This window comes from Bdellovibrio sp. NC01, assembly GCF_006874625.1.
Lineage (GTDB): Bacteria > Bdellovibrionota > Bdellovibrionia > Bdellovibrionales > Bdellovibrionaceae > Bdellovibrio.
In genome coordinates this window covers 3,108,891-3,166,561 of the sequence record NZ_CP030034.1, presented here as the reverse complement: position 1 = coordinate 3,166,561, position 57,671 = coordinate 3,108,891, and the positions used below count along the sequence as shown (strand labels likewise).

General features: G+C 44.5%; 63 protein-coding genes and 4 tRNA genes (2 of these 67 cut by a window edge). 64 read left to right on the top strand and 3 right to left on the bottom strand.

Annotated features, from left to right (window positions below; translation table 11 throughout):
* From DOE51_RS15150 to DOE51_RS15115, 8 genes are all read left to right on the top strand, one after another.
* Positions 1–1,011 carry the 3' portion of a hypothetical protein gene (locus DOE51_RS15150; protein ID WP_246845111.1) on the top strand. It extends 159 nt beyond the left edge of the window, so 1,011 of the gene's 1,170 nt are visible here — the last part of the coding sequence; its start codon lies beyond the left edge, outside the window; the stop codon is at positions 1,009–1,011.
* 85 nt (positions 1,012–1,096) lie between these two features.
* Positions 1,097–1,696, top strand: coding sequence for a riboflavin synthase (locus DOE51_RS15145; RefSeq protein ID WP_142697381.1), 600 nt, complete (start codon positions 1,097–1,099; stop codon positions 1,694–1,696).
* Between the two features lie 2 nt (positions 1,697–1,698).
* Complete coding sequence (gene ribB, locus DOE51_RS15140) at positions 1,699–2,829, top strand: 3,4-dihydroxy-2-butanone-4-phosphate synthase (protein WP_142697380.1); 1,131 nt, start codon at positions 1,699–1,701, stop codon at positions 2,827–2,829.
* A complete protein-coding gene (gene ribH, locus DOE51_RS15135) occupies positions 2,829–3,398 on the top strand; it encodes a 6,7-dimethyl-8-ribityllumazine synthase (protein ID WP_142697379.1) in 570 nt (189 codons plus the stop codon). Before ribB ends, ribH begins: the two co-directional genes overlap by 1 nt.
* A 104-nt stretch (positions 3,399–3,502) precedes the next feature.
* Entirely contained in the window at positions 3,503–5,617 is a 2,115-nt protein-coding gene (locus DOE51_RS15130; protein WP_246845110.1) for an ATP-binding protein, read from the top strand.
* 30 nt (positions 5,618–5,647) lie between these two features.
* Positions 5,648–7,030, top strand: a complete 1,383-nt coding sequence (locus DOE51_RS15125; RefSeq protein ID WP_142697377.1) for a sigma-54 dependent transcriptional regulator — start codon at positions 5,648–5,650, stop codon at positions 7,028–7,030.
* Between the two features lie 12 nt (positions 7,031–7,042).
* Positions 7,043–8,542, top strand: coding sequence for a proline--tRNA ligase (proS, locus tag DOE51_RS15120; protein ID WP_142697376.1), 1,500 nt, complete (start codon positions 7,043–7,045; stop codon positions 8,540–8,542).
* A 185-nt stretch (positions 8,543–8,727) separates the two neighbouring features.
* Positions 8,728–9,420, top strand: a complete 693-nt coding sequence (locus tag DOE51_RS15115; RefSeq protein WP_142697375.1) for a L,D-transpeptidase — start codon at positions 8,728–8,730, stop codon at positions 9,418–9,420.
* Between the two features lie 79 nt (positions 9,421–9,499).
* Here DOE51_RS15115 and DOE51_RS19215 read toward each other — a convergent pair whose 3' ends face one another.
* Positions 9,500–9,640: a hypothetical protein gene (locus DOE51_RS19215; RefSeq protein WP_168196469.1), complete on the bottom strand. Its 141-nt coding sequence runs from the start codon at positions 9,638–9,640 to the stop codon at positions 9,500–9,502.
* 124 nt (positions 9,641–9,764) lie between these two features.
* Positions 9,765–10,997, bottom strand: a complete 1,233-nt coding sequence (locus DOE51_RS15110) for a hypothetical protein (RefSeq protein ID WP_142697374.1) — start codon at positions 10,995–10,997, stop codon at positions 9,765–9,767.
* 389 nt (positions 10,998–11,386) lie between these two features.
* On the opposite strand from DOE51_RS15110, the gene purF reads away from it, so the two are divergent.
* From purF to DOE51_RS14830, 56 genes are all read left to right on the top strand, one after another.
* A complete protein-coding gene (purF, locus tag DOE51_RS15105) occupies positions 11,387–12,862 on the top strand; it encodes an amidophosphoribosyltransferase (RefSeq protein ID WP_142697373.1) in 1,476 nt (491 codons plus the stop codon).
* Positions 12,859–13,563, top strand: a complete 705-nt coding sequence (locus DOE51_RS15100; RefSeq protein WP_142697372.1) for an AIR carboxylase family protein — start codon at positions 12,859–12,861, stop codon at positions 13,561–13,563. Before purF ends, DOE51_RS15100 begins: the two co-directional genes overlap by 4 nt.
* On the top strand, positions 13,563–14,585 hold the full coding sequence (locus DOE51_RS15095; RefSeq protein ID WP_142697371.1) for a phosphoribosylaminoimidazolesuccinocarboxamide synthase: 1,023 nt from the start codon (positions 13,563–13,565) through the stop codon (positions 14,583–14,585). Before DOE51_RS15100 ends, DOE51_RS15095 begins: the two co-directional genes overlap by 1 nt.
* Positions 14,567–15,805: a phosphoribosylamine--glycine ligase gene (gene purD, locus DOE51_RS15090; protein ID WP_142697370.1), complete on the top strand. Its 1,239-nt coding sequence runs from the start codon at positions 14,567–14,569 to the stop codon at positions 15,803–15,805. The genes DOE51_RS15095 and purD overlap by 19 nt, the downstream gene beginning before the upstream one ends.
* Positions 15,802–16,419 carry a phosphoribosylglycinamide formyltransferase gene (gene purN, locus DOE51_RS15085; RefSeq protein ID WP_142697369.1) on the top strand — a complete coding sequence of 206 codons (618 nt, stop codon included), beginning with the start codon at positions 15,802–15,804 and terminating at the stop codon, positions 16,417–16,419. Before purD ends, purN begins: the two co-directional genes overlap by 4 nt.
* Positions 16,413–19,475, top strand: coding sequence for an AIR synthase-related protein (locus DOE51_RS15080; RefSeq protein WP_142697368.1), 3,063 nt, complete (start codon positions 16,413–16,415; stop codon positions 19,473–19,475). The genes purN and DOE51_RS15080 overlap by 7 nt, the downstream gene beginning before the upstream one ends.
* Positions 19,459–20,196 carry a phosphoribosylformylglycinamidine synthase subunit PurQ gene (locus DOE51_RS15075; protein WP_142697367.1) on the top strand — a complete coding sequence of 246 codons (738 nt, stop codon included), beginning with the start codon at positions 19,459–19,461 and terminating at the stop codon, positions 20,194–20,196. Before DOE51_RS15080 ends, DOE51_RS15075 begins: the two co-directional genes overlap by 17 nt.
* Positions 20,193–21,713, top strand: a complete 1,521-nt coding sequence (gene purH / locus DOE51_RS15070) for a bifunctional phosphoribosylaminoimidazolecarboxamide formyltransferase/IMP cyclohydrolase (RefSeq protein ID WP_142697366.1) — start codon at positions 20,193–20,195, stop codon at positions 21,711–21,713. The genes DOE51_RS15075 and purH overlap by 4 nt, the downstream gene beginning before the upstream one ends.
* Before the next feature lie 12 nt (positions 21,714–21,725).
* Positions 21,726–22,721, top strand: coding sequence for a phosphoribosylformylglycinamidine cyclo-ligase (gene purM, locus DOE51_RS15065; protein WP_142697365.1), 996 nt, complete (start codon positions 21,726–21,728; stop codon positions 22,719–22,721).
* Positions 22,722–22,757: 36 nt separating this feature from the next.
* Positions 22,758–23,477, top strand: a complete 720-nt coding sequence (gene pyrF / locus DOE51_RS15060; protein WP_168196468.1) for an orotidine-5'-phosphate decarboxylase — start codon at positions 22,758–22,760, stop codon at positions 23,475–23,477.
* Positions 23,464–24,339, top strand: a complete 876-nt coding sequence (locus DOE51_RS15055) for an RNA methyltransferase (RefSeq protein WP_142697364.1) — start codon at positions 23,464–23,466, stop codon at positions 24,337–24,339. The genes pyrF and DOE51_RS15055 overlap by 14 nt, the downstream gene beginning before the upstream one ends.
* Before the next feature lie 56 nt (positions 24,340–24,395).
* A tRNA-Thr gene (locus tag DOE51_RS15050) sits at positions 24,396–24,471 on the top strand.
* 32 nt (positions 24,472–24,503) lie between these two features.
* Positions 24,504–24,589 (top strand) — tRNA-Tyr (locus DOE51_RS15045).
* A gap of 51 nt (positions 24,590–24,640) precedes the next feature.
* Positions 24,641–24,717: transfer RNA gene (locus tag DOE51_RS15040), tRNA-Gly, on the top strand.
* Between the two features lie 89 nt (positions 24,718–24,806).
* A complete protein-coding gene (gene tuf / locus DOE51_RS15035; RefSeq protein WP_142697363.1) occupies positions 24,807–25,997 on the top strand; it encodes an elongation factor Tu in 1,191 nt (396 codons plus the stop codon).
* Between the two features lie 156 nt (positions 25,998–26,153).
* Positions 26,154–26,229 (top strand) — tRNA-Trp (locus DOE51_RS15030).
* Between the two features lie 53 nt (positions 26,230–26,282).
* Positions 26,283–26,660 (top strand): preprotein translocase subunit SecE, encoded by a 378-nt coding sequence (secE, locus tag DOE51_RS15025; protein WP_142697362.1) that lies wholly within the window; start codon positions 26,283–26,285, stop codon positions 26,658–26,660.
* Positions 26,661–26,670: 10 nt separating this feature from the next.
* Positions 26,671–27,204 (top strand): transcription termination/antitermination protein NusG, encoded by a 534-nt coding sequence (nusG, locus tag DOE51_RS15020; RefSeq protein WP_142697361.1) that lies wholly within the window; start codon positions 26,671–26,673, stop codon positions 27,202–27,204.
* Positions 27,205–27,268: 64 nt separating this feature from the next.
* Entirely contained in the window at positions 27,269–27,694 is a 426-nt protein-coding gene (gene rplK / locus DOE51_RS15015) for a 50S ribosomal protein L11 (protein ID WP_142697360.1), read from the top strand.
* Between the two features lie 12 nt (positions 27,695–27,706).
* On the top strand, positions 27,707–28,417 hold the full coding sequence (rplA, locus tag DOE51_RS15010; RefSeq protein ID WP_142697359.1) for a 50S ribosomal protein L1: 711 nt from the start codon (positions 27,707–27,709) through the stop codon (positions 28,415–28,417).
* A gap of 292 nt (positions 28,418–28,709) precedes the next feature.
* On the top strand, positions 28,710–29,237 hold the full coding sequence (rplJ, locus tag DOE51_RS15005; RefSeq protein ID WP_142697358.1) for a 50S ribosomal protein L10: 528 nt from the start codon (positions 28,710–28,712) through the stop codon (positions 29,235–29,237).
* Positions 29,238–29,318: 81 nt separating this feature from the next.
* On the top strand, positions 29,319–29,687 hold the full coding sequence (gene rplL / locus DOE51_RS15000) for a 50S ribosomal protein L7/L12 (RefSeq protein WP_142697357.1): 369 nt from the start codon (positions 29,319–29,321) through the stop codon (positions 29,685–29,687).
* Positions 29,688–30,602: 915 nt separating this feature from the next.
* Positions 30,603–34,808: a DNA-directed RNA polymerase subunit beta gene (rpoB, locus tag DOE51_RS14995; RefSeq protein ID WP_246845109.1), complete on the top strand. Its 4,206-nt coding sequence runs from the start codon at positions 30,603–30,605 to the stop codon at positions 34,806–34,808.
* A gap of 27 nt (positions 34,809–34,835) precedes the next feature.
* A complete protein-coding gene (gene rpoC / locus DOE51_RS14990) occupies positions 34,836–38,966 on the top strand; it encodes a DNA-directed RNA polymerase subunit beta' (RefSeq protein WP_142697356.1) in 4,131 nt (1,376 codons plus the stop codon).
* A gap of 267 nt (positions 38,967–39,233) precedes the next feature.
* Complete coding sequence (gene rpsL / locus DOE51_RS14985; protein ID WP_041876514.1) at positions 39,234–39,608, top strand: 30S ribosomal protein S12; 375 nt, start codon at positions 39,234–39,236, stop codon at positions 39,606–39,608.
* 10 nt (positions 39,609–39,618) lie between these two features.
* Complete coding sequence (gene rpsG, locus DOE51_RS14980) at positions 39,619–40,092, top strand: 30S ribosomal protein S7 (RefSeq protein WP_142697355.1); 474 nt, start codon at positions 39,619–39,621, stop codon at positions 40,090–40,092.
* A gap of 9 nt (positions 40,093–40,101) precedes the next feature.
* A complete protein-coding gene (gene fusA, locus DOE51_RS14975) occupies positions 40,102–42,207 on the top strand; it encodes an elongation factor G (protein WP_142697354.1) in 2,106 nt (701 codons plus the stop codon).
* Between the two features lie 209 nt (positions 42,208–42,416).
* On the top strand, positions 42,417–42,734 hold the full coding sequence (gene rpsJ / locus DOE51_RS14970; protein ID WP_025308875.1) for a 30S ribosomal protein S10: 318 nt from the start codon (positions 42,417–42,419) through the stop codon (positions 42,732–42,734).
* A 9-nt stretch (positions 42,735–42,743) separates the two neighbouring features.
* A complete protein-coding gene (gene rplC, locus DOE51_RS14965) occupies positions 42,744–43,406 on the top strand; it encodes a 50S ribosomal protein L3 (RefSeq protein ID WP_142697353.1) in 663 nt (220 codons plus the stop codon).
* Position 43,407: 1 nt separating this feature from the next.
* Complete coding sequence (rplD, locus tag DOE51_RS14960) at positions 43,408–44,037, top strand: 50S ribosomal protein L4 (protein WP_142697352.1); 630 nt, start codon at positions 43,408–43,410, stop codon at positions 44,035–44,037.
* Position 44,038: 1 nt separating this feature from the next.
* A complete protein-coding gene (rplW, locus tag DOE51_RS14955; protein WP_142697351.1) occupies positions 44,039–44,317 on the top strand; it encodes a 50S ribosomal protein L23 in 279 nt (92 codons plus the stop codon).
* Between the two features lie 2 nt (positions 44,318–44,319).
* Entirely contained in the window at positions 44,320–45,138 is an 819-nt protein-coding gene (rplB, locus tag DOE51_RS14950) for a 50S ribosomal protein L2 (RefSeq protein WP_142697350.1), read from the top strand.
* A gap of 9 nt (positions 45,139–45,147) precedes the next feature.
* The gene (rpsS, locus tag DOE51_RS14945; protein WP_142697349.1) at positions 45,148–45,438 is read left to right on the top strand and encodes a 30S ribosomal protein S19; all 291 of its coding nucleotides are present in this window, start codon (positions 45,148–45,150) and stop codon (positions 45,436–45,438) included.
* Between the two features lie 12 nt (positions 45,439–45,450).
* Complete coding sequence (gene rplV / locus DOE51_RS14940; RefSeq protein WP_142697348.1) at positions 45,451–45,783, top strand: 50S ribosomal protein L22; 333 nt, start codon at positions 45,451–45,453, stop codon at positions 45,781–45,783.
* Between the two features lie 2 nt (positions 45,784–45,785).
* Entirely contained in the window at positions 45,786–46,451 is a 666-nt protein-coding gene (rpsC, locus tag DOE51_RS14935; protein WP_142697347.1) for a 30S ribosomal protein S3, read from the top strand.
* On the top strand, positions 46,438–46,845 hold the full coding sequence (gene rplP, locus DOE51_RS14930) for a 50S ribosomal protein L16 (RefSeq protein ID WP_142697346.1): 408 nt from the start codon (positions 46,438–46,440) through the stop codon (positions 46,843–46,845). The genes rpsC and rplP overlap by 14 nt, the downstream gene beginning before the upstream one ends.
* Positions 46,846–46,847: 2 nt before the next feature.
* Positions 46,848–47,042, top strand: coding sequence for a 50S ribosomal protein L29 (gene rpmC, locus DOE51_RS14925; RefSeq protein ID WP_142697345.1), 195 nt, complete (start codon positions 46,848–46,850; stop codon positions 47,040–47,042).
* A 3-nt stretch (positions 47,043–47,045) separates the two neighbouring features.
* A complete protein-coding gene (gene rpsQ / locus DOE51_RS14920; protein ID WP_142697344.1) occupies positions 47,046–47,318 on the top strand; it encodes a 30S ribosomal protein S17 in 273 nt (90 codons plus the stop codon).
* A 9-nt stretch (positions 47,319–47,327) separates the two neighbouring features.
* A complete protein-coding gene (gene rplN / locus DOE51_RS14915) occupies positions 47,328–47,696 on the top strand; it encodes a 50S ribosomal protein L14 (protein ID WP_088615299.1) in 369 nt (122 codons plus the stop codon).
* Between the two features lie 10 nt (positions 47,697–47,706).
* Positions 47,707–48,246: a 50S ribosomal protein L5 gene (gene rplE, locus DOE51_RS14910; RefSeq protein WP_142697343.1), complete on the top strand. Its 540-nt coding sequence runs from the start codon at positions 47,707–47,709 to the stop codon at positions 48,244–48,246.
* A gap of 8 nt (positions 48,247–48,254) precedes the next feature.
* Positions 48,255–48,560 carry a 30S ribosomal protein S14 gene (gene rpsN, locus DOE51_RS14905; RefSeq protein WP_142697342.1) on the top strand — a complete coding sequence of 102 codons (306 nt, stop codon included), beginning with the start codon at positions 48,255–48,257 and terminating at the stop codon, positions 48,558–48,560.
* Positions 48,561–48,570: 10 nt separating this feature from the next.
* A complete protein-coding gene (rpsH, locus tag DOE51_RS14900; RefSeq protein ID WP_142697341.1) occupies positions 48,571–48,960 on the top strand; it encodes a 30S ribosomal protein S8 in 390 nt (129 codons plus the stop codon).
* A 7-nt stretch (positions 48,961–48,967) separates the two neighbouring features.
* Positions 48,968–49,510, top strand: a complete 543-nt coding sequence (gene rplF / locus DOE51_RS14895; protein WP_142697340.1) for a 50S ribosomal protein L6 — start codon at positions 48,968–48,970, stop codon at positions 49,508–49,510.
* A 9-nt stretch (positions 49,511–49,519) separates the two neighbouring features.
* Positions 49,520–49,885 (top strand): 50S ribosomal protein L18, encoded by a 366-nt coding sequence (gene rplR / locus DOE51_RS14890; RefSeq protein ID WP_142697339.1) that lies wholly within the window; start codon positions 49,520–49,522, stop codon positions 49,883–49,885.
* Positions 49,886–49,895: 10 nt separating this feature from the next.
* Entirely contained in the window at positions 49,896–50,357 is a 462-nt protein-coding gene (gene rpsE, locus DOE51_RS14885; RefSeq protein WP_142697338.1) for a 30S ribosomal protein S5, read from the top strand.
* Positions 50,358–50,369: 12 nt separating this feature from the next.
* Complete coding sequence (gene rpmD / locus DOE51_RS14880; protein WP_142697337.1) at positions 50,370–50,555, top strand: 50S ribosomal protein L30; 186 nt, start codon at positions 50,370–50,372, stop codon at positions 50,553–50,555.
* Between the two features lie 3 nt (positions 50,556–50,558).
* Positions 50,559–50,996: a 50S ribosomal protein L15 gene (gene rplO / locus DOE51_RS14875; protein ID WP_142697336.1), complete on the top strand. Its 438-nt coding sequence runs from the start codon at positions 50,559–50,561 to the stop codon at positions 50,994–50,996.
* A complete protein-coding gene (gene secY, locus DOE51_RS14870) occupies positions 50,996–52,324 on the top strand; it encodes a preprotein translocase subunit SecY (protein ID WP_142697335.1) in 1,329 nt (442 codons plus the stop codon). Before rplO ends, secY begins: the two co-directional genes overlap by 1 nt.
* Positions 52,324–52,959 (top strand): adenylate kinase, encoded by a 636-nt coding sequence (locus DOE51_RS14865; RefSeq protein WP_142697334.1) that lies wholly within the window; start codon positions 52,324–52,326, stop codon positions 52,957–52,959. The genes secY and DOE51_RS14865 overlap by 1 nt, the downstream gene beginning before the upstream one ends.
* Before the next feature lie 130 nt (positions 52,960–53,089).
* The gene (rpmJ, locus tag DOE51_RS14860) at positions 53,090–53,203 is read left to right on the top strand and encodes a 50S ribosomal protein L36 (RefSeq protein ID WP_011165332.1); all 114 of its coding nucleotides are present in this window, start codon (positions 53,090–53,092) and stop codon (positions 53,201–53,203) included.
* Positions 53,204–53,205: 2 nt separating this feature from the next.
* On the top strand, positions 53,206–53,580 hold the full coding sequence (gene rpsM / locus DOE51_RS14855) for a 30S ribosomal protein S13 (RefSeq protein ID WP_142697333.1): 375 nt from the start codon (positions 53,206–53,208) through the stop codon (positions 53,578–53,580).
* 16 nt (positions 53,581–53,596) lie between these two features.
* The gene (gene rpsK, locus DOE51_RS14850; protein ID WP_142697332.1) at positions 53,597–53,995 is read left to right on the top strand and encodes a 30S ribosomal protein S11; all 399 of its coding nucleotides are present in this window, start codon (positions 53,597–53,599) and stop codon (positions 53,993–53,995) included.
* Positions 53,996–54,005: 10 nt separating this feature from the next.
* Entirely contained in the window at positions 54,006–54,632 is a 627-nt protein-coding gene (gene rpsD / locus DOE51_RS14845) for a 30S ribosomal protein S4 (RefSeq protein WP_142697331.1), read from the top strand.
* Between the two features lie 20 nt (positions 54,633–54,652).
* Positions 54,653–55,684, top strand: coding sequence for a DNA-directed RNA polymerase subunit alpha (locus DOE51_RS14840; protein WP_142697330.1), 1,032 nt, complete (start codon positions 54,653–54,655; stop codon positions 55,682–55,684).
* A 182-nt stretch (positions 55,685–55,866) separates the two neighbouring features.
* Positions 55,867–56,382 (top strand): 50S ribosomal protein L17, encoded by a 516-nt coding sequence (gene rplQ, locus DOE51_RS14835; protein WP_142697329.1) that lies wholly within the window; start codon positions 55,867–55,869, stop codon positions 56,380–56,382.
* 201 nt (positions 56,383–56,583) lie between these two features.
* Positions 56,584–57,141, top strand: coding sequence for a TlpA disulfide reductase family protein (locus tag DOE51_RS14830; RefSeq protein ID WP_142697328.1), 558 nt, complete (start codon positions 56,584–56,586; stop codon positions 57,139–57,141).
* Positions 57,142–57,392: 251 nt separating this feature from the next.
* Here the strand turns inward: DOE51_RS14830 and DOE51_RS14825 are convergent, their stop codons facing one another.
* On the bottom strand, positions 57,393–57,671 hold the 3' portion of the coding sequence (locus tag DOE51_RS14825; protein WP_142697327.1) for a hypothetical protein. The gene runs 813 nt beyond the window's last position; only the last 279 of its 1,092 coding nucleotides appear in the window; the start codon falls outside the window, past its right edge; it ends in the stop codon at positions 57,393–57,395.

The window sequence follows — 57,671 nt, the reverse complement described above, 5'->3', positions numbered from 1 at the left end:
AGTTTTGACTTCCAATTTGTTGCGAATCAACAAGTGTACGGCGTGCTACAAGAAAGCAAAGATTTTGTTTTCAAATATGCTCCACCAATTGCAACAGCTCCATTGACGTCAACGACGAATGCAAATGGCGATACAAATCTTTTCAATCTATCTAAAGCTGATAGCGCGATGATGAAAGCGTCTGCTGTTGAAGCAGGTAAAACAGATAGCTATGATGTGCAATACGCACAGACAGCTTGGTGTATGGTGAACGTGCCGCAAGTTAAGATCGCTGGTTCAGTGAACTCGTTTGAGTTGATCGGTGGTGGCGGTATTACTCTTGGTTTTACGCCTGCAGGTGCATATCCAACGAATGGTTTGGCGTCAGCGGGTTTGAATTTGCAATTCGCGCAACTTGATTTGTCGATGATTGCAACTCGTCCTCTCAGCTCGACAGTTGTTGCGGCTTCGAATGTCACATCTAAGCAAACGAAAACAGCAGTGAACTTCTCTTTGAATTTTGGTGCCTTCAGTGTGGGCCCAAGTGCTTACTATCAAACGCCGCTTGCGACAGTGTCTAAGACCGCTTTGACGAAAGCCGTTTCTGGTTTGAGTGATCAATTGAAATCAGAAGAATGGTACACACGTGTGATGGCAAATCACGACACGCATTTGATTATCGTGGGTGGTACTGACGTGGGCCTTGAACCGGGCGACCAATTGTTGGTGTACAACGAAGAATACTACTGGGAAGGCGAGCCTTGTAATTCAAAATATCTAGGTGGTGTCGCTTCTGCGGGTGCCGCGGTTGCAAAAATTGAAATCGATTCCGTCGGTGACGAGATCTCTCGTGGTCGCGTGATTGAACAGAACGACTACAATGCAGTTATTGGCGCGAAAGTGAAGCTCTTCAAATTCCACGCGGCCGACTATGTTCCGCCAGCAGCGGGTGTTCAGCCGACATCAAGCTCTGTGGCTTCGACATCATCCGGCAGCCAAACGGTGGCTTCAAAAGCGACTGGTGGCAGATAGGGTTTTCCCTCTGAAAAATCGTCCACTTTCCTTGCCAATTTAGGCGCTAAAGTGTAGGGTCTCGGCCATTAAGCTAGAGGCCCTTATGTTTTCTGGAATTGTAGAATCCGTGATGCCCATTACGAGCTCTGAAGAGCTTGTTAATGCCTATCGTATTAAAATCAAAAAACCTAGTGAATTCAATGATATAAAGCTTGGTGATAGCATCGCTTGTGATGGCGTTTGCTTGACTGTGGAAGCCTTTGACGAGCAGACGATGACGTTTGCTTTGGCGGCGGAAACAATCAAGGTTCTTGAGTGGAACCCTACAAGCTGGCTAGGTAAAAACGTAAATCTCGAAAGAAGTTTGCGTTTTGGCGACCGTATTCACGGTCATCTTGTGACTGGTCACGTCGACAGCCTTGGAACTGTGACTCGCGCTGAGCTTCAGGGCGAATCGTTCTTCTTGGACGTGCAAGTTGCCAATACCATCCTGCCATTTGTTTGGAAAAAAGGTTCAATCACTTTGAATGGTGTCAGCCTGACAGTGAATGAATTGAATGGCTCAACAGTTTCTGTATGCTTGATTCCTGAAACGATCAAACGCACAAACTTGGGCGAGTTCAAACCAGGCAGTCGCATCAATGTTGAGCCTGACTACATGGCTCGTGCAATTCAAAGATCTCTTGAAGTGAAAAAGGACTAAACGTGGAATTCAATACAATCCCAGAAATTATCGATGACGTCCGCGCCGGTAAAATCGTGATCCTTGTTGACGATGAAGATCGTGAAAACGAAGGCGACTTGATCCTGGCGACAGATCACGTAAATGCTCAAGCGATCAACTTCATGATCACGGAAGCTCGCGGTTTGGTTTGTTTGTGTATGACTGCACAACAAATGGATCGTTTGCAATTGCCGTTGATGGTTCGTGATGAATACAACTATGCTCCGAACAAAACAGCGTTCACAGTTTCGATTGAAGCCGCAGAAGGTATCTCGACGGGTATTTCTGCTGCGGATCGTGCGCACACTTGTAAAGTGGCTGCGAATCCTCATGCTAAACCTACTGACGTTCACATGCCTGGTCACATCTTTCCTATTCGCGCGCAACAAGGTGGCGTGTTGAAACGTGCGGGTCACACAGAAGCCAGTGTGGATCTTGCGCGCATGGCGGGCTTAAATGCAGCAGCGGTTATTTGTGAAGTGATGAATGCCGATGGCTCGATGGCTCGCGTTCCGGATCTTCGCGAATTCGCTAAAAAGCACAACATCAAAATCGGTACGATCGTTGATTTGATTGCCTACCGTTTGGCGAATGAAACTTTGGTGGAAGAGCTAACAAGCATTTCGTTGCCAGCGTCTTTCGGTGAAAACTATAAAGCGCGTGTATTCAAAAGCACGGTGGACGGTCTTGAACATCTTGTCGTGCAAAAAGGCGAGATCAAAAAAGATCATCCGACATTGGTGCGTGTTCACGTTGACAACTTCACTCGTGATTTCATGTCGGCGTTGCAAACGGGTGCTTCATCAGTTGCTGAAAGCTTCAAAATGATTGAAGAAGCAGGTTCTGGTGCTTTTGTTCTTTTGCGCGGTAACAATCGCACAGCCAATCTTTCACAAGAATTGCAAGTCCTTGTTGGTATGGAAGACGTTCGTCCTTCCACTCCGCTTATGGATGAAAGAGATTACGGTATCGGTGCGCAGATCTTGCGCGAAATTGGCGCGAATAAAATTCGCCTGATCACAAACAAGCCCGAGAAAAAAGTGGGCTTGAAAGCATTTGATTTAGAAATTGTTGAAATTGTAGCGATCGAAAATTGTAAAGGGGCCCACTAATGGCAAATATCAAAGTCGGAGTAGTTACTGCTCGTTGGAATAACGAAATCACTGAAAAGTTGGAAGAAGGCGCCATTAGCTATCTTGAGTCTTGTGAAGGTGTTGAAATCTTCGCAGCACTTGTTCCAGGTGCGGTTGAAATCCCTTTGGCGTGCCAAGCTTTCTTGGACGCGGGTTGTGATGGCGTTGTTGCCTTGGGTGCTGTGATCCGTGGGGATACTACTCACTACGATTATGTCTGCAATTCAGTTACGGACGGTATCACTCGTTTGATGTTGGATTATAAAAAGCCAGTTGGTTTTGGTGTTTTGACAACTGAAAACGAAGAGCAAGCATTAGCTCGCGCTGGCGGCTCTCATGGCAATAAAGGTGCGGAAGCAGCTCAAGTTGTTATGGAAATGATCGGTTTGACTCAAGAGATCCCTGCGACTTTGAAAACTGCTAAAATGATGGCGGCTTCAGCTCCCAAAGCAAAAGCAACTGCTAAAGCAGCTCCAAAGAAGCCAGTTAAAGATGCAGCGTCAAAAGCGAAGGCTGCAAAAAAATCCGCGAAAAAATCTAAGAAGTAATTTAGGATTGTGGGGGAATGAGTACACAACACAAAGATGACTTTCTTCCTCCTGGTCCCCAGGAGTTCAAAAAACGACGCCGAGAAATATTTATTGTTCTCTTGGTGTCGTTTTTGTTCGTTTTACTGACGTGGTTTGAGATCCGTCTCTTCGCAACCAGTCAGCAGCTTCCGTTCGTTCATAGTATTTTCTTTTTCGGTCTGGTGAACTTCAACATCGTGCTGTTGTTGTTGCTGTTGTTCATGATCTTCCGCAACGTCGTGAAGGTCTTCGTTGAACGGCAAGGGAAAATCTTCGGAAGCAGTCTTAAAGCAAAACTGATCGCGGCCTTCGTGGCATTTTCGTTCATTCCGACAGTTTTGATGTTCATCATTTCGGTGTTCTATATCAACTCAAGCTTCGATAAGTGGTTCAGTGCCAAGATGGCGGGCGTATTAAAAAGCTCAATCGAAGTCACGAACGCTTATTATTTCAATGCGAAGAAAAAGAACTATCACTTCGCGCATCAGATCGCAGATTCGGTTCGTCCCATCTACAATCCAGAGCAAATCAAAAATAAGATCGAAACCTTACGTAAAGAATTCGCGTTGGATGCAGTGGAATACTATCCGTCGCTATTCGGTAAACGCATCGTCGTTTCTGCGGAAGACGACACCGTTCCAACGGTTCCCGCCGTGTCGCTGGAATTCTTGCAAAAAGGTATTAAGGTTCAAGCCGAAGCCAGTATCATCCATCAATTTGGCGATGGTAACTTAGTGCGCGTGATCGTTCCGGTGAAAGAAGGTGCCGATCGGGGTGCCATTGTTGTCTCTAGCTTCTTGCCGTTGTCACTGGTTTCGAAGATGGATGACATTTCGACCGCGTATGATGAATTCCGGGATATCAATCCTCTCGAATATCCGTTGAAGTCGATTTACTTGATCATCTTGGTGTTAATGACCTTTGTGATCTTGTTGGCGGCAACATGGTTTGGTTTCTATCTGGCGCGGCAGTTATCGATTCCAATTGTGCAGTTGGGACGAGCGACCCGCAGGGTGGCCGGTGGTGACTATACCACTTTGAATATCAAATCTGGCTCTGAAGAGATCAACGATTTGATTTCAAGCTTTAATCAAATGACCGTGAATCTTGAAAGCACGCTCGAAGAACTAGATCAGCATGCGCGCTATACCGATACGGTTTTGAAAAACGTAAACACGGGCGTGATCTCTGTCGATCAGGCGGGGAATGTGACGACAATCAATCGTCATGCGGCGCAGTTGTTGCGTGTTGATCCTGAAAAATACATTGGCTCGTCAGTGCGCGAACTTTTGACGTTGGAATATTTCCGTACCTTTGCAGAGCTTTTGAAGACGATGCAGGATCATAAAGTCGAAAGTATTCAAAAAGAATTGCGCATCAATGTGCATGGTGAAGCTGTGCCATTGCAGATGACTCTTTCGATTCTTAAAGATGAAAAAGGCCACGAAGTGGGTAAGATCTTGGTGTTCGATGATATGACGCCAATCGTATCGGCACAACGTGCGGCTGCATGGACTGAAGTGGCTCGTCGTATCGCTCATGAAATTAAAAATCCGCTGACGCCGATTAAGCTGTCTGCGGAACGTCTGCAAAGAAAGTTCGGTGCTTCCATCACAGATCCGGCATTCAATGAATGTACGACGATGATTGTGAAGCAAGTGGATGGTTTGAAAAATCTGGTCAACGAATTCTCGAACTTTGCACGTTTGCCACAAGCTCGCCCGGTGGTTGCGAATTTAAATTCTGTGGTGGAAGAGTCGTTGGGACTTTATCGCCAAGCACATCCGCAAGTGCAGTTTATTTTTGCTCCTGATCACGAGCTTCCAGACTTCAAATTTGACCCGGACCAAATCAAACGTGTCCTCGTAAATTTGGTCGATAATGCGGTGTCGGCTGTTGCAAAAGAACCACAGCCTAGTGTGCAAATAGTCACTCGTTATGACAAAGACATCAAAACAGTGCGTTTGACTGTGGCAGACAACGGCGAAGGCATTCCTGCTGCGGATCGAAATCGTATTTTTGAGCCGTACTACTCTACAAAAGAGGGCGGAACTGGTTTAGGCTTAGCTATCGTAAAAAGGATCATCGAAGATCACAACGGCTTCATTCGCGCGACTGCAAATGAACCGCAAGGTGTGAAGATGGTGATCGAGATGCCGGTGAATGAAGTTGGCGCATGGAAGCCATCTGAAGAATAGGCTTTTGGAAAATTTTGAAAGAAGGTCGGTATGACTCCTCAATCTACTAAAATTTTGATTATCGATGACGAAGCTCCCATTCGTGATGTGCTTTCGGCTTCATTGAAAGACGAAGGCTATCAAGTTTTCTTAGCTCACGATGGTGAAACAGGTTTGAAAGCGATCAAAGACATTCAACCAGATATCGTATTCCAAGATATCTGGATGCCAGGTAAATACGATGGCATCGAAGTGTTGACGATGGCTCGTAAAGAATTTCCTCACGTTGAGTTCGTGATGATCTCTGGTCACGGTACGATCGAAACTGCGGTGAAAGCAACAAAGCTTGGCGCGTGGGACTTCATCGAAAAACCGTTGTCGATGGATAAAATCCTGATCGTGATTTCAAACATCCTTAGCTACCAACAACAAAAAGAAGAAAAGGCTTTATTGTTGAATAAACTTCGTAAGTCGATCGCCTTGATTGGTGAAGCTCCGGCTTTGGTTGCAACAAAACAAATCATCGCACGTGTTGCGCCGACGAACTCTTGGGTGCTGATCCAAGGTGAAGCGGGCTCTGGTAAAAAATTGGTAGCTGAAAACATTCACTACATGAGCACGCGCGCTTCTCGTCCGTTTGTTGATATCAATTGTGCGGGTGTACCTGAAGATCTTTTGGCTTCAGAAATATTCGGTATCGAAAAAGGCGCTATGCCTGGTGTTGAGCGCACAAAAAAGGGTAAACTTGATCTTGCCGCTGGCGGAACATTGTTTATCGCTGAAATCGCAGCGATGAACAAAGAAACTCAAGCAAAGCTCATGAGCTATTTGGATGAGAAAAAATATTCTCGCGTGGGCAGCTCTGAAGCTGTTGAAAACGACGTGCGTGTGATCGCGGCTTCAAGCAAAGACTTGGATAAAGAAGTTAAAGAAGGCCGCTTCCGCGAAGATCTTTACTATCGCTTAAACGTTATCCCGTTCCGTGTGCCGTCATTGAAAGAACATCCGGAAGACATTCCAGTTTTGACTTCATACTTCGCTGACAACGTGTCTCGTGAAGGTGGTTATGCGAAGAAAGCTTTCTCGGAACAAGCGATGAATCACATGATCGCTTACGGCTGGCCAGGTAACGTGCGTGAACTTAAAAACTTCGTTGAACGCGTTTACATCCTGACTCCAGGTGAATTCGTCGATCTTCATGACGTGCGTTTCGCAGGTCTTGTTGAACTATCTGGCGAAGGCGGTAAGACGATGGACATTCAAGGTCTATCAACATTCCGTGAAGCTCGTGCAGAATTTGAAAAAGAATATCTTCTTAAGAAGATTGCTGAAAATGGTGGTAACATTTCTCGTACGGCCGAAGTTATCGGTCTTGAGCGTAGTTACTTGCACCGTAAGATCAAAGCTTACGGCATCGATACAAAAGATACTTAAAAGGGAAGACACATGTCAGATACAGCGATTAAGCCAACACGTTCAGAAAACTACCCAGAGTGGTACCAACAAGTTATCACAGCCGCAGACATGGCAGAGAATTCTCCAGTTCGTGGTTGCATGGTGATTAAACCTTGGGGTTATGCAGTTTGGGAAAACATGCAAGCCGTTTTAGACCGTAAATTCAAAGACACAGGTCACGTGAACGCGTACTTCCCGTTATTGATTCCACTTTCATTCTTGGAAAAAGAAGCGGAACACGTTGAAGGTTTCGCTAAAGAGTGCGCAGTTGTGACTCATCACCGTTTGAAAGGTGATGGCAACGGCAAACTTATTCCAGACGGTGAATTGGAAGAGCCACTTATTATTCGTCCAACTTCTGAAACAATCATCGGTCACCAATTCGCAAAATGGGTCAAATCATATCGTGATCTTCCTGTTTTGATTAACCAATGGTGTAACGTGATGAGATGGGAAATGCGCACGCGCATGTTCCTTCGTACAGCGGAATTCTTGTGGCAAGAAGGTCACACAGTTCACGCAACTGCAAAAGAAGCTCAAGAAGAAACTTTGCAGATGTTGGACGTTTACGCAGACTTCGCTGAAAACTACATGGCGATGCCTGTGATCAAAGGTATGAAAACAACTGACGAACGTTTCCCAGGTGCAGTTGACACTTATACGATTGAGGCGATGATGCAAGATCGTAAAGCGTTGCAAGCGGGTACGTCGCATTTCTTAGGTCAAAACTTCGCTAAAGCTTCAGGCATCAAATACTTGAGCGCTGAAGGTAAAGAAGAAACAGCATGGACAACTTCATGGGGTGTTTCAACTCGCTTGATCGGCGGTTTGATCATGACTCACTCTGATGACAACGGTTTTGTTGTTCCGCCGAAGATTGCTCCTTTGCATGTGGTGATCGTTCCTATTTATCGCAATGACGATGAAAAAGCGGGCGTTCTTGAATACGTAAACAGCCTTGCAAAAGAATTGAAAGCGAAAGACTTCGCGGGCGGCAGCGTGCGCGTGAAAGTTGATGACCGCGATATCCGTGGTGGCGATAAAGCATGGCAATACATCAAACAAGGTGTTCCAGTGCGTGTTGAAGTCGGCCCTCGTGATATGGCGAAAGGCGAAGTTTTTGTTGGTCGTCGTGATCGTGGTCCAAAAGAAAAAGCGGGCCAAGCACGTGATGCCTTTGTTGCAAACATCGCAGGTCTTTTGCAAGAGATCCAAGATGGTTTGTTCGCGAAAGCCAAAGCCTTCCGCGATGAAAATATCAAGACAATCACTTCATTGAAAGATTTCGAAGCGTATTTCAAAGGTGACGAATCTTCTGCGCCAGGTTTCGCAAAAGTTCCTTGGTGTGAAGAAGGCATGGGTCACGAATTGCTAGCGCAATTGAAAGTAACTCCACGTTGTATTCCATTGGAGCAAGACGCAGTAACGGGCACTTGTATCTTCTCTGGAAAACCTGCGACGAAGTGGGTTCTTTTCGCGAAATCTTACTAAGATCTGTAGGGACCCAAGTGTTGCCTTTACGAGGTGACTTCGGTCCACAAAAATTGCAGTTTTCTTATGTCATAAAGAACATAAATTTGTCGAACGGAGGGATTTTCCCTCCGTTTTTTTATTTCTTTTGACGAGCCTTCACGCGACTTCCACACTCACGGGTAAGAGTGCTGTGGGGGTTTTCTATGAGACATTTTATCTTAGGATTGCTTCTGTGTGTTGCCACATCACATGCTCAAGCTTTCACACCACAGCTTGATGATTTGATGACTCCTGATGAACTTGCAAAAGAAATCGGGGCTCCTCGCACTGAAAAAGATGCATCGACAATCAATCCCGACGAAATTGCGCTGAAAGACGGTATCAATATTTTCCGCGAATACGCACTTGTGATTCGTGTTAATAAATCGGCGTACGGCCCTGGCGCACAGACAATGACTGTGTATGAAATGGGTTATCCCGTGGCGACTTATCTTGTTTCCACAGGGCGTGAAAGATATGAACAAGCGAAGAGTGGCCGTTGGTATTGGACGGTGACTCCACCGGGAACTTTTACTCCATTCAAATTGATTCGCGATCACTATTCCAATACCTGGGAAGCCCACATGGAGTACGCCGCTTTCTTTAACGGTGGCATCGCCATTCATGCGACAACACCTGATCATTACAAAGAGTTAGGCAGGCGTGCCTCTGGAGGCTGCGTTCGCCTTCACAAAGACAATGCGAAAATCATTTATGAAAAAATCCAAGCCCAAAAACGTGCGATGGTGCCGCTGTTCAATCACAATGGTCGAGTTGCACGCGACGTAAATGGTAATCCCATCCGTGTGATGGGGTACAACACGTTGATCATCGTAGAGGAGCAATTTTATAATTAGTCTTTATATGTCCCTGGCGAAACAGCCTTTCAAGTTCCCAACGGGGGGCCGCTGATCGGAATCTGCAAGCCGGGGCTTTTTATTTTCCAGCCGTTGCCGTTGCTGTTGTTGCAACGGTTTCGTTTTTTTTCAGAGATGAATTATCTGGGCGAGAAAACAGGAAGCTTGAAAAGAACAACAGTAGGCAGATGATAACTGGTGTGATTGCTTTCAGGCTCATGGGGTCCCCCTGAGCCTTATCTTCCCTCACATGGTGGTGAAAAAGGAACTCTTCAGTAGTAGAGTTTCGATTACATTCACACCATTCCTTACTAGCCGTAAGCTAGAATACGGAAATGCAATACTTACAGAGGATAGGCTTTTAATAATTCGCTTTTATTGCGCTCATTAAATTTGCCAGCACGGCTGCACATCAGATTGTCTAGGTCGAATTGATAGCTCACAAAAGCTTGTTCGGTATCATCCCAGAATTCGATGTAGCAGTCTGGAAAACCAAGGACATGTCCATACTCGTGACGAATCGTCCATTGCGAATCCCAAGCGTCCAGTGAAATTTGTGAATCCATTGTGATTTGATTGCCACCGACTTCATCCACGTACGCAACTGTGCCGGGCACAAAACGAATGTTAGCTAACGCCGAAGAATCGAAATTCAGATTCAATTTTCCGGTTGGCCATTTCCATTCGTCTTCAACGTTCTTTTTAACGAACTGATTGATGGCTTCAATTTGTGAAGGCTTGAATGGCATTTCAAGATTGCCGCCGACAGCTTTAACATCTTTGCGAGGGACCGTGACTTCAAAGAATTTTTCATAGTTCTTTGCGGCATCAGTTTGATAGCGTTTAAAGACATCAAACAAAGAGTTATCACGAAGCGCGCGATTCACAGCGGAATCACAGGGTGTTTCGTATTTTGCTGAATTAAAGCACACATCCCACACCCAGCCTTTAAGCTGCTTTTGACGATCGGCGGGCAAAGTCGAAAACACAGAAAGCTCAGCCTTTAATTTGTCATCACCAATATTTGAAAGGAAGCGCAAACCACGGAAGTCGAAAATCTTTTGCGTGCGGAAGTACGGAATATTTTTGCGCATTCCATTCCAGCGCAAAGAGTGTGAATAAAGAACATCGACCTTGCGAGCCCACAAGCGATACGTTTCAAGATCGACGGGCAACTGCTTTGGCAAAGAAGCCGTGCCAAGCAAAACGTCTTTCAATGCTGCCGGCATGTCCTTTTCGATTTGCACCCAACGTTCGTTCAACAACGGATCGTTGTAACGAAACGGATCTTCCATCGGAATACCTTTAGAAGAACCAGGAGTAGACAATTGAATTTTATCTTCAGGCTTGCGATCAGCATTCAACAGATTCAGCCATTCTAAATTTCTTGGGCCCACTTTCAAAACGTTGTGCCAAGCTTGGGGTGGTTCTGCGACAAGATTATTTTGTGAACGCAACTCAGCCGGGTAGGCCGTTGAACTTGCCTCAATATCCGGAAGTCCCATGTAATGATGGTGATTATTTGGAGAAGCTTCAACCGGAGACCAATATTTAAGGATAAGGAAAAGGATAAGCATGCGCGGATAATAGAGGTTGCTAACAACGGGTCAAAGAAATCCAAACAACAAGGAGCGTCGAATTGTCAGGTTTGTGTTAGGGCCGTTGACGAAACTTTATCACAATCGATAGCGTATAGCGCATTCCAAGGAAATTTGATGATGGGTAGACCGCAAGGAACTTATAAGTTCTACAAGTCGAAGAAGCCTTCCGGCAGAAGTCGTGGAGGACCTCCGGGAGAAGAGAATTCCCGTGACGGAGCCCTGCGTGTAACCAGCAGTGTGCTTTCCCACCACTCGTGTCTCCAAAAATCCGTATCTGTATCTGTAAATTCAATCTCTAAAATTAAATATCAATTCAATGAAGGCGTCCAAAAGACGCCTTTTTTATTTTCTAAAGGGGTCTAGAAATGTGTGGAGTTGTCGGACTGATCGGAGAAGACAAAGCTGGCGAGAAACTATACCCCGCTCTGTTCGCGCTTCAACACCGTGGTCAAGACGCCGCAGGCATTTTGAGTTTTGATTTTACAAAAGGCGAATTTCAGCTCGAAAAAGATTTAGGCTTGGTTTCACAAGTCTTCCCCTTAGATCGTTTGGGCCGTTTAAAAGGCAGCATGGCGTTGGGACACACGCGCTATTCAACGATCGGCACCGTCGAAAAGGAAGACCTTCAACCCCTGGTATTGAGTTATCCAAATGGCTTGGGCATGGTTCACAACGGCAACGTCACTAATTATTCAGAAATAGTTGAATACGTTCGCCGTCGTCGCAGCCGCTGGACTTTCACGCGCAACGATTTAGAGATTCTACTGCATATGATGTCGATCGGTGTTTCCGATCAGTTAGAAAAAGGTTTGGAATTAAACGCCGAAGTCCTTGCGAAAGCGGCACGCCAAGTGGTTGAGCAAGTCAAAGGTGCTTATAGCATTGTCGGCATGATGGCGGATCAAGGGATGTTCGCTTTCTGTGATTCTCAAGGCATCAGACCCTTACTGATCGGTCGACAATATAAAGACGGAAAATATTCGTACTGTTTTGCCTCTGAAAAGCAGGTCTTCTTTGGCTTAGGCTACGATTATTGGCGAGACGTCCGCCCTGGTGAATTCGTCTTTGTCGATCGTGATCAAAATATTCACTCTTATTCATTAGCAGAAAAAACTGCTCGTCCTTGTATGTTTGAATGGATTTATTTCGCAGGGGCTGAAACAGAATGGCACGGTCGTCCGGTCTATGAAGTGCGTTTGCGCTTAGGTGAAATCTTAGCGGCAGAGGCGATTAAAAAGATGCACAAAGATAAAATTCAAATTGATGTGGTTGCACCGGTTCCAGATACATCACGTGCAGCCGCTTTACGATTGGCTGAAGTTTTAGAAAAGCCTTACCGCGAAGTTCTTATTAAAAACCGTTATGTGCAAAGAAGTTTCATCGTTAATGAGCCTGAAGTTCGTAAAGCGATGGTGAACCTAAAACTTTTGCCGGTTGAAAGCGAAATTCGCGGCAAAAATATTTTACTAGTAGATGACAGCATTGTGCGCGGAACAACCTCTGCGCGTATCATTCAATTATTGCGCGAATCGGGTGCTGCGAAAGTTTATTTGGCTAGCACGTGTCCACCGATTCGCCATCCCTGTTTTTATGGCATTGATTTTCCAGAAGGAGAATCGCTTGTTGCCTATCAAAAAACTGAAGACCAAGTCGCGCACTTATTGGGTGTCGATGCCTTGATCTATTTACCTTTAGAAAGATTAAAAGAAGCAATTGGTTTGCAAACGCTTTGCACGGCTTGCCTGGACGGAGACTATCCAGTGCCAGTCGCAAAAGAAGCATTTTTAGACGTCAGAAACCGCAACATTGGTGGCGGTGGAAAGAATGAGGTGAACGTATGAAGATTCAAGTTATTTTCGGCAGTCAAAGTGATGAGCGTGTTTATGGTCCTCTTTGTCGCTCTTTAGAAAGTCTTGGCGAAGTGAAGATGGAGGTCGCATCAGCGCATCGAAATCCAGAACGTGTACGTGAACTTGTGACGACTTCTGATGCCGATGTTTTTGTGACAGGTGCAGGCCTAGCGGCTCACTTACCGGGTGTCGTGGCATCTTTAACTAAGAAGCCGGTTTTTGGTGTAGCTGTGAATGGTGCGTTTGCTGGTATGGATGCGTTCTTGTCGATTGCACAAATGCCTAAAGATATTCCCGTTGCAGGTGTGATGGAAAATCAGATCGAGCAAATCGGTGCTTATCTAAAACGTGCCAATAAATTCGATAAAGGCACGTTGAAAATTTCATGGAATCCGTATCGCAGCGAAAATGAAGTGCTGGCGCGCACATTACAAGAACTGCGCGAAAAATCAGGCTTGCCGGTTGAGTGGATTGAACCTTCTCACCCTGAATGCCAAGGCGAAATCGTTCTTGCTGGTGAAAAGCCACAGGGGCGTGGACTTTGTCTTTATGTCTGTGAAAAAGAAAAACTGCAAAACCCGGTCATGGCAGCGCAGTTTTTCAGTGAAGCACAAGGCGGTGGCATGTGGGTGGGAGTCAACAACTCTACAAACTTCCTATTACAACTTAAAAAAATGAAGGAGATGAACTAATGACTCCTCTTTATCGTGGTTCGGTCAAGGACATCTACAAGCAAGATGAAAACTTGCTATTTAAGTACAGTAATCGTTATTCCGTCTTTGATTGGGGAGAAATGCCCAATGAAATTCCACAAAAAGGCCAAGCGTTAGCAGCGATGGCAGCACTGTTTTTCGAATATTTGGGCAAGCAAGGAATTCAATCGCATTACCTTAAAAAGGCAGCGAATGATTCCATTTTAGTAAACGAAGTGTCGGTGCTTCGCCCGCATTGGGAAAATGGCGTTTACGATTATTCAATGTACGCGGATGAACCAACAAATTGCTTAGTACCTTTGGAAGTGATTTTCCGTATCCACTTGGGCAAAGGCAATTCATTGGAATCGCGCTTGAAAAAGAATCCAGCCTATTTGTCAGAGCTGGGCTTAAGCGCCATTCCCGATTCAACCCAAAGCTTTATGCCTCCATTAGTTGAATGCTCTACAAAACTTGAAAGCACGGATCGCTATTTAACTCGTAAAGAAATTGCGGCGATGGAAGTCATCCGCGCTGAAGAGCTTCAAGACGTGTATGCGAAAACTCATCAAGTGGCAGAGCACTTACAAAATCTTTTTGCTTCCTTCGGCGTGAAGTTGTGGGACGGGAAATTCGAATACGCCTTTGGTAAAGACCAGAATGGCAAGCGCGAAATCTTCTTGGTGGATTCAATCGGTCCCGATGAATTGCGTCTGACGTATGAAGGAGCACCACTTTCAAAAGAGTTCCTTCGCCAGGTTTACGCTGGATCTGCCTGGTATGAAGCTGTTTCTAAAGCCAAGGAGCTTGCTAAAGAACGCGGTACAAATAATTGGAAAGAAATCTGCATCAATGAATTGCAACAAACTCCACAAGCGCTAACGGAAAGACAAATTTCTGTCGCTTCATTGCTTTACAAAGCATTGGCTAACGAAGTTGCGCGCGCGACTTCACAAGCATTGCCTTTTGAACAAGAGGCAAATCTTAAACACTGGAGAAAAGAATGCGAGTCCTTGTTATAGGCAAAGGCGGGCGCGAACACGCGCTTGCGCAGAAAATTTCTGAATCACGCCAGCTTGAAAAGATTTGGGTGGCGCCAGGCAATCCCGGAATGCAGCAGTCGGGATTTGAATGTGTTGCTGTTGAAAAGACCTTCGATGTTTTGTCTTTCTGTAAAAGTGAACTTGTCGATCTTGTTGTGCTTGGGCCAGAAGGAGCCATCCTTTCGGATTTAAAACAGACTTTGGAAAATGCGGGCATTTCGTGTTTGGCTCCGATTCCAGAGGCTGCCCAACTTGAATCATCTAAAGTTTTTTGCAAAAAGATTTTGTCTTCTGCGCAAGTGAAGACCGCCGCATTTGAAATCGCAAAAGATCTTGAGTCAGCGCAGAGTTTGATTGTGAAACATAATTTCTCTAAGCCCTTGGTTATTAAAGCCGACGGTCTGGCTCAAGGAAAAGGTGTCGCAGTTTGTGAAAGTGCGGAACGGGCTTTCCCGGAAGCACAGAGTTTGTCATCGGCTTATGGCTTTCCATTACTTTTTGAAGAATGCCTTATCGGCAAAGAACTTTCTGCATTTGCATTGTGTGACGGAGAAGACTTCGTGATGTTAGGCACGGCTTGCGATTACAAGCGCATCACGGCAAATCCTTTTAGCGCCAATACCGGCGGCATGGGTGCCTACAGCCCTTGCGATTTTATATCTGAAGCAGATGAAAAAGAGATTTCAGAAATCTTTCGTAAGACGTTGAAAGCGTTGAAGCGTAACGACACTCCATTCGTAGGATTTTTATTTGCGGGTCTAATGCTGACGGCAGAAGGACTTTACGTTTTGGAATATAACGTGCGCATGGGCGATCCTGAAACACAAGCGCTCTTACCACGAATTGAAAGCGATTTCTTGGATCTGGCTGTGAAGGCAGTTCAGGGGCGCTTGAAAAACCAAAAAGTTGAGTTCCTGCCACAAGAATCGGTTCATGTTGTCGCGGTCAGCGGTGGTTATCCGCAATCAGAAATGCAATTAGGCCACCCCATTAAGGTCCCAGAAGAAATGTTGGAAAACGCGCAAATCTATTTCGCGGGTGTTGCTAAGAAAAACGAATCGCTTATTAATAGCGGCGGTCGTGTTCTGGGTATCACCGCTTTAGCTGACAATCGCGCACAAGCCCGTGAAGTCGCCTACCAAATGATTCGTAAAGTAGAATTCTCAGGTCGCTATTTCAGAGAGGACATTGCCCTGTGAAATATCCACGCATCGCAGTTTTCGCTTCAGGAACCGGTTCAAATGCAGAGTCCCTTATGAAAAAGATGAAGGACTTAGGCTGCGAAATCGAATTTGTGTTCTCTGATAAAAGGGACGTCGGAGTCTTAGAAAAAGCGCTGCGTTTGGGAGTTAAAACTTACCTCGTGGAAAAGACTTCTGATCGCGCAACCCACGAAGAGGAAGTTCTAAAACTGGTTCACAGACATCGCATCGATTGGATCTTTCTGGCGGGCTATATGCGTCTGATCTCGGCCTCGTTTTTACAAACACTGCAGTCGCATCATCAGGGGGCTACGCAAATCGTGAATATTCATCCTTCACTATTGCCGGCTTATCCGGGATCACAAGCGATGGAGCGTGCCTTCGCTGATCAAGTGCCTCATTCAGGTATCACTGTGCATTTCGTTGATGAAGGCATGGATACAGGAAAGATCATCATGCAAGAGCAAGTGGCACTTCAAAAGTTTGAAAGCTTTTCTGACTTTAAAATGAAAATGCATTCTGTAGAGCATCGCCTTTACGGGCAATTCCTAGAAAACGTTGTTACTGGAAAAATCCCGACTTTATCTTATAAGGAGACTGTCGAGTGTTAAGCCAAAGAGTTCTCGTTCGTAGTCACATCGATACCAGTGCCGAAGATAATCTTCGTAAAGCATTTGCTGAACACGCTGACATTCAAGAACTTCGTTTATCACGAGTGTTCTGGTTGCTGGAAAAAACTCCGCAGGCCTTTCAAACGCACACGGTCCATAAATACTTGAACCGCGTTTTTTGTGATCCGATCAGTGAAGACCTCGTCGAAGGCTTTCCTAGGTTTCAAGATGACCGCATTTATGCCGAGGTTCGCTTTCTGTCGGGGGTTACAGATAACTGGGCCCGTTCTGCGACTGAAGCATTGATGCTCGTATCAGAAGAATTGTCGTCGTCAAAAGTTTCCGCACTTCCATGGCAAAACTTTGACATCGAAGTGCATAGCGGATGGCAGATCGAATTGCGTGGTGATCTGTCGCAAGAGCAAATTCACAAAACTCTTTTTAAAACGTTAGCGAATCCTTTATTAAACAAGGTCGAAGTTCATACTGGAACAGAACTTGCGAAACAAAATCACTTCGCAGGTTTTCACAGCTATTGGGCTTTACCACAACAGCAAGCGCCAGATTTAAAATTATTCTCTCTTGAATTTGCGATTTTAGAAAAATTAAATACCGAAAAAGGTTTGGCACTCAGCCATCAAGAAATTGACACCATCATTCGTCATTTCTCTACACCAGAACAGACAGCGCAACGTGCAGCCTTGGGTTGGAGTGGAAAAATCACCGAAGTGGAGCTTGAGTGCTTGGCGCAAACATGGAGTGAGCACTGTAAACATAAAATTTTCGCGGCCGAGGTGGAATACTCTGAAGAAGCTGGCGATTTTCCGCAATTAGGTACGAAGAAAATCACAAGTCTTTATAAGTCATATATTCAGGCGGCAACAAAGTCGCTACAAGACTGCGGATATTTGGTTTCTGTTTTTAAAGACAATGCAGGCATTGTTGATTTTGATGAAAACATCAATGTCTGTGTAAAAGTTGAAACTCACAACAGTCCATCAGCCCTTGACCCCTTCGGGGGAGCCATCACTGGCATTCTTGGTGTGAATCGCGACATCCTGGGTTGTGGATTGGGTGCAAAACCGGTCGCAAATATGGATGTCTTTTGTTTGTCGCAAAAAGATCTTTTCCCAAAGACTGATGACGGCAAACGCCCTGAACTTTTAAAAGACCCAAGCTTCATCTTCCGCGGTGTCCATCAAGGAGTCGAAGAGGGTGGCAATCAAAGTGGTATTCCAACAATCAACGGCGCTTTCCAATTTGCTAGCGAATTCGCAGCCAAGCCGTTGATTTTTGTTGGTTCAGTCGGAGTGATGCCTAAAAAAGTACAGGGGCAAAACAGTGAGCTAAAAACCATCGATGCAGGGGACTTGATTGTTGTAGCCGGTGGGCGTTTAGGAAAAGACGGCGTGCATGGAGCAACATTTAGCTCTTTAGAACTTAACGATCATATTGCTTCAAACGTTGTGCAAATCGGTGACAGCATCACGCAAAAACGTTTGTTGGATTTTACAATGATCGCTCGCGATAAGGGGCTTATTAAAGCCATCACCGACAATGGCGCTGGCGGAATCAGTTCTTCCATCGGCGAAATGGCGCAAATGTCAGGCGGCGCGCGCATGGACTTGGCAAAACATCCTGTGAAGTACCAGGGCTTAGAATTTTGGGAAATGCTAGTCAGCGAATCGCAAGAACGCATGTCCTTCGCAGTTATTCCCCAGAATCTACAAGCTTTCATGGCATTGGCTCAACACATGGGTGTGGAAGCGACTTGCCTAGGTGAATTTAACTCCTCGGGCAAATTTGAAATTCACCACAATGAACAACCATTGGCATTGTTAGATCTGCACTTCTTGCATGAAGGTCTTGAGCGCATGAAATTAAAAGCGCATTTTGCCGGACCTAAAGCGTATCAAGAATATCATCGCGAACATGCAAAAAAAGAGATGGCTCCTACTTCCGCGAATATCGCAGAAGTTTTGAAAACAGTTTTAAGCTCTCCGAACGTGGCTTCACGCGAACCTTTGGTGCGTTATTACGATCACGAAGTTCAAGCGGCGACGCGTATGAAACCATACGGTGGTAAAACTCAACAAGGCGCTAACAACGCGGGTATTTTAGATTTAGCCATGCACGGAGGCCAGGACAACAACGGTCTGGCCGTTGCGAATGGCCTGTGCCCGCAACTTTCCTATCACGACACTTATTTGATGGCGCAAAAAGCAGTGGATGAAACGATTCGCAATCTTGTTTCAGCGGGAGCGAATCCCGATAAAATCGCACTGGTGGACAACTTCTGCTGGCCAGATCCTACGCCGAAGCAATCAAATCCAGATGCAGAACATAAGATGGCGCAACTTGTTCGTGCCTGTGCGGGGCTTTATGATGCGGCTGTTGCGTATCGCGCACCTCTTGTCAGTGGCAAAGACAGTATGAAGAATGATTTCATTGGTAAAACAAAATCAGGTCATACAGTGAAGATCTCGGTTCCACCAACGTTATTGGTGACCGGAATTGCCCAAGTCCCTGACACACGCCAAGCTGTCACGGGCTTTTTCAAAAATGCCGGCGACAAAATTTATTTGCTTGGAAAAACGACGAAAAGCTTAATTGCTTCGGTCTTCGCACAAGAATTTAAAACGAGCGAGATTGCACCAGAATATCCAGACCTGAAAGCAAACTCTCAACTGTATCGTCAGATCTTTCAAGCAACGCAGCTAAACCTCCTTGAATCATGCCATGACATTTCAGAGGGTGGTCTGATGTCGGCAATAAGTGAAGCGTGCTTCGGAAATGAGCTCGCAGCCGCCGTGAATCTGAACTCTTTCACATGGAACGAGCTGTGGTCCGAGATGGGCTCTTTGTTTGTAGTCTCTGTGAAAGACGAAAACGAACAGTCATTTTTACAGCATTTTGGTTCTGCGGCGACTTCACTCGGCGTGGTGACGGCAGATACTAAATTGAAATGGTCATTCAATAGCGAATCACACGAAGCGGATTTACAGACACTTCGTCAACTTTGGTCAGAAGGAGTTTTAAATGTCTATCACTCCTAATTTTCTTGTTCTTTGGGGCGACGGAATTAACTGTGAAAATGAAACGGCCAAAGCTGTAGAGCTTGCTGGCGGCAAAGCACAGAAAGTTCACATCAATGAACTGACTGCCAATCCCACGATGCTTGAAAACTTTCAGGCCATGGTGATCCCCGGCGGTTTTTCATTCGGAGACCATTTAGGAAGCGGACAAGTTTTATCATTAAAGCTAGAACGCTTCGTGAAAAAAGAACTGCAAGCTTTTGTAAAGAAGTTTCCAGTTCTAGGTATCTGTAACGGCTTTCAAGCTTTGATTCGCTTAGGTCTTTTGCCTGATGCGAACTTTCAAAAAACGTGTTCGCTGATTAAAAACGAACAAGGTCATTTTGAAAATAAGTGGGTGACACTCGAAAGAAATGCGCAAAGCCCTTGTGTGTGGACTCAATATCTGCCGAATGAATTTGTCCTGCCAGCACGTCACGGTGAAGGCCGCTTCATTTGTCAAAGTGAAGAAGTTCTTATGGGCCTTCACAATAATAATCAGGTCGTTCTGCGCTACAAAGAAAACTTTAACGGCGCGGTCGATCGGATCGCTGGCGTTTGTGATCCCTCCGGTTTGGTTTTCGCACTGATGCCTCACCCCGAGGCGGCGGTTTACGACTGGCATCTTCCTTTCGAAGGAACTGCTTACGGGCTCGAATTTTTTAAATCTGCTGTGAAATATTTGAAAGGACAACACTCATGACGATTAAAAGAGCTCTTTTAAGTGTCTCTGACAAAACGGGTCTGATTGAACTCGCCCACGCATTGACCAAACATCACGTTGAATTGATTGCTAGCGGAGGAACTGCAAAATCTCTGGAGCAAGCGGGTTTTACAGTGACTCCGGTTGAAAAAGTCAGCGGTAATCCCGAAGCATTTCAAGGACGCATGAAAACCTTAAGCTTTGAAATCTCTTCAGCACTTCTGTTCCGACGTGACGACAGCAATGATTTGCAGACTGCGAAAGATCTTAATATCGAAGCGATTGATCTTGTCGTGGTAAATCTTTATCCCTTCCACGAGACCTTAAAAAAACAAGCTCCGTTTGCAGAGTGTGTTGAAAACATTGATATCGGTGGTCCGACAATGCTTCGTGCAGCGGCAAAAAACCACGCTGCCGTGACAGTTCTTTCGAGTCCCGAGCAATATGGCGCTTTCATGAAAGAATTTAACGAAAACAACGGTGCGACGACTTTGCCGTTCCGCCAAATGTGTGCAGCCAAAGTTTTCACAATGACAGCATTCTATGACATGGCGATTGCCGGTTATTTGACGCAAGCAAGTGGTAAGCAATTAAGATACGGAGAAAATCCACATCAAAGCGCCGTCTTATTGCAAGACCCTTTCACTGAAGGCTTAGCACACAAGGAATCTCTGCAAGGCAAAGAAATGTCTTACAATAACTTCCTGGATGCTGACTTTGCGGCACAAGCATTGAAAGATATGTGGGCGTGGCAAGGGGATTACACTCATCCATCGGTTGTCGTTGTAAAACATAATACACCTTGTGGAATGGCGATCGCTGAAACTCCACTGCGTGCGTTGCAAATGGCATGGAAGGGCGACGAAAAAAGCTCTTTTGGAGGAGTTCTCGCCCTGAGTTTCCCAGTCACTGAGGAAATCGCGGTCTTCTTCCAGGATAAATTCGTTGAAGTGATTCAAGCACCTGGTTTTTCTCCCGCAGCCCAGATGATGCTTAAGAAAAATTGCCGTTTGGTTGAATTAGATCTTAAGAAAGAAAACGCATGGCAAATTCGCAGCCTGGAAGGCGGCGCTTTACTGCAGCAAAAAGATACGTTCTCGACGGCAGATTTTAAAACGGTGACGCACACATCATTCCCGCAGGAAAAACAAAAGCTCGCAGCATTTGCGTTCTTGTGTGTGAAAAACTTAAAGAGCAACGCCATTGCCGTCTGCGCACAGAATGGCAGCGAGTTTGAAATGGTCACACTAGGATCTGGTCAAACAAATCGTGTCGATTGCATTGAAAAACTGGTGATCCCGCGTTTGCAAGATAAGGGCATTAAAGATGCCTCCCAAATGGTGCTGGCATCCGATGCATTCTTTCCCTTCGCAGACTCGATCGAAATCGCAGCGAAAGTCGGTGTGAAATACATCGTGCAACCAGGTGGCTCGATCAAAGATCAAGAAGTGATTGCAGAAGCAGACAAACAAGGTATCGCGATGATGTTTACAGGTCGTCGTCATTTCTTACACTAAAGGACGAAATATATGTCTGAAGTTATTGATTACGCAAAAGCGGGTGTCGATATCGTGAAAGCGGATGCTTTCGTTGAAAAAATCAAAATGCTTGTGCCATCGACACATAACCAAAATGTAGTGCAGGGGATTGGTGGCTTCGCGGCCCTCTATAAGCTTGCTGAAGATCGTATGCTGGCCTCGTGCACGGATGGCGTGGGAACGAAACTGAAACTCGCGCAAGAGATGAATCAACACTACGGTGTCGGTATCGATTTGGTTGCGATGTGTGTGAACGACCTTTTGTGTGTGGGCGCAAAACCATTATTTTTCCTGGATTATATGGCCTTCGGAAAACTGAATACGCAAGTCAGCGAAGAACTCATCGCGGGTATGGTGGATGGCTGCAAACAATCGGGCATGGCCTTGATCGGCGGTGAAACGGCAGAGATGCCAGGCATGTACCAACAAGATGAATACGATCTTGCAGGTTTCAGCGTTGGCGATCTGAACCCTCAGGACATGTACAAAGAAGAAAATATGCAAGAAGGCGATGTTCTATTGGGGATCGCATCGAGCGGGTTTCATTCAAACGGATATTCGCTTGTTCGAAAGCTTGTTAAGGAAGGTGAATTAGCTATTAAAAAAGATCTTCTTACGCCAACCAGGATCTACGTAAATCTAGTGAAGTCACTCAAGGAAAGTTTTCCGCAGGCGATTTTAGCAATGGCGCATATCACGGGTGGAGGAATTCACAATATCCCGCGCATAAGTGAAAAATTCGATTATCAAATCAATGCATGGCCAAAGCTGTCAGAACTTCCCGAAGTTTTCCGTGTTATTGCCGATCGCGCGAGTCTTCCGCAAGAAGAGTTGTATCGCACCTTTAATATGGGTGTGGGTTTGGTATTACTGGTGAAGAAAAATCAGGCAGAAAACATGCAGCGCGCCCTGCAAAATATCGGGGAAAAATGTTGGAGATTGGGACACATCGAAAAAGGCCACGGTGAAATTCACTTCAACTCTTAAGTGACGTAAGATAGGATTGCCGGGAAGGAGTTTTCTATGAATAGAAACGTGAAAGCCCGCCCGATGAACAATCCTATCATTCTTGCCCTTGACGTTGATACGAAAGAGCAAGCACTTCAAATCGCGGATCAGCTTTCAGATATCGTAGGGGGCTTTAAACTCGGGCCCCGTTTGTGTCTACGCTACGGCATGGAGTTCGTGAAAGAGATCGCGCAACGTGGTCCCATCTTCCTCGACAATAAACACTTCGATATTCCTTCGACAATGGAAGCCGCAGTCAGAGCAAGCTTTGATGCGGGCGCCTCTCTGGTAACAGTTCATGCGCTAAGCGGTTCAGAAGCCTTGAAAAAAATGGCGGAAGTTGAAAAAGAGCTGAATCAAATTCGCCCTTTTAAAATCCTTGCCGTGACGATTCTAACTTCGTGGGATCAAAACTCTTTGCCGAGCAATTTGAAACCGCAGCCGATCGCTCAGCATGTGAGTGATCTTGCAACTTTGGTTCAAGAATCGGGGCTTTCAAGCATCGTTTGTTCGCCTCACGAGTTAGACCTTTTACAAAATCGCGGCCTCTACCTTGTCACGCCGGGAATTCGCAATAATATGCACGCTTCTGGCGATCAAAAACGTATCATGGGTCCTAAAGAGGCTTTAAACCTAGGTGCTTCTGCTTTAGTGATCGGTCGCCCGATTTTAGAGGCAAAAAATATAAAAGAAGCAGCAACAGAATTCGTAATGGCAGTATATGAAGAGAAATAATTCCCGTCCTCCACAAAAAAACTCTCGTCCACAACAAGGTGGTCGTCCCCAGCAGGGCGGTCGCCCTCAGCAGCAGCATGCTCCTCGCTCGGAAAATCAAATTCCTCGAGAGTGGCGTATTGTCGTTGGCAATCACGCGATTCGCGAAGCATTGCTTATTCGCCCTAAGAAAGTGAAGGGCATGTGGTTGAAAAATGGCTGGGAAAATTCTGCTGATTTGAAAGAGCTTGAAGCGCTTGCACGCAGACAGGGTGTGAAGATCGATACTCGACAAGAGTCTGTAATTGATAAATTTGGATCGTCTCATCAAGGGGCGGCTGTTTTTGTCGATGGAGCGCCTGAATTTGATGCAAAGAATTTCGCGAAACACGATAAATCAGTAGTGCTCATGTTGGATGGTATCGAAGATCCGCACAACCTGGGTGCGATCGTTCGAACATCATGGTTGACGGGTGCACATGGTGTTTTAATTCCCGAAGACCGCGCGGTGGGTCTAACTCCCACAGTGCATAAAGTTGCGTGTGGCGGTGTTGAACATGTGCCTGTTGAAGCGACAACAAACTTCAGTAAGCATGCGGAAGAATTGAAAAATTTAGGTTATTGGATTTTCGGTTTGAGTCCTCGCGGAACGCGATCAATTTTCGAATTAGACCTTCCTGAAAAGGTTGTTTGGGCAATCGGTGCAGAAGATAAAGGTTTAAGAGTGACAACAGAAAGATTGTGTGATGAATTAGTTTTCATTCCGCAGTCGAGTGCATCGGCGTCTTATAATGCATCGGTAGCCACCGCAATGGCTCTTACCGAAACATTGAGACAGCACGCGCCGCGCGGCAATCGTAAAAAATCACAGTCTGACGAATAATTATCTTTGACGAATGTAGATTTTTTCCAATATAACGTTTCGGTTATCTCAGGTAAGCTGGTTTAGCTCAATTGGTAGAGCAGCTGATTTGTAATCAGCAGGTTGCGGGTTCGAGTCCCATAACCAGCTCCAAATTTCTCTGAGTAAGCATTTAAAAGAAAAATGGGTAGGTGCCCGAGTGGCTAAAGGGGACGGACTGTAAATCCGTTGGCTTACGTCTACGAAGGTTCGAATCCTTCCCTGCCCACCATTTTTTTCTGAATGTTTTCTCTGGGAAATTTGCAACGATGATGTCTGATGGGCGGGAGTAGCTCAATTGGCTAGAGTATCTGCCTTCCAAGCAGAGGGTTGCGGGTTCGAGACCCGTCTCCCGCTCCAATTTAGGGCTCCACTTGTTGCTAGTTTTAGATTTTTTAATTGTTTTTGAGTTTGCTTAAGTAATTAATAGATTCTCTGCAGGAGGAATAATGTCTAAAGAGAAATTTAACCGCTCGAAGCCGCACGTAAATATCGGCACAATCGGTCACGTTGACCATGGTAAAACAACTTTGACTGCTGCTATCACTACTACTCTTGCAGCAGCTGGTAAAGCTCAGGCGATGTCTTACGATCAAATCGATAAGTCTCCTGAAGAGAGAGAACGTGGTATCACTATCTCTACAACTCACGTTGAGTACGAAACTGACAAACGTCACTACGCTCACGTTGACTGCCCAGGCCATGCCGACTACGTAAAAAACATGATCACTGGTGCTGCTCAAATGGACGGCGCTATCCTAGTTGTATCTTCAGCTGACGGTCCTATGCCACAAACTCGTGAGCATATCCTTCTTGCTCGTCAAGTAGGTGTACCTGCTCTAGTTGTTTTCATGAACAAAGTAGACATGGTTGACGATAAAGAACTTCTTGAGCTTGTTGAGCTTGAAGTTCGCGAACTTCTTTCTAAGTACGAATTCCCTGGCGATGAAATCCCAGTAGTAAAAGGTTCTGCTTTGAAAGCTTTGGAAGGTGATACTTCTGAAATCGGTCGCCCAGCTATCATGAAATTGATGGACGCTTGCGACGCTTATATCCCAGAACCAGTTCGTGCAACTGACAAAACTTTCTTGATGCCAGTAGAGGACGTATTCTCTATCTCTGGTCGTGGTACAGTTGTTACTGGCCGTGTAGAGCGTGGTATCGTTAAAGTTGGTGACGAGATCGAAATCATCGGTATCCGTCCAACTCAAAAAACTACAGTAACTGGTATCGAGATGTTCCGTAAACTTCTTGATGAAGGTCAAGCTGGCGATAACTGCGGTGTTCTTCTTCGTGGTACTAAAAAAGAAGAAGTTGAACGTGGTCAAGTTTTGGCTAAACCAGGTTCAGTTAAACCTCACAAAAAATTCAAAGCTGAGGCTTACATCCTTACTAAAGAAGAAGGTGGTCGTCATACTCCATTCTTCAATGGTTACCGTCCTCAATTCTACTTCCGTACAACTGACGTAACTGGCGTTTGTACTTTGAAAGCTGGAACTGAAATGGTTATGCCTGGTGACCGTGTTGAATTGGCAGTTGAGTTGATCGCTCCAATCGCTATGGAAAAAGAATTGCGTTTCGCAATCCGCGAAGGTGGCCGTACAGTAGGCGCCGGCGTAGTTGTAGAAATCCTTGAGTAGGATTTTTAACGCAGCATAGGCTAAGTTAAAATCACCCGGGGGACTCCTTGACAAAAGGGTCCCCCTCGGTGTTTCTTGGCAGTCTCCAAAACTATATTTTTGGATGTTGATGAGAAGTGATTCGTACGAGTCGTTTGTCATCAACAAAGATCGTGCAGGGGTGTAGCTCCAGTGGTAGAGCGAACGACTCCAAATCGTTAGGTCGTGGGTTCGAATCCCTCCGCCCCTGCCAATTTGCTTCTCTCTGATTCATTCAGAGTAGGTTTACATCAAGGAATGAGATACATGGAAAAAACGAATGCTAAGGTTTTGACTCTGAGTTTCGCTGCAGCTGGTGCCCTTGTAGGTTTGACCACTTCTCTTCTTATTAAAGCTTTTGCTGGCGCATTCGGCGTTGTTGCAAGAGCAGCAGACTCAGACTTGGTAAGACACGGTCTTCCAGTAGCTTTGGGTTTTGCAGTATTCGCAGCTTTGCAATTCAACCCACGCGTTCGTGCTTGGGGCGACGAAGTTGTAAACGAAATCCGTAAAGTAGTATGGCCTTCACGTAAAGACACAACTGCGATGACTATCGTATGTGTTGTGATGGTTCTTATCTCTAGTGTGATCATCAGCACGTTCGATCTATTCTCGGGCTTCTTTATCAATATTCTAATGAAGTAAGGAACGGACCATGGAAAAAAAATGGTACATCGTTAACGTTCAAACGAGCTGTGAAAACACGGCAAAAAAAGCCATCGAAGAAAAAATCAAAACTTCTAAGATGGAAGAGTTCTTTGGCGAAATCTTGATCCCTGCGGAAAGCGTAGTGGAACTCGTAAAAGGCCAAAAACAGACTAAATCGCGTAAATTTTTCCCGGGTTATATCTTCGTTCAGATGTTTTTGAATGATGAGACTTGGCATTTGGTACGAAATTCGTCTAAGGTGACGGGCTTCGTAGGCGGTACTAAAACTCGTCCTCCGGAAGTTCCAGAGGCGGAAGTTCTTCGTGTAACTCAGCAAATGGCTGGCGTTGCAGAAAAACCAAAACCACGCGTGAAGTTCTCTGTAGGTGAGAATGTGACTGTTGTAGACGGTCCATTCAGCAACTTCCAAGGAACTGTAGAAGAAGTAAACGAGGACAAAGCGAAGCTTAAAGTTCTTGTGAGCATCTTCGGTAGACCAACTCCAGTTGAGTTGGACTACATTCAGGTAGAAAAACAGTAATTTAATCCAAAGCCGCATAGGGCGGACTTAGGAATTTAACTAACACCTCTTGCAGGAGTGGGTCATGGCAAAAAAAGTTACAGGAATGATCAAGCTGCAAATACCGGCAGGGAAAGCTAATCCAGCTCCACCCGTTGGACCGGCACTTGGACAGCACGGGGTAAACATCATGGAATTCTGTAAGCAGTTCAACGCTCGTACACAAGCGTTGGGTGATAGCATCATCCCTATCATCATCACTGTTTATCAGGACAGATCGTTTACTTTCATCACAAAAACACCACCGGTGTCTTCTTTGATCAAAAAGGCGTTGAAACTGGAATCAGGTTCAAAAATGCCTCAAAAAGACAAAGTTGGAAAAATTAAACAAGATCAAATCAAAACTATCGCTACAACGAAGTTGCCTGATTTGAACTGCTTGAAAGTTGAATCAGCAATGTCACAAGTTGCGGGTACAGCTAAGAGCATGGGCATCGAGCTAGCTGACTAGGAGAATTGAAAAATGGCAGGTAAAAAGTTCGCAGCAGCCTCTAAGAAGGTTGATTCTGCAAAAAAATACACTGTTGATGAAGCATTCAAACTAGTTGTTGAGACAGCTCCAGCTAAATTTGATGAATCTATCGACGTAGCATTGCGTTTGGGTATTGACCCTAAGCAATCTGATCAACAAGTACGTGGCGCGATTCCATTGCCTCACGGTCTTGGTAAATCTGTTAAAGTCGTTGTTTTCGCAAAAGGTCCGAAAGAGACTGAAGCGAAAAACGCGGGTGCTGACTTTGTTGGCGCTGACGACCTAGTAGCAAAAATCCAAGGTGGTTGGTTAGATTTCGATAAATGTATCGCGACTCCAGATATGATGGCGACTGTTTCTAAAGTTGCTAAGATCTTGGGACCTCGTGGTTTGATGCCAAATCCAAAAATCGGTACAGTAACTATGAACGTTGCTGAAGCCGTAACTGCCGAGAAAAAAGGTAAGTTGGATTTCCGCGTTGATAAAGCGGGTATCGTACACGCTGGTATCGGTAAGAAATCTATGGGCGATGCTAAACTTCGTGAAAACTTCATGACTCTTTTGAGCGCGATCGTTAAAGCGAAACCAGCATCTTCAAAAGGTATCTACCTTCGTTCTATCGCTGTGGCATCTACTATGGGTCCTGGCGTTAAGATCGAGCCAAATGCGGCAGCAGCTGCAGCTGGCGCGGCTACAACGTAGTCCGTACGAATTTATTTGATTTAAATCTCGGCCGTAGGTAACTATGGCCGAGTAAGTTTTTAAGCGATCAGAGACAGTAGGTTTCTCTCACGAGATTTAATCCTTCGAAAAATCAAATCCACTTAACCGGAGATGAGAAATAGTAGGGCCTGCCGAGATAAGGCTAAAAGGTTTTTCGTAAATGATTGAAGCAATCGCTTCGGTCTTCCAAAAAATGCCTCCAAACCATACCTGACTCGCACAGACTGCTTCTGTTAAAGGAAGTAGAATTCTAACGAAAGGAGGCTCATTTATGATCACTCGCGCAGATAAAGAGCAAGAGATTAAGCTTATCACTGAGAAATTCGGTAAAGCTAAAGGAGCTTTCATCGTTGACTTCAAAGGTATCAAAGTTGAGCAAGTTACAAGACTTCGCAAATCTTTGAATACTGCTGATTCAGAGATGAAAGTAGTACGCAATACTCTTGCAAAAAGAGCGTTCAAAGATCACCCAGCTATTGAAAAAGCATTTTCGACTTCAATGAAGGGTACTAACGCCATCGTATTCTCTTACGGTGAAGTGAACGCGACTGCCAAAGCACTTGCTGATTTTGCTAAGGATGTTGAAATCCTTCAAATCAAAACTGGTGTTATGGATGGTGAAGCTTTGGACGACGCTAAAATTAAATTCTTGGCGACTCTTCCTGGCAAAGACCAACTTCGCGCTATGTTCTTGGGTACGTTGCTTGGTGCTGGATCAGCACTTGCTCGTTGCTTGAACGCATACGCAGAGAAAATGAATGGTGGCGCAGTTGCTACCGAAGAAGCACCACAAGCTTAATGAGCTTGAAGTTCCGGTTGTTCGGAACGTTGTTGCTGAATTGAATTTTTAAATAATTTTTTAAATCCCTGGAGGATTAAAATGTCTCTTACAAACGATCAACTAGTTGACGCATTGTCTGCGAAAACAGTTCTTGAAATCGCTGAACTTGTTAAAATGCTTGAAGAAAAATGGGGCGTTTCTGCTGCTGCTCCTGTAGCTGCTGCTGGCGCGGGTCCTGCTGCTGCTGTTGAAGAAAAAACTGCATTCGACGTTATCTTGGTTGATGCTGGCGCGAACAAAATCAACGTAATCAAAGAAGTACGTGGTTTGACTGGTTTGGGTCTTGCTGAAGCTAAAGCTCTTGTTGAAGCTGGTAACAAAGCAGTTAAAGAAGGCGCTACTAAAGAAGACGCTGAAAAAATCAAAAAAGCTCTTGAAGCTGCAGGCGCGAAAGTTACTGTTAAGTAGTTTTCTCTCTGAGAATGATTTTTTGCCGAAAGCCTCGTGGGAACATGGGGCTTTTTGCTTTTCTGGGGTTGTTGAAATTGCGACGACCGCTTGGGGCTGGTGTCTGTGCTTTGCATTTTCAGACGCGCGCTTCCGGCGCTCGCCGGCCTTGGGTACCGCATCCTGCGGGGCCGGAGGTCTGAAAATGCAAATCCCAGCCCCCATCCCCAAGCTCATTGCTATTGATCCCCAGAATATAAAATGCTGTGTTTTGCGCTTTTTTTGTGAAGTTCATTGTTGGACAGCTACTTTGATGTGCCTGAGTGGTTGGTTTTTTGTTGGCCGTATTTGAGGGTGTTTCTTTTTTGTCACTTGCTTTGGTGGGCTTACGGGATTTTTTCTTAAATTTCTTCGAAATTTTTTGGGAAATATTTTTTGGGCGTTGGGTTTTATTTTTCTAAAAAGTGTTCCAAAAACTTTTTTAAATATTTTTTCTGAGTTCTCCTTTTAAAATTCTTTTTTCTTCTGATTTTTTTGCTGTTATTTGAAATATTAGTGATTACATCGACTTGACGCGCTTTGTTTTGTGCTCATCTTTTTAGGTGGGTGGTCTCTTGATTTCTTTTTTTGTCTTTTTGGGGTCGTTTTCCTTGCCCGTTTTTTTAAATTTTTTTGGATTTTGGTTTCTCTCGGAAGTTGCTTTGGAGGGAGTAGGGGATTGGTGAAGGGATTTCATGGGGATTGTGGTCAAAAGTTTGGCCTTTTTCCTCTGAAAATGAGCTTTGAAAGAAGCACCCCGACAAGGCCCAAAAGTATTATAATCACTTGCTTTCTTCAAAACTTAGAGTAATTTGAGATGCTTGCCTTTTATTTAATGTGGGTCTTGAATACTTCCCCCCGAAGTGAAGTTTCGATTTTCTTATTACGGAGAGTACATTGGAAAAAACTCCAGTTACGGCTTCTAACATTCGAGTTAGAAAGTCTTTCGCGAAAAATAAGCAAGTCATTGATATTCCTAACTTGATTGAATTGCAGAAGTCTTCTTACGAAGCTTTCATTCAAAAAGATATGGATCCAGATCGTCGTGGCGATGCTGGTCTCAATGGCGTTTTCAAATCTGTGTTCCCGATCACAGACTTCAACAACACTGCAAGTCTTGAGTTCGTGAGCTACACACTTGAGCCAGCAAAATACGACGTAGACGAGTGCCGTCAACGTGGTATGACTTTCGCTGCTCCGATCAAAGTAACTCTTCGTTTGATCGTATTTGATGTTGATGAAGAAACAGAAGCACGTTCAATCCGCGACGTGAAAGAACAAGAAGTTTACTTGGGCGAAATCCCATTGATGACTGCGAATGGTTCTTTCATCATCAACGGTACTGAGCGCGTTGTTGTATCTCAGTTGCATCGTTCTCCAGGTGTATTCTTCGACCACGATGGTGGTAAGAACAATGCTTCTGGTAAATTGATTTACTCTGCACGTGTGATTCCTTACCGTGGTTCTTGGTTGGATGCTGAATTCGATCAAAAAGATTTGATCCACGTTCGTATCGATCGCCGTCGTAAATTCCCAGTGACAATCTTGTTGAAAGCATTGGGTTACAACGCAGAACAATTGCTTGAATACTTCTACGACCTTGATGAAGTTTACGTAAAAGGCGGAAAGCTTTACCGTAAGCTTGATATCGAGCGTATGTCAGGTCAAAGAGCATTGACTGATATCCTTGATCCAAAAGGTGGCGAGCCTCTTGTAAAAGCAGGTCGTCGTATCACTCGTGCGATCGTTAAGAAAATTAAAGATCTTAACATCACAGAGCTTGAAGTTGAACCAAACGACCTTGATGGTAAAGTTTTGGCGAAACCACTTATCGACGAATCAACTGGTGAGATCATCGCTGATGCGAATGCTGAGTTGAATTCTGCAATCATCCGCCGTGCTATCGAAGCTGGTATCGATCGTTTCTTCATGATCTTCTTCGACGGTTTGACTGTTGGACCTTACCTTCGCAACACATTGTTGGTTGATAAAGTTTCTAACAAAGACGAATCACTTGTTGAGATCTACAAACGCCTTCGTCCTGGTGAGCCTCCAACTTTGGAAGCTGCTACGACATTCTTCGGTCGTTTGTTCTTCGATCCAGAAACTTACGATTTGTCTGAAGTTGGTCGTATCAAGATCAATCACAGATTCGGCATCTCTATGGAAGAGTGCCCACCTTCACACAGAACACTGACTCATAAAGATATCTTGAGCACTATCAAAACTCTGATCGACTTGAAAAATGGTCGCGGTGTTATCGACGATATCGATCACTTGGGTAACCGTCGTGTTCGTTCAGTAGGTGAGTTGCTTGAAAACCAATACCGCATCGGTTTGGTTCGTATGGAGCGCGCGATTCGTGAACGTATGTCTCTTCAAGATGTTGAGACAATGATGCCTCACGATCTAGTGAACGCTAAACCTGTGAACGCAGTTGTTAAAGAATTCTTCGGTTCTTCTCAATTGTCACAATTCATGGACCAAACAAATCCATTGTCTGAGATCACTCACAAACGTCGTTTGTCAGCTCTTGGCCCTGGTGGTTTGACTCGTGACCGTGCAGGTTTCGAAGTACGTGACGTACATCCTACGCACTACGGTCGTATCTGCCCAATCGAAACTCCAGAGGGTCCAAACATCGGTTTGATCGCCTCTCTTGCGACTTACGCTCGTATCAACAACTACGGTTTCATCGAGACGCCGTATCGTAAAGTTGAGCAAGGTCAAGTTTCGAAAGACATCAACTACTTGTCAGCATTGGAAGAAGCTGGTCACCACATCGCTCCTGCGGCTCGTGACGAAGCTGGAAACAAATCTATCCAAACGGCTACTACTATCACTCGTCGTGATGGTGAGTATGAAATCGTGGATAAAGATAAAGTTGCTTTGATGGACGTTTCTCCATCGCAATTGGTTTCTATCGCTGCTTCATTGATTCCATTCCTAGAGCACGATGACGCCAACCGTGCCTTGATGGGATCGAACATGCAACGTCAAGCGGTTCCATTGTTGCGTTCTCGCGCACCACTTGTTGGTACAGGCGTAGAGCGTTTGGTTGCTCGTGACTCTGGTACATCTGTCGTTGTTCAAAACGATGGTATCGTTGAAGAAGTCGATGCATCTCGTATCGTTATCCGCCGTTTTGCAAAAGGTGGCGAACTTGGTGCGAACGTAGACATCTACAATTTGACTAAGTACCAACGTACGAACCAAAACACATGCTTCAATCAAAAACCAATCGTAACAGTTGGTGATAAAGTATCGAAAGGCGACATCGTTGCCGACGGTCCTTCAACTGAGCTTGGTGAGTTGGCTCTAGGTCAAAACATCCTAGTAGCGTTCACTCCTTGGCAAGGTTACAACTTTGAGGACTCTATCTTGATTTCTGAACGTCTATTGAAAGATGACGTTTACACATCTATCCACATCGAAGAATTCGAGTGCGTAGCGCGTGACACGAAATTGGGTAAAGAAGAGATCACTCGCGATATCGCAAACGTTGGTGAAGAAGCACTTAAAGACCTGGACAGCTCTGGTATCATCCGCATCGGTGCGGAAGTTCGCCCTGGCTTCATCTTGGTTGGTAAAGTAACTCCAAAAGGTGAAACGCAACTTTCTCCTGAAGAAAAACTTTTGAGAGCTATCTTCGGTGAAAAAGCTGGTGACGTACGTGATACATCACTTCGCGCTCCATCTGGCGTTTACGGTACAGTTATCGACGCTCAAGTTTACTCTCGTGAAGGTGCTGACCGTGACGAACGTTTGGCTTCAATCATCGAAGAGAAAAAACGTAAGCTTGAAAAAGACTTGGCTGTTGAGCAAAACGTTATCAAAAATAACGCGATCTCTAAACTTCGCGACATCTTGGTAGGTAAAGTAACTACTGGCGTGTTGTTGAATGAAGACGGTTCTCAAAAGCTATTGAACAAAGGTCAAAACATCACGATCGCGGATATCGAAACAATTCCATTCGAATTGTTGAACTATATCCCTCTTGAACAAGATCTTGAGTTCCAAGTTAATAAAATTATCGACAACGCTCGTAACCAACTTGACGCAGTTAAATTGGTCTTCAATGAGAAGATCGATCGCTTGCGCAAAGGTGACGAATTGCCTCCTGGCGTAATCAAAATGGTTAAAGTTTACGTTGCTATTAAACGTAAAATGCAAGTCGGCGATAAATTCGCGGGCCGCCACGGTAATAAAGGTGTCGTTTCTAAAGTATTGCCACTTGAAGATATGCCATATCTTGCGGACGGTACTCCAGTTGACATGGTTCTAAACCCACTGGGCGTTCCTTCTCGTATGAATATCGGTCAGATCCTTGAGGTGCATTTGGGTTGGGCTGCTCATAACTTGGGTAAACAACTTGGCGAACACTTGCAAAAGTGGAACGCAGAAAATGCTCGTAAGGAAATGAAAGACATCTTCAATGATTCTGATATCAGCGCGAAACTTGATGGCGCAGATGAGGCTTCATTGAAATCAATGGTGACACGTATGAAGAACGGTATCCACGTGGGTACTCCAGTATTCGACGGTGCTCGTGAATCTGACGTGAAGGGCTTGCTTGATAAAGCACAAGTTCCAACGTCTGGTAAGTCGATCCTATTCGACGGCCGTACAGGTGAACCGTTCACGAACCCAGTTACAGTGGGCATCATGTACATGTTGAAACTTCACCATCTAGTGGAAGAGAAGATCCATGCTCGTTCTATCGGACCTTACTCTCTGGTGTCGCAACAACCATTGGGCGGTAAAGCTCAATTCGGTGGTCAGCGTCTAGGGGAGATGGAAGTTTGGGCGATCGAGGCATACGGTGCTGCTTACTCATTGCAAGAGTTCCTAACTGTTAAGTCAGATGACGTAGCAGGTAGAACACGCATGTACGAAAGCATCGTGAAAGGTGAAAACATCCTTGAGCCGGGTCTTCCTGAATCGTTCAACGTATTGGTGAAAGAGCTTCAGTCTCTTGCATTGAACGTTGAGTTGATGGAGTCCGACATCCTTCGTGACCAAGATGAAGATCTTGGTGAAGAAGTGATCGAGGGTGGTGATTTAACTGGTGGTTCGGCTCCAACAGAGCCAGGCCAACACTAATTAATAATTTAACAACAGGGGTGTTCTTTGAGAGACTTGTTGAATTTTTTCGATAAACCAAAAGATCCACTTTCGTTTGACGCCGTACGAGTTTCGTTGGCGTCAGCTGAAATGATTCGTGATTGGTCATTTGGTGAGGTTAAGAAGCCTGAAACTATCAACTATCGTACATTCAAGCCTGAACGTGATGGCTTGTTCTGTGCGAAAATCTTCGGTCCTATTAAGGATTACGAGTGCTTGTGCGGTAAGTATAAACGTATGAAGTACCGTGGCGTCGTCTGTGAAAAGTGCGGCGTTGAAGTAACACAAACTAAAGTTCGTCGTGAACGTTTGGGCCACATTGAGCTTGCAACTCCGGTTGCGCACATTTGGTTCTTGCGCTCATTGCCTTCTCGTATTGGTAACTTGCTTAACCTTTCTTTGAAAGACGTTGAGAAAGTTTTGTATTGTGAAGCACACGTGGTTATCGATCCAATGGAAACAACATTGGAAGAAGGCCAAGTATTGACTGAAGAAGCATTGCAAGCTGCATTGAACGAATTCGGTCCTTCATTCAAATACGGCATGGGCGGTGAAGCTGTTCGTGACCTATTGAGAAAAATTGACCCAGAATATTTGTCTCGCAAACTTCGTATGGAAGTTAAAGATACAAAATCTGAAGCTCAAATCAAAAAATTGACTAAACGTTTGCGCGTTGTTGAAGCCTTCAAAGGTTCTATCAACAAGCCTGAATGGATGATGTTGGAAGCACTTCCAGTTCTTCCTCCAGACCTTCGCCCTCTAGTTCCACTAGATGGTGGTCGTTTCGCGACTTCAGATCTAAATGATCTTTACCGTCGTGTTATCAACCGTAATAACCGTTTGAAACGTCTTCAAGAGCTTAACGCTCCAGACATCATTATCCGCAATGAAAAACGTATGTTGCAAGAAGCAGTAGACGCATTGTTGGATAACGGCCGTCGCGGTAAAACGTTCACAGGTCCTAACAAACGTCCACTTCGCTCTCTTTCTGATATGTTGAAAGGTAAGCAAGGTCGTTTCCGTCAAAATCTACTTGGTAAACGTGTGGACTACTCTGGTCGTTCGGTTATCACTGTAGGTCCTACATTGAAACTTCACCAATGCGGTCTTCCTAAGAAGATGGCTTTGGAACTTTTCAAACCATTTGTTTACAACAAATTGGAAGAAAAAGGCCTAGCTACGACAATCAAACAAGCTAAGAAACTTGTTGATCAAGAGACAGTAGAAGTTTGGGATATCTTGGCAGACGTAGTTAAAGAACATCCAGTTCTTCTAAACCGTGCGCCAACTCTTCACAGACTTGGTATCCAAGCTTTTGAGCCAGTACTTCACGAAGGTAAAGCAATCCAATTGCATCCTCTAGTGTGTACGGCGTTCAATGCCGACTTCGACGGTGACCAAATGGCGGTTCACGTTCCACTTTCTGTGGAATCTCAAGTTGAAGCTCGCGTCTTGATGATGTCTACAAACAACATCCTGACTCCGGCGTCTGGTAAACCAATCATCAATCCATCACAAGATATCGTGTTGGGTATGTACTGGTTGACTCGTATTCGTCCGGGCGCAAAAGGTACTGGCAAAATCTTCTCTAGCGTTCAAGAAGCACAATACGCTTACGAAACGGGCCTAGTTGATTTGCAAGCATCTTGTAAAGTTCGTATCAACGGTAAAGTTCAGGAGACGTCAGTAGGTCGTGCGATCTTGTCTGACAACGTACCTAAAGAAGTTCCGTTCAACGAAGTAAACGTAAACATGGGTAAGAAACAAATCGCAGCTTTGATCGACAAGACTTTCCGTCTTGCTGGTGCAAAAGCGACTTGTATCCTTGCCGATAAAATCATGGAACTTGGTTTCAAATATTCAACTGCGGCAGGTATGTCTATCGGTATCGATGACATGGTTATCCCAGCTGCGAAAGCGACTATGATCGCTGACGCTGAGAAACAAGTGACTGAAATCCAACAGCAGTACGATGAAGGTTTGATCACAGATGGTGAGCGCTACAATAAAGTAGTGGATATCTGGGCTCAAACTGCAGATAAGATTGCTAAAGAAGGTATGAACGCGATTGAAAAACAAACGTTCACAGTTGACGGAAAAGAATTCGTCGGCCCTTCGTTCAATCCGATCTACATCATGGCTGACTCTGGTGCCCGTGGTTCCGCGGCTCAGATCCGTCAGTTGGGTGGTATGCGTGGTTTGATGGCGAAACCATCAGGCGAAATCATCGAAACTCCGATCACTGCAAACTTCCGTGAAGGTTTGACAGTTATTCAATACTTTATCTCTACGCATGGTGCTCGTAAGGGTCTTGCCGATACAGCTTTGAAAACTGCGAACTCTGGTTACTTGACTCGTCGTCTAGTTGACGTTGCTCAAGACGTGGTTGTTTCTGAGATCGATTGCGGTATCGAAGACGGTTTGGAAATCACTCCAGTTTACGAAGCTGGTGAGATCATCCAAAACATCGGCGACCGTATCTTGGGCCGTACAGCATTGAAAGATGTTGTTGATCCTGCGACTAACAACGTTGTTGTTAAAGCAAACCAAGAGATCACTGAAAATGATGTTAAAACTATCGAGAGCTTGGGTATCGACAAAGTCGACATCCGTTCTGCTCTTGTGTGCCAATCTAAACGTGGCGTTTGCGTAAAATGTTACGGCCGTGACTTGTCTCGTGGTGCAACTGTGAACCTTGGTGAAACAGTTGGTATCATCGCAGCACAATCGATCGGTGAACCGGGTACTCAGTTGACGATGCGTACGTTCCACTTGGGTGGTGCGGCTTCTCGTGCGGTTGAGCAATCAGTTCATACAACTCGTTATGATGGTACAATCAAACTTGTTAACGTTCATGCAGTTACAAACCGTAATGGTAAATTGACTGTGATGAATCGTAACGGTTCTGCCCTTGTTATCGACGAAGCAGGTCGTGAGCGTGAAAACTTCAAGCTCGTATACGGTGCTGTTTTGAACTTTAAAGAGGGTGACAAAGTCGCTAAAGGTCAAACTGTAGCTGAGTGGGATCCATATTCGAATCCAATCATCGCAGAGGTTTCTGCGAAGATCCAATACCAGGATATCGAAGAAGGTTCGACAATGCAGGAACAAGTCGACGCGGTAACTGGTTTCGCAACTAAAGTTATCATGGAGTCTAAGTCTTCTGACATTAAGCCGACAGTATTCCTAGTAGACGGCAATGGTAAGACATTGAATCTTCCTGGTCGTGACATCCCTGCGAGATATTTGATCCCAGTGGGTGCACAGCTTCTTGCTTCTGACCAACAGGAAGTTCATGCCGGTGACGTTATCGCGAAAATGCATCGTGAGACTTCGAAAACGAAGGATATCACGGGCGGTCTTCCGCGCGTTGCCGAATTGTTTGAAGCTCGTAAACCGAAAGAAGCAGCTATCATCTCTGAGATCGATGGTTACGTGACATTCGGTAAAGACGTTAAAGGTAAACAACGTGTAATCGTAACTCCTGAAGTGGGTGAGCAAAAAGAATATCTTATCCCTAAAGGTAAGCACGTTGCTGTAAGAGAAGGTGAATACGTAAGAGCCGGTGAAGCTTTGATGGACGGTCCAACAAATCCTCACGACATTCTGGCGGTTCTAGGCGCGAAAGCCCTATCTGCATACCTTGTTGATGAAATCCAAGAAGTTTACCGACTTCAAGGTGTTGTGATCAATGATAAGCATATCGAAGTGATCGTTCGCCAAATGCTACGTAAAGTAGAAATCAGAGACGCTGGTGACAGCCGTTTCTTGGCGGGTGAACAAGTTGAAAGATATGCGTTCATGGAAGAAAACGATCGTATCAACCGTGAAGGTGGCCAACCTGCAACAAGCAGCCCACTTCTTCTAGGTATTACGAAAGTTTCTTTGAGCACAGACAGCTGGATTTCAGCGGCGTCATTCCAAGAGACGACGAAAGTTCTTACGGAAGCAGCCATCAATTCTCGTACAGACCATTTGCGTGGTTTGAAAGAGAACATCATCATGGGTCGTTTGATCCCTGCTGGTACTGGTTTGACTTCATACAAACGCTGGAAAGTGTCTGTAGCTGAGGACGACGATACAAACTACGTAGCATTGCCAGGCATGGGTGGTTCGGCCCAGCCTCATCAGGGGTAAGCTACTCCTCGGAGTAGTCCTGAATGCGCCGGGGAAACCCGGTGCTAGCTAACAAGAAAGCGGCCAGCTTCACACGTTGACCGCTTAATCTGTCTGCTAGCTAACGAGAGAATGCATCGAAAAGATGTAAAAAGCTCAAAAGAGGAACTCACGCCTTATTTGAGCCTATAAAATTAACAACAAAGTCTTGACCAGGGCGGATTCGGAATGTAATTTCCAGCGTCCTGAGTTCGAAGATTCGAATAAATTGTTTAAGGGGTTTCAAAAGTGCCTACAATTAACCAGCTCATCAAAAGTGAGCGTAAAGTTCAAAAGAACCAAACTAAATCACCTGCGTTGGTGTCATGCCCTCAACGTCGTGGTGTTTGTACTCGTGTTTATACTACAACTCCAAAGAAACCGAACTCTGCTCTTCGTAAAGTAGCAAAAGTACGTCTTTCTAATGGTTTTGAAGTTATCTCTTACATCCCAGGTATCGGTCACAACCTTCAAGAGCATAGCGTTGTCTTGATCCGTGGCGGTCGTGTTAAAGACTTGCCAGGTGTTCGTTACCACATCGTTCGCGGTGTATTGGATCTTCAAGGTGTGAATGGCCGTCTTCGTAGCCGTTCAAAATACGGTACTAAGAGACCTAAGAAATAAGGATTGAGAAATGTCACGTCGTAAAAAGACCTTTAAAAGAGAAGTAATTCCAGATCCAGTTTTCAAAGATCTAGTTATTGCTAAATTCGTGAATAAAATGATGATCCAAGGTCGTAAAGCAACTGCTCAAAAGTTGTTCTACGGTGCTTTGAAAGAACTTGAAGGAAAAATCCAAGGTGAAGAACCATTGGCAGTTTTCCGCAAAGCTTTGGAAAACGTTAAGCCTTCTATCGAAGTACGCTCTCGCCGTGTTGGTGGTGCTACTTATCAAGTTCCAGTAGATGTTCGTCCTTCTCGTCGTTTGGCTTTGGCTATGCGTTGGTTGGTAGAATACTCTCGTGAACGTGGTGAGAAAGACTACGCTAAACGTTTGGCTGGTGAGTTCATCGACGCTTACAACAACCGTGGTAACGCGATTAAGAAGAAAGATGACGTTCACCGTATGGCTGAATCGAACAAGGCTTTCTCTCACTACAATTGGTAATCTGTTTACATGTCAGCTAAAGATCCTAAAGTTGTAGCTGATCTCAAGTATACTCGTAATATCGGCATCATGGCTCACATTGATGCCGGTAAAACGACGACCACCGAGCGCATTCTTTACTACACTGGAAAAAGTCATAAAATTGGTGAAGTTCACGACGGCCAGGCCACTATGGACTGGATGGTTCAAGAACAAGAGCGTGGTATTACTATCACGTCTGCTGCCACTATGGCGTTCTGGAAAGATCACAGAATCAACATCATCGATACTCCGGGACACGTTGACTTCACGATTGAAGTTGAACGTTCGCTTCGCGTATTGGATGGCGCTGTTGCTGTGTTTGACGGCGTGAACGGTGTTGAGCCTCAGTCTGAAACTGTGTGGAAACAAGCTGACAAGTATAAAGTTCCAAGAATTTGCTTCATTAATAAAATGGACCGTGTAGGTGCTGACTTTGTGATGTCTTACGGGACAATCAAAGATCGCTTGCTTGCGAATCCAATCCCAGTTCAAGTTCCAATCGGCATGGAAGATTCTTTCCGTGGCGTTGTCGACCTTCTTGAAAACCGCGCTTATATCTGGACGACTTCAGGTATGGGTGATGCCTTCGAAACTACCGATGTTCCTAACGACATGAAAGAGGAAGTAAATCGCTTCCGCACTGAAATCGTTGAGAAGATCGTTGAATTCGACGATGCGCTATTAGAGAAATATCTCAATGGCGAAGAGGTTACTGTCGCAGAGTTGAAAGCAGCTCTTCGTAAAGGAACTCTTGAATTGAAAGCCTTCCCAGTATTCTGCGGAGCCGCTTTCAAAAACAAAGGTATTCAACCTTTGCTTGATGGCGTGATCGACTATCTGCCTTCTCCAATCGAAGTTCCAGATATCGTGGGTCATGACCCTGAACGTGAAGATAAAGAGATCGTTTGTAAAACTGATTTCGATGCTCACGTTGCAGCTTTGGCGTTTAAAATTGCCAATGATCCGTTCGCAGGTACTTTGACTTATATCCGCGTTTACTCGGGTGAAGTGAAAGTCGGCGATCAGCTTTTGAATCCGCGTACTCAGAAAAAAGAGCGCATTCAAAAGCTCGTAAAAATGCATGCGAACTCTCGTGAAGAAGTTCCTCATCTTAAAGCGGGTGATATCGGTGCCGTGATCGGTCTGAAATTCACTGGTACGGGTGATACTCTTTGCGAAACTTCTCATCCAGTTGTTCTTGAATCTATTACTTTCCCGGAACCTGTTATTTCTGTAGCAATCGAAGCGAAGTCTTCGGCAGACCAAGAAAAAATGCTTCAAGGTTTGGAAAAGCTTCAGAAGGAAGATCCTTCTTCTAAATTAAGAACGGATCCTGAAACAGGACAAATCCTTTTATCTGGTATGGGTGAGCTTCACCTTGATATCTTGGTGGACCGTCTTCTGCGTGAACATAAGGTTCAGGCGAACGTCGGTAAGCCACAAGTATCATACAGAGAAACAATCACGGCAGCTGCTAGTGCAACTCACGTCTATGAACGTGAACTTGCGGGTGAGCAAAATTTTGCCTCAGTTTCTTTGACGATTGAGCCGATCAATCAAGCCGACCATATTCAGTTCGTTAGCAAAGTTTCATTGTCTAAAGAGTTTACAGCTCCATTCTTGAAGGCTATTGAATCTGGCTTCCGCGAAGCTGCGGAAGTGGGTCCTTTGGCAAGCTATTCAATGTTGGGTATTAAGGGTACTTTGACTGCGGTTGAAGTTCGTCCTGAAGCCTCGACTGAAATGGCATTTAAGGCGGCAGCGTCTTTGGCGTTCAGAGATGCTGTAAAACAGGCGCAAGTTGAGCTTATGGAGCCTATCTTTAAGCTTGAAGTGACTTGCCCTGATGAATTTGTGGGCAATATTGTGGGTGATTTGAATTCACGTCGTGGAAAAATCCTCACAATGAACGTGAAGCAGGGGGGCGGGCAGGTTATCTCTGCAGAAGCTCCGTTGGCCTCTCTATTTGGTTATGCGACGGATGTGCGCAGTTTAAGCCAGGGGAGAGCAAGTTTCTCGATGGAATTCCTGGAGTACGCAATTGTCCCAGCGAAGGCTAAAGCGGAAATTCTTCATAAAATGGGAAGATATTAAAAATTTAATTTTTTCCCTTTGACAATTATTTTTTATGTGCGCATACTCGCGCACTCGTGACATCTAAATTTACAAAAAACCCCCCGCGTTTGGTGGACTATCTAGGCCGCAAGGGCTAATTCGGGGCAAGTTTTCGATGGGATTGGGTGTTCAGTTATTAACAAGTTTGCTAGTAATTACGCTACCTTATAAAGAAGAGAAGTGTCCTTATGCAAAGTCAGAAGATTAGAATTCGCCTAAAGGCGTTCGATCACAAATTACTTGATCAGTCGACGAAAGAAATCGTTGAAACTGCTCGTCGTACAGGCGCAAAAGTTGCGGGTCCAATTCCCTTGCCTACTCGCATCAATCGCTACACAGTACTTCGTTCTCCACACGTAGATAAAAAATCTCGTGAACAATTCGAAGTCAGAACTCACAAGCGTATGCTTGATATCCTTGAACCTACTCAACAAACGGTAGACCAATTGATGAAATTGGACCTTTCTGCTGGTGTTGACGTTGAAATCAAATTGTCAGCAATCTAGGAGTAAGACGTGAGCGAAACACAAGAAAACACACAAACGTCTACAGGTCTAAAGCTGAACGGCTTGTTCGCCTTCAAAGAAGGTATGGCTACAATCTACAATGAACAAGGCGAAGCGGTTCCAGTAACAGTTCTTCGTTATGAACCTTGGTTTGTTTCTCAAATCAAAACGAACGAAGCTGACGGTTACGAAGCTATCCAAGTAGCTTGCGAACCAAAAAAAGCTAAAAATTCAAACAAAGCAGAACAAGGCCACCTTAAAGGTGCTGGCTTCGAGAATGGCGCGAAATTCGTAAAAGAAATTCGTCAAGCTCTTCCTGAAGGTCTTACTGTTGGCGCGCAAGTATCAATCGATTCTTTGGCTAAAGGTGACATCGTTAAGATGACTTCTAAGTCTAAAGGTAAAGGTTTTGCTGGCGTTATGAAACGTTGGAACTTCGCCGGTGGTCCTGATGCCCACGGTTCTAAATTCCACCGTCGCCCGGGTTCTTCTGGTAACAGAACATGGCCAGGCCGTGTTATGCCAGGTAAGAAATTCCCAGGTCACTTGGGTAACGAAACTGTAACTGTAAAGAACGTTGAAATCGTAGAGATCATCCACGCTGAAAACGTTGTTTTGGTTAAGGGTCCAGTTCCAGGTGCTAAAAACACTTTGGTTAAGTTGGTGAAGTAATATGGCTACAGTTAATGTATTAAACTGGAAAAAAGAAAAAGTAGGATCTGTTGATCTTGCAGCTGATGTTTTCGAAACTCCTGTTAAAAAGGAAGTTTTGCACACTGTAGTTCAATGGCAATTGGCTAGCCGTCGCCAAGGTACTCACATGACTAAAACAAAAGGTCTTGTGAGCGGTGGTGGTAAAAAGCCTTTCAAACAAAAAGGTACTGGTGGAGCTCGTCAAGGTTCTAGCCGTTCTATCTTGATGCCAGGTGGTGGTACTGCTTTCGGTCCTCAACCTCGCAGCTACGCGTTCGTTCTTCCTAAAAAAGTTCGTCGCTTAGGTTTGAGCATGGCTCTTTCTCACCTTCAAAAAGAAGGCAAGTTGTTCGTAGTAGACAGCATGCAATCTGAAGGTAAAACAGCTGAATTGAGCAAACGTCTTAAAGCGTTTGGTTTGAAAAAAGCTGTATTGGTAGATGCTAATGTGAATGACAAATTCAACCAAGCTTCTAAAAATCTTGAATCATTCAAATACTTCCCAGTTGAAGGTTTGAACGTATTCGATCTATTGAAATATGATGCAGCAGTTATCACTAAAGATTCTGTAGCAAAAATCGTAGATCGTTGCTCATTGGAGAAAGCGTAACATGAAACAAGTAATTAAAGCTCCTCTAGTTACAGAGAAGAATACTTATCATAACGCTGCTGGTGTTTATGTGTTCGAAGTAGACTTGAAAGCTTCTAAAACAGAAATCAAAAATGCTGTTGAGAAGAACTTCAAAGTTAAAGTTGCTGGCGTTAGAACTAACATCTGCCGCGGCCACTCTAAGTACACTAAATTTGGATTAACAAAGGTTCCTTACTGGAAGAAAGCTTTCGTAAAGCTTGCTGAAGGTGAGAAAATCGCTCTATTTGAGGGAGTATAAAGATGGGTATCAAGAATTTCGCCCCACGCTCTCATGGTCGTAGAGGTATGACTGGTTTTGATTTCTCTGAAATCACAAAGACTTCTCCAGAGAAGGCTTTACTAGCTCCTCTTACTAAAAAAGGCGCACGTAACAATCACGGTCAAATTACTATTCGTCACCAAGGTGGCGGACACAAACGTAAATACCGTTTGATTGATTTCAAACGTACTAAACTTGAAGTTCCAGCGAAAGTTACTGCGATCGAATACGATCCAAACAGAACTTCTCGTATTGCTCTTCTTTCTTACGCTGACGGTGAGAAAGCTTACATCATTGCTCCAGTGGGCTTGAATGTTGGCGACACTGTATTGTCATCTGAGAAAGCCGACATCAAACCAGGTAACTCTTTGTCTTTGTCTGCTATCCCTGTTGGTACAGTAATTCACAATATCGAATTGCGCCCAGGTAAAGGTGGTCAAATTTGCAGAGGTGCAGGTGCGAGCGCGACTTTGGCTGGTAAAGGTGATAAGTACTGTCAAGTACGTATGCCATCTGGCGAATTGAAGCAGGTTCTTTCAGTATGCCGTGCTTCAATCGGTCAAGTAGGTAACACAGATAATGAAAATATCGCTCTTGGTAAAGCGGGTCGTTCTCGTTGGAGAGGTATCCGTCCAACTGTTCGCGGTATGGCGATGAATCCAGTCGACCATCCACTTGGTGGTGGTGAAGGCGTGGGTAAAGGTCACCATCCTGTAACTCCATGGGGTCAACCATGCAAAGGTTACAAAACGAGACATAACAAGAGAACTAACTCGTCAATCATCAAGAGACGTAAGTAGGAGTAGCACGTGGCACGCTCAATTAAAAAAGGTCCATTCGTTGATCTTCATGTACAAAAGAAGATTGATCATGCGATCGAAAAAAATGACAAAAAAGTTATTAAAACTTGGTCTCGTCGCTCAACAATCCTTCCTGAGGCTATCGGTCTTACTTTCGCCGTACACAACGGTCGTAAGTTTGTTCCAGTGTACATCACTGAGAACATGATTGGTCACAAACTCGGTGAGTTTGCACCAACAAGAACTTTCCAAGGCCATGCTGAGAAGAAAGCCGCAGCTCCAGCTGCTGCTAAGAAGTAGTAGAGGTTGATAATGGAAGTTAAAGCTAGTCTAAAATACGCAAGAGTAGGTGCTCAAAAAGCAAGACTTGTAGTTGATTTGGTTCGCGGTCAAGACGTGAACCAAGCAATCAAAACTCTTACTTTCTTGAACAAAAAAACTGCAGGTATGGTTAAGAAATTGATCGAATCTGCAGTAGCTAACGCTGAATACAAAAAAGTTATGGATGTAGATAACTTGGTTGTTAAAGCTATCTGGGTTGATCAAGGTCCTGTGCTTAAAAGATTCCGTCCACGCGCTCAAGGCCGTGCATTCGGTGTTCGCAAGAAAACAAGCCACATCAACGTAGTACTTGAGGAGAAATAATCGTGGGACAAAAGGTTAATCCAATTGGTTTACGCGTTGGTGTTATTAGAACTTGGGACTCTCGCTGGTATGCGAAGGGTAACCAATATTTCGAAAATCTTCATGAAGATATCCGTTTGCGCAAATACTTGAAAAACAAGTTGAAGCACGCGGGTGTTGCGAAGATCGAAATGGAACGTGCAGCGAAGAAGATCAAAATCATCATCTCGACTGCTCGCCCAGGTGTTGTCATTGGTAAAAAAGGTACTGGTATCGACGCTCTTAAAGCGGAAGTTCAAAAACTTACACCCAACGAAGTTTTCTTGAGCATCCAAGAAGTGCGCAAGCCAGACCTCGATGCTCAGCTCGTTGCTGAGAGCATTGCTCAACAACTTGAGAAACGTATCTCTTGGAGAAGAGCTCTTAAAAAATCTATTGCAGCTGCGATCAAAGGCGGCGTGAGAGGTATCAAGATCCGTGTTTCAGGACGTCTTGATGGTGCAGAGATTGCTCGTTCAGAGTGGTACAATGAGAAGAGTGTTCCTCTTCATACATTGCGCGCAGATATCGACTACGGTACTGCTGAAGCTCTAACTGCATACGGTATCATCGGTCTAAAAGTATGGATCTATAAAGGCGATATCTTATCTGCTCGCGAAGTTGAGGAGGCAGGTCGTGTTAAGTCCTAAAAGAGTAAAATGGCGTAAACAATTTGTAGGCCGCGCAACTGGCTTTGCAGTAAGAGGTGCTAACCTTGATTTCGGAGACTACGGTCTTCAAGCAATCGAGGAAGGTCGTCTAACTGCTCGTCAATTGGAAGCAGGTCGTATTGCTATCTCTCGTTCAGTTAAGCGTGGTGGTAAAATCTGGTGCCGTGTGTTCCCGAATTTGCCTGTAACAAAAAAGCCAGCTGAAACTCGTATGGGTAGCGGTAAAGGTAACCCAGAACTATGGGTTGCTCGTGTTCTTCCTGGAAAAGTTCTTTTCGAAATGAACGGTGTGACTCGTGAACAAGCTAAAGAAGCTTTCGAACGTGCAGCTCACAAACTTCCTTTCAAAACTCGTTTCTTGGTTAGGGAGTAGTTATGAAGTTCGTAGAGATTAAAGATCTTTCTGTAACTGAATTGAAAAAGAAAAGAACAGCTCTTTCTGAAGAGTTGTTCCAAGCTCGTATTAAGAATTCAATTGGTCAACTTTCGAACCCAATTGAAATTCGTGATCTTCGCAAAAACATCGCGAGAATCAATACAGCGATCGTAAAAAAAGTGGCGCAGGGGTAGAGAATGACAACTGAAACTAATACTAGAGGTCGTAAAATCGAAGTAGTCGGTGAAGTTATCAGCAACAAAATGGATAAAACCATTTCTGTGCTTATCTACCGCATGGTTAAACACGCTAAGTACGGAAAGTACGTTAAGAAAACTTCTGTTTTCAAAGCGCACGACGAGAAAAATGAAGCGAAAATTGGCGATATCGTTAAAATTCGTGAGACTCGTCCTCTTAGCAAAACTAAACGTTGGGCTTTAGCGGAAATCGTTGAAGCTGCGAAAGCGTAGGGGTCGACCATGATTCAAATGCAAACTAGACTAAACGTAGCTGATAACTCTGGCGCAAAAGAAGTTATGTGCGTAAAGGTTCTTGGTGGTTCTAAACGTCGTGTAGCATCTATCGGTGATGTTATCGTTGTTTCTATCAAAGAAGCTTTGCCAAACGCTAAAGTTAAAAAAGGTGACGTTGCTAAAGCCGTAGTTGTTAGAACTGTACAAAAACTTCGTCGTCCAGACGGATCTTATATCCGTTTCGATGATAACTCTGCAGTTTTGATCAACGCCAACAAAGAACCAATTGGAACACGTATCTTTGGCCCAGTAGCCAGAGAATTGAGAGCTAAGTCGTTCGTTAAGATCGTATCTTTGGCTCCGGAAGTTCTGTAAGGGGTATGAGATGAATCGCTTACAAGCAAAATATCAAAAAGAGATCTCTCCTGCTCTTCAAAAACAATTGGGAGTTAAAAACGTAATGCAAGTACCTCGCCTAGAGAAAATCACTCTTAGCGTGTGCTTGAGCGAAGCTGTTCAAAATCCAAAAATTTTGAACACTGTAGTTGACGAAATCACAGCGATCACTGGTCAAAAAGCCGTGATCACTAAAGCTAAAAAAGCTATCTCTAACTTCAAATTGCGTGCTGGCATCCCATTGGGTGTTCGCGTGACTTTGAGAAAAGAGAGAATGTGGTCATTCCTTGACCGTTTGAACACTTTGGCTCTTCCACGCGTACGTGACTTCCGTGGTTTGCCAAATAAAGGTTTCGACGGCCGTGGTAACTACAACATGGGTCTTAAGGAACAAATCGTGTTCCCAGAGATCAACTTCGATAAAGTTGATAAAACTCGTGGTATGAACATCACAATCTGTACAACTGCTAAAAACGACGCTGAAGGCAGAGCGCTTCTTGAAGCACTTGGCATGCCTTTCAGAAAGTAGGATGAACAATGGCACGTAAAGCAAGTATTGTTAAAAACAACAAGAGAAAAGAAAAAGCTAAGCGTTACACTGCTTACAGAGCAGAGCTTAGAACTAAAGCCGTTGACATGAAACTTTCTGAAGAGGAAAGAGGCGAAGCTCGCAAGAAACTTCAAGCTCTTCCTAAGAGCACAAACATCAACCGTGTTATCACGCGTTGTGAACTTTCTGGTCGCCCTCGTGGTAACTACAGAAAATTCGGTTTGTCTCGTATCGCCTTCAGACAACTTGCGCTTGACGGTAAATTGCCAGGCGTAACGAAAGCTAGCTGGTAAGAGGAAAACTATGGATACAATTTCTCAGTTCCTTACAATCATTAGAAACGCTGGCGCAGCAAAACACGAAAAAGTGGATTTGCCTGCATCTAAAGTTCGCGCTGGTATCGCTCAGATCCTTGCTAATGAAGGTCTTATCCGCAGCTTCAAAGTTGCTAAAGACTCTAAGCAAGGCATCATGCGTGTTTACTTGAAGTACGATGAAGCTGGTCACCATGCGATCAACTCTATCGACCGTGTAAGCCGTCCAGGTCGTCGCGTTTATGTTAAATCCGATAAAATTCCTCAAGTTCGTTCTGGTTTTGGTATGTCCATCATCAGCACTAGCAAGGGCATCATGAGCGGTAAGCAAGCAGCAGAGCAAAATCTCGGCGGCGAATTGCTTGCGACTCTTTGGTAGGTGAAACATGTCACGTATTGGTAAAGCACCCGTTATTTTTGATAACACAGTAAAAGTAGATGTTACACCTGCTAATGAAGTAGTAATCAAAGGCGCTAAATCTTCTTTGAAGATTGGTATGAAGCCTGAAGTTACAGCTAAAGTAGATGGCAACAAAGTTGTTTTGACTCGTAAAGATGACTCTAAAGAAGCTCGTGCATTGCACGGTCTTTACAGAGCTCTAGTTCAAAACGCAGTTGTTGGCGTTACTAAAGGCTTCACTAAAGGTCTTGAACTTCAAGGTGTCGGTTATCGTGCAAACGTTGCAGGTAAAAAGTTGGAGCTTTCTTTGGGCTTCTCTCACCCTGTAATCTTCGATATCCCAGAAGGCATCGAAATCAAAGTTGAAAAACAAACTAGCTTGTCTATCACTGGCGCAAGCAGAGAACTTGTTGGTCAAGTTGCTGCTAAAATTCGCTCGTTCCGTCCACCAGAGCCATACTTGGGTAAAGGTGTTCGTTACGCTGGTGAGCACATCCGTCGTAAAGCCGGTAAGTCAGCTGGTAAATAGAGGTAATGTATGAAATTAAAAATGTCTAAGCATACAAGCGAAAGAAAAGTTAATCGCCTCAAAAAGAAAATCAGAATCCGCAAAACAGTTGCGGGTACTGATGAAAGACCTCGTCTTTGCGTTTACAGAAGTGGTAAACACATCTACGCAAGCGTTATCAATGACGTAACTGGCCACACTGTGTTGTCAGTTTCTTCACTTGGTAAAGAAGACAAGTCTGGTGTTGAGATGGCGAAGCTTGTTGGTATGGAAGTAGCGAAAGCTGCTACCGCTAAAAACATCAAGAGCGTGGTATTCGACCGTAACGGTTACTTGTACCATGGCCGTGTTAAATCTCTAGCTGATGGCGCTCGTGAGGGCGGCCTCAATTTCTAAGGAGTGATGTGTGGAGAAAGTTCAAGCTCAAGCAGCTGAATTAGAAGAGCGTGTAGTAGCGATCAACCGCGTAACGAAAGTTGTTAAGGGTGGTCGTCGCTTCTCTTTCGCAGCTCTAGTAGTTGTTGGTAACAAAGCTGGTGATGTTGGTTTTGGTTCTGGTAAAGCAGGCGAAGTGCCTGAAGCTATCGGCAAAGCTAGCAGATCTGCTAAGAAATCAGCTAAATCTGTGACTCTTAAAGAAGGTCGCACAATCCCTCACGAAGTTATCGGTAAATTCGGTGCTGCAAAGGTTATCATGAAACCAGCAGCTCCAGGTACTGGTGTAATCGCGGGTGGTGCAGTTCGTGCCGTTCTTGAGTCAGTTGGCGTAAAAGATATTCTTACTAAATGTGTTGGTACTCGTAACCCTCACAATGCAGTAAGAGCAACAATCGATGGTTTGAATCAACTTAAACAGTTGAGCAAATAGTCGGAGGCAAAAATGGCTAAGAAATTTGTTGTTACATTGAAAAAATCGACTATCGGCTGCACTCAAGAACAAAAAGATGCAGTTCGTTGCCTTGGTTTGAAGAAGCTTCATTCAACTGCTGAAGTGAATGACACTGCTGCAAACCGCGGTCAGATCATGAAAGTTCAACATTTACTAAATGTTGAAGTTAAGGGGTAATCCATGAGCTTGCTTAATCAACTAGCTCCAAAAGCTGGATCAAAACACGCTCCAAAAAGAATCGGTCGTGGTATCGGTTCTGGTATGGGCGGCACGTCAACTAAAGGTCACAAGGGTCAATTGGCTCGTACTGGTGGCAAAGTGCGTCGTGGTTTCGAGGGTGGTCAAACACCTATGCACCGTCGTTTGCCTAAATTTGGTTTTAGCAACGTCGCGTTTGCTAACAACTTTGAGATTGTCAATATCGGACAACTTGCTAAATTTTCTGGAGAGGTAAATCCTGAAACTCTTCACCAAGCTGGACTAGTTAATAGCGGTGCGGTTAAGATTTTGGGAAATGGCGAGCTTAAAACAGCATTGACTGTAAAAGCTCACAAATTTTCAGAAAGCGCTAAGAAAGCTATTGAAGCTGCTGGCGGCAAAGTCGAGGTAATTAAATAGTGTCTGCACTAGAGAGCATCGCAAAGAATTCGGATCTTCGTAAACGTATTTTCATCACGTTGGCCTTGTTGGCGGTTTACAGAATTGGCGTGCATGTCCCAACTCCTGGAGTTGATGGCACTGCTGTCCTTTCTTTCTTCCAAGCGCAAAGCCGTGGGATTTTCGGACTCTTTAACACCTTCACGGGTGGTGCTCTTTCCCAATTCAGCGTTTTCGCATTGGGTATCATGCCTTACATCTCTGCTTCTATCATTTTCCAACTTTTGACTTCTGCAGTTCCTGTATTGGAGTCATTGAAGAAGGAAGGGGAGCAGGGACGTCGTAAAATCAACCAATACACTCGTTATGCGACTGTAGCTCTTGCCGTAGTTCAAGGTTACGGTATCAGCAACTGGTTGATGAACTCTACAAGCCCAGATGGTCGTCCTCTTGTATTGGCGCCAACTGTGGCATTCTTGCCTTTCCCAATCATGACAGTTATCACTTTGACAGCTGGTACATGCTTCATCATGTGGTTGGGTGAGCAAATCACTGAAAGAGGTATCGGTAACGGTTCTTCTTTGATCATCTTCACTGGTATTGCTGCTGCTATCCCAACGGGTGCTCAGCGTCTTTTCGAACTAGTTAAATCTGGTGAGATGAAATTCATCATCGTTCTTCTTCTATTGGCTTTGATGGTTGCGATCATCGCAGCTGTTATCTATATGGAAGTGGCACAACGTCGTATCACTGTTCAGTACTCTCAACGTGCTGGTGGTGGCGGTATGCAATCTATGCAAACTCCGACAAGCCATTTGCCAATCAAAATTAACTTCTCTGGCGTTATCCCGCCAATCTTCGCGAGCTCATTGTTGATGTTCCCAGCGACTATGGCTCAGTTCGTACATGTTCCTTGGTTGAAAGCTCTTCAAGAGTCTTTGAACCCATCAGGTACGATCTTCAATATCATGTTCGTTGCATTGATCGTGTTCTTCTCGTTCTTCTATACAGAGATCGTGTTCAATCCAACTGAAGTTGCTGACAACTTGAAAAAGTACGGCGGCTTTATCCCTGGCATTCGTGCGGGTAAGAGCACTTCTGATTATATTCAGAAAGTTCTTGAGCGCGTAAACGTACTAGGTTGCGTATATCTTTCTACAATCTGTATTTTGCCAGGTATCTTGGCGAGCCAATTGAACGTGCCATTCTATTTCGGTGGTACAAGCTTGCTAATCCTAGTGGGTGTTGCATTGGATACTGCTCAGCAAATCCAATCTCATATGATCACTCAAAAATACGAAGGCTTCATGAAGGGCGCTAAACTTCGTAGCAGAAGGGTTCAGTTTTAATGAACTTGATCCTGTTTGGAGCCCCAGGGGCCGGTAAAGGTACTCAGTCAGAGCTTTTGATCAAAAGACAAAACATGACACAGATCAGCACGGGTGATCTGTTTCGTGCTGCGATCAAAGGGCAGACTGAGCTCGGCAAAAAGGCTCAAGAGTTCATGGATAAAGGCCAACTTGTACCAGATAGCATCGTTATCGGTATGGTTGAAGAAGTCCTACTCAAAGGTTTAAAAAATTTCATTCTAGACGGCTTTCCAAGAACGGTAGCTCAAGCAGAAGCATTGGATGCTTTACTTAACAAGATGAATCTTTCTATTGGAAAAGCGATTTTTCTCGAAGTTCCAATGGGGATTCTAATGGACCGTTTGACTGGTAGACGCGTTTGTAAAAACTGCGGGGCTGTCTATCATATAGTCAGTAAGCCTTCTAAAACAGAAGGTGTATGTGACAATTGCGGTGGGGAAGTCATTCAACGTAATGACGATAAAGCTGAGGTTATTGAAACTCGCTTGAAAACCTACCAAGAGTTCACAAGCCCACTAAAAGAATTTTATAAAAAATCAGGGAAGTACATCGAAGTGGACGGTAATAGAGGCACCGAGGAAGTCTACAAAGAGATCGAAAAAATAATAATCTAGGCTGCTGTGTTATTTTTATCTCTAGACTTTAATGGTTCTTGGTGTTAGCGTGCCGAACCGCGTTTGTATTTTTGCTGGGATTTCTGGCTCGATTTTTGAGTCAAAATATTAGCAAGTATGGGAAGACATTATGAAAGTAAGACCATCAGTAAAAGCAATTTGTAACAAGTGTAAAGTTATTAAAAGAAAAGGCGTTATTCGCGTTATCTGCGAAAACCCTAAACATAAGCAAAGGCAGGGTTAATCATGGCACGTATTCTTGGTGTCGACTTACCTAGAAATAAACGCGTTGAAATCGCGTTGACATACATCTACGGCATTGGACGTCCTCGTGCGGCTATGATTGTGAAGCAAGTTGGTATTCCTTCAACTCTAAGAACTGAAGGTCTAACAGACGAGCACATCGCTAAAATCCGCTCTATCATCGAATCAAACTTCAAAGTTGAAGGTGATTTGCGTCGTGAAATCGGTTTGTCTATCAAACGTTTGATGGACCTTAACTGCTACCGCGGCATCCGTCATCGTAAAGGCTTGCCAGTTCGTGGTCAGAACACTCGTTCTAATGCACGTACTCGTAAAGGTCCTAAGAAGACGGTAGCTAACAAGAAAAAAGCCGTGTAGTTAAAGGGAATTAGCGATGAATACTGAAAATAAAGCAAAAACAGTTGCTAAGAAAAAAGTTAAAAGAAACGTTCCTCAAGGAAACTGCTATATCTCAGCTGGTTTCGGCAATGTTATCGTAACGATGACAGATCCGAATGGAGCTACGGTGTCTTGGTCCTCTGCTGGTCACCTAGGTTTCAAAGGTTCTCGTAAGGGAACTCCATTTGCAGCTCAAGTCGCGGCAGAAGACGCTGCAAAAAAAGCTATGGAAGCAGGTATGAGATCTGTGGACGTTTATCTTAAAGGCCCTGGCGCTGGCCGTGAACCAGCAATCCGTGCATTGGCTGCTACTGGCATGAGAATCTTGACTCTTAAAGATATCACACCAGTTCCACATAACGGTTGCCGTCCACCTAAGCGTAGAAGAATCTAAGGAGTATATCGTGAGCTGCATTAACGAAAGCGTTTGTAAGCTTTGCCGTCGCGAAAACGTGAAACTTTTCTTGAAGGGTGACCGTTGTTACACTGATAAGTGTTCTTTCGAAAGAAGACCTTATCCTCCAGGACAACATGGTCAATCTCGTTTGAAGTTCTCTGAATTTGCACTTCAATTGCGTGAAAAACAAAAAACTAAAAGATATTACGGTGTTTCCGAGAAACAATTCGTAAAGTATGTTCAAGAAGCCAACCGTTCAAAAGGATTGACTGGTACAGAGCTTCTTAGAAATCTTGAGCTAAGATTTGATAACGTTGTTTACTCTTTGGGTTTCGCGAATTCTCGTCGCGAAGCAAGACAGCTTGTTAAACACAACCATTTCTTGTTGAATGGTAAAAGAGCAAACATTCCAAGCATCCTTGTTAACAAGGGTGACGTTATTCAAGTTGCTGAGAAGAGCCGTGAAGTTACGAAAGTTCAAGCTGCAATTCAATCTGTAGCTAGACGTTCAGTACCAGCATGGCTTGAAGCTGATCATGGCGCCTTCAAAGGTACTGTTAAAGATCTTCCAAACCGTGAAGACGTAACAGTTGCAGTTGAAGAAAACATGATCGTTGAATACTACTCAAGATAATTTAACCTCTCGGGGGATCCATGCAAGAGCATTATTATAAGTTTTGGAGAGAGATGATCAAGCCGAAGGGATTCGAAATTGATCGTGACACTCTTCGTGATGACTACGCAAAATTCATTATCCGTCCCCTCGAAAGAGGCTTTGGTGTTACTCTTGGTAACTCCCTAAGAAGAATTCTTCTTAGTTCAATGATGGGTTCTGCAATTACTGCGGTGAAATTCGAAGGCGTTTTGCACGAGTTCACTACGATCCCGGACGTTCTAGAGGATGTAACTGACATCATCTTGAACCTTAAAGAAGTTCGTTTCAAACAGTACACTGCTGATGCTTTGACTTTGAAGATCAACAAAAAAGGTCCAGGCAAAGTAACTGCAGCGGATATCCAAACGTCAGATAAGATCGAAGTTTTGAACCCAGATCTTCACATCGCGACTTTGGGTGCAAATGCGAACTTCGCAGCTGAAATTATTGTTAATTTCGGTCGCGGATACGTTCCAGTTGAAAACAGAGAAACTGATCTTCCAGTTGGCTTTATCGGTGTTGACGCTCTTTACAGCCCAATCCGTAAAGTTAACTACAATGTTTCAAATGCACGCGTTGGTCAAAGAACTGACTACGATGCTTTGACTTTGGAAGTATGGACAGACGGCTCATTGAAACCAGAAGAATCTGTAGCTCTTTCATCTAAAATCATGAAAGAACAACTTCAGATCTTCCTAACTTTCGATGAAATGATGGAACCAGCTGAAGAATCTCGTGAATTGGGCTCTCCTTCATTGAATGAGAACTTGTTCCGTTCTGTTGACGATCTAGAACTTTCTGTTCGTTCAGCGAACTGCTTGAAAAACGCTAACATCCGCTACATTGGTGAGTTGGTTGTTCGTTCTGAAGCAGAGATGCTTAAAACTAAAAACTTTGGACGTAAATCTCTTAACGAGATCAAAGAGATCTTGGGTGAGATGGGACTTGGCCTCGGTATGAAAATCGAAGGCTGGCCACCTCCAGGTTGGGATCCTTCTCAACCTCCTCAAAAGAGAGAAAGCGCACAGTAATCACCACGTAAGGTGATTGGGCAACGGCCTCTCGCAAGGGAGGCTGTTAAGGTGGATGCCTGAAGCCCGCGATCTTGGGATTTCGGTCCTGGGATTCGAAAAAGTAGCACTGAGCAATTAAGCTTGAGTGCTCTACCGTCTGGATACCTAACACGGTCCACACGTTCTTAACGGAGTATAAAATGAGCTCACACAGAAGAAGAGTAAAACATTTCGATCGTAAATCTGGCCCTCGTAAAGCTTTGATCAGAGGCTTGGTTAACTCTCTAGTTGAACACGGTCGTATCACTACAACTGTTGATCGCGCTAAAGAAATTCGCCGTCACGTAGAAAAAGCAATCACTCTTGGTAAAAAAGGTGACTTGGCTACAACTCGTTTGTTGTTGTCTCGCTACCCAAATCAAGAAGTTGTTAGCACTATCGTAAAAGATCTTGCTCCACGTTTCAAAACTCGCCCAGGTGGTTACACTCGTATCATCAAAATCGGCCGTCGTCCTGGTGACACTGCTGAGATGGCGTTCCTTGAATTCGTAGACTACGATTTCGAAGCGAAAACTACAGCTAACGAAACAGCTAAAGCTGAAAAAGCGGCTCCAAAAGCAGCTTCTAAAGCGAAAAAAGCTTCTACTAAACTAGTAGCAGCTAAAAAGAAAACTGTTAAAAAAGCTCAGAAAAAAGCAAGAGCAACAGCTCGCTAGTTTTCACTTCGATGAAGTCGAAGTGCAAACAGTCTGAACTCTGAAAAATAGATTTCAAATAAAAGCCCAAGACGAACTCTTGGGCTTTTTTATTTTTGGGCATCGTTGGTAAAGCCTGCGGGTGGAATCGAAGGAAGTCTTGCGGGCTGGCGTACGAATCCTGTCTTAGGATTTTTTGATTTTCTGAGGTATATAGTCTGTATGAAACAGCATCTTAAAGCATTCGCACTTGTTGTCGTTCTTGGTGTTCTAGCCGTCCTTGGTTTCAATTATTTCTTTCTGCCTAAGGTGCAAGAAGCCCCAACGGCCATGGCTACGGTAGAGTCTATGGAGAAGAATGGTGTACCCAACTTTTCTGCAGAGACTTTGTCGGGTGAGAAGTTTGATCTTGAGTCACTTAAAGGCAAAGTTGTGATTTTGAACTTCTGGGCGTCATGGTGTGGACCTTGTGTGGAAGAAGTTCCTTCACTGATCAAGCTTGTGAAAGAGTTCAAAGGGGATGTTCAACTGATTGCGATCTCTGGTGATAGCAGTGTTGAAGACATCAATATCTTTTTGAAATCGTTCCCAGAGCTAAAAGGCGAGAATATTAAAATCGTCTACGATCAAGATCGTTCTAAAATGAAAATGTTTGATGTGGCTCGTTTGCCAGAGTCGATGGTGCTTTCAAAAGATCATAAACTTGCGAAGAAGCTCGTGGGCTCGATCAATTGGTACAATGAAGATTCAATCGCTTACATGAAGACTTTGCTTAAGTAGCACTCGCAAGATTGCCAATTTCCGATGGGGAGCGAATCCGTATTTGCGGAGAATCCTTGTGAGCGGATAAGCGTCTGGCAAATAGATAAGTTGGAAATTGCGACAGACTGAAATTCGATTTTAAATTTTGTGTATAATAAAAAAAGAGTGGTGGAGACATCACTCTTTTTTTGTATCAAATTTCTGGCGAGGTTGGCGTTCATTTGAAGATAGAACCAACTCGGCCGTGAGTTGGCTGGGATGAGACTTTTTTATTTACAATCAAATTTCAAATCGATTTTTGTGCCTTCAACGAGTGGTGATTTGAATTTCAAGACGTCGCCGTTAACCGTGAAGTCTGTGAACTCTTGAGAGTTGATGAACACATGCACAGTGCTTGGCTCTGGCTCGCACTGCAAAGTTAAATGCGACATCGAGTTTACAATTTTGTCTTTGAACGTGTTTAAGTTGTTGGTGAAGTTGGCATCGCAGATGCTGCCAATTCCGCCTTCTGTCATGTTAGAGGCTTGCGCGTAGATCGTGCCTTGATG

Coding starts and splice junctions, on each gene's coding strand:
- DOE51_RS15145 (WP_142697381.1), top strand. CDS start 1,097: ATGTTTTCTGGAATTGTAGAATCCGTGATGCCCATTACGAGCTCTGAA.
- ribH (WP_142697379.1), top strand. CDS start 2,829: ATGGCAAATATCAAAGTCGGAGTAGTTACTGCTCGTTGGAATAACGAA.
- DOE51_RS15125 (WP_142697377.1), top strand. CDS start 5,648: ATGACTCCTCAATCTACTAAAATTTTGATTATCGATGACGAAGCTCCC.
- proS (WP_142697376.1), top strand. CDS start 7,043: ATGTCAGATACAGCGATTAAGCCAACACGTTCAGAAAACTACCCAGAG.
- DOE51_RS15115 (WP_142697375.1), top strand. CDS start 8,728: ATGAGACATTTTATCTTAGGATTGCTTCTGTGTGTTGCCACATCACAT.
- DOE51_RS19215 (WP_168196469.1), bottom strand. CDS start 9,640: ATGAGCCTGAAAGCAATCACACCAGTTATCATCTGCCTACTGTTGTTC.
- DOE51_RS15110 (WP_142697374.1), bottom strand. CDS start 10,997: ATGCTTATCCTTTTCCTTATCCTTAAATATTGGTCTCCGGTTGAAGCT.
- purF (WP_142697373.1), top strand. CDS start 11,387: ATGTGTGGAGTTGTCGGACTGATCGGAGAAGACAAAGCTGGCGAGAAA.
- DOE51_RS15100 (WP_142697372.1), top strand. CDS start 12,859: ATGAAGATTCAAGTTATTTTCGGCAGTCAAAGTGATGAGCGTGTTTAT.
- DOE51_RS15095 (WP_142697371.1), top strand. CDS start 13,563: ATGACTCCTCTTTATCGTGGTTCGGTCAAGGACATCTACAAGCAAGAT.
- purD (WP_142697370.1), top strand. CDS start 14,567: ATGCGAGTCCTTGTTATAGGCAAAGGCGGGCGCGAACACGCGCTTGCG.
- DOE51_RS15075 (WP_142697367.1), top strand. CDS start 19,459: ATGTCTATCACTCCTAATTTTCTTGTTCTTTGGGGCGACGGAATTAAC.
- purH (WP_142697366.1), top strand. CDS start 20,193: ATGACGATTAAAAGAGCTCTTTTAAGTGTCTCTGACAAAACGGGTCTG.
- purM (WP_142697365.1), top strand. CDS start 21,726: ATGTCTGAAGTTATTGATTACGCAAAAGCGGGTGTCGATATCGTGAAA.
- pyrF (WP_168196468.1), top strand. CDS start 22,758: ATGAATAGAAACGTGAAAGCCCGCCCGATGAACAATCCTATCATTCTT.
- DOE51_RS15055 (WP_142697364.1), top strand. CDS start 23,464: ATGAAGAGAAATAATTCCCGTCCTCCACAAAAAAACTCTCGTCCACAA.
- tuf (WP_142697363.1), top strand. CDS start 24,807: ATGTCTAAAGAGAAATTTAACCGCTCGAAGCCGCACGTAAATATCGGC.
- secE (WP_142697362.1), top strand. CDS start 26,283: ATGGAAAAAACGAATGCTAAGGTTTTGACTCTGAGTTTCGCTGCAGCT.
- nusG (WP_142697361.1), top strand. CDS start 26,671: ATGGAAAAAAAATGGTACATCGTTAACGTTCAAACGAGCTGTGAAAAC.
- rplK (WP_142697360.1), top strand. CDS start 27,269: ATGGCAAAAAAAGTTACAGGAATGATCAAGCTGCAAATACCGGCAGGG.
- rplA (WP_142697359.1), top strand. CDS start 27,707: ATGGCAGGTAAAAAGTTCGCAGCAGCCTCTAAGAAGGTTGATTCTGCA.
- rplJ (WP_142697358.1), top strand. CDS start 28,710: ATGATCACTCGCGCAGATAAAGAGCAAGAGATTAAGCTTATCACTGAG.
- rplL (WP_142697357.1), top strand. CDS start 29,319: ATGTCTCTTACAAACGATCAACTAGTTGACGCATTGTCTGCGAAAACA.
- rpsG (WP_142697355.1), top strand. CDS start 39,619: ATGTCACGTCGTAAAAAGACCTTTAAAAGAGAAGTAATTCCAGATCCA.
- fusA (WP_142697354.1), top strand. CDS start 40,102: ATGTCAGCTAAAGATCCTAAAGTTGTAGCTGATCTCAAGTATACTCGT.
- rpsJ (WP_025308875.1), top strand. CDS start 42,417: ATGCAAAGTCAGAAGATTAGAATTCGCCTAAAGGCGTTCGATCACAAA.
- rplD (WP_142697352.1), top strand. CDS start 43,408: ATGGCTACAGTTAATGTATTAAACTGGAAAAAAGAAAAAGTAGGATCT.
- rplW (WP_142697351.1), top strand. CDS start 44,039: ATGAAACAAGTAATTAAAGCTCCTCTAGTTACAGAGAAGAATACTTAT.
- rplB (WP_142697350.1), top strand. CDS start 44,320: ATGGGTATCAAGAATTTCGCCCCACGCTCTCATGGTCGTAGAGGTATG.
- rplV (WP_142697348.1), top strand. CDS start 45,451: ATGGAAGTTAAAGCTAGTCTAAAATACGCAAGAGTAGGTGCTCAAAAA.
- rpmC (WP_142697345.1), top strand. CDS start 46,848: ATGAAGTTCGTAGAGATTAAAGATCTTTCTGTAACTGAATTGAAAAAG.
- rpsQ (WP_142697344.1), top strand. CDS start 47,046: ATGACAACTGAAACTAATACTAGAGGTCGTAAAATCGAAGTAGTCGGT.
- rplN (WP_088615299.1), top strand. CDS start 47,328: ATGATTCAAATGCAAACTAGACTAAACGTAGCTGATAACTCTGGCGCA.
- rplE (WP_142697343.1), top strand. CDS start 47,707: ATGAATCGCTTACAAGCAAAATATCAAAAAGAGATCTCTCCTGCTCTT.
- rpsN (WP_142697342.1), top strand. CDS start 48,255: ATGGCACGTAAAGCAAGTATTGTTAAAAACAACAAGAGAAAAGAAAAA.
- rpsH (WP_142697341.1), top strand. CDS start 48,571: ATGGATACAATTTCTCAGTTCCTTACAATCATTAGAAACGCTGGCGCA.
- rplF (WP_142697340.1), top strand. CDS start 48,968: ATGTCACGTATTGGTAAAGCACCCGTTATTTTTGATAACACAGTAAAA.
- rplR (WP_142697339.1), top strand. CDS start 49,520: ATGAAATTAAAAATGTCTAAGCATACAAGCGAAAGAAAAGTTAATCGC.
- rpmD (WP_142697337.1), top strand. CDS start 50,370: ATGGCTAAGAAATTTGTTGTTACATTGAAAAAATCGACTATCGGCTGC.
- rplO (WP_142697336.1), top strand. CDS start 50,559: ATGAGCTTGCTTAATCAACTAGCTCCAAAAGCTGGATCAAAACACGCT.
- DOE51_RS14865 (WP_142697334.1), top strand. CDS start 52,324: ATGAACTTGATCCTGTTTGGAGCCCCAGGGGCCGGTAAAGGTACTCAG.
- rpmJ (WP_011165332.1), top strand. CDS start 53,090: ATGAAAGTAAGACCATCAGTAAAAGCAATTTGTAACAAGTGTAAAGTT.
- rpsM (WP_142697333.1), top strand. CDS start 53,206: ATGGCACGTATTCTTGGTGTCGACTTACCTAGAAATAAACGCGTTGAA.
- rpsK (WP_142697332.1), top strand. CDS start 53,597: ATGAATACTGAAAATAAAGCAAAAACAGTTGCTAAGAAAAAAGTTAAA.
- DOE51_RS14840 (WP_142697330.1), top strand. CDS start 54,653: ATGCAAGAGCATTATTATAAGTTTTGGAGAGAGATGATCAAGCCGAAG.
- rplQ (WP_142697329.1), top strand. CDS start 55,867: ATGAGCTCACACAGAAGAAGAGTAAAACATTTCGATCGTAAATCTGGC.
- DOE51_RS14830 (WP_142697328.1), top strand. CDS start 56,584: ATGAAACAGCATCTTAAAGCATTCGCACTTGTTGTCGTTCTTGGTGTT.